We start from the raw sequence: 57,671 nt of genomic DNA, 5'->3' as shown, positions 1-57,671 counted from the left end.
GCCGCGGGTCACGAGCTCGGGGGACAGGTAGGCGATCGTGCCGAGCAGTGCCGCGCCGGTCGCCGTGTTCGCGGTCGTGGCCCTGGCCAGGCCGAAGTCGCCGAGCTTGATGCGGCCATCGTCGGCGAGCAGGACGTTCTCGGGCTTCAGGTCGCGGTGCACGATCCCGGCGCGGTGGGCCGAGGCGAGCCCGGCCAGCACGGCGCGCAGGATGTCCGTCGCCTGCTCGGGCGTCAGGGCGTGGTGCTCCTGCAGCAGGTCCCGCAGCGTGATGCCGGGGATGTACTCCATGACGATGTAGGCGATCTCGCCCTCGGCGCCCTGGTCGTAGACGCCCACCAGGTTCGGGTGCGACAGCCGGGCGGCCGAACGGGCCTCCTGGATGAAGCGCTCACGGAAGGCCTGGTCGTCGGCCAGGTGCCCGTGCATGATCTTGATCGCGACGCGTCGCTCGAGGCGCACGTCGGTCGCGAGGTAGACGGTCGCCATGCCCCCGCGCGCGATGCGGGAGCGGACGCGGTACCGCTGATCGATCATGCGACCGATCATCGGGTCCGTGGCGGCGTTGGTGGTCATCGGCGGCATTCTACGAATCGAGACCGCACTCGGACGCACCGGCGCACCGGCCGTGACCCAATCTCGATCTTCCGGATGAGGCTCAGAGGGTCGCCAGCCAGCCCTCGGCGGCGCTCGCCCAGGTGGCGTAGGCCTTCGGGTAGGCGGAGAGCTGCACGGCCTGGGCCGCGTCGGTGATGCTCATCGAGGACCAGCCGGGCACGTCGAGCAGCCCGCGGGTCTTGCCGGCGTTCGGGTTGTTCCGCCCGCCGAAGAACAGCGCGGTGGCGTGCGCCGGGTCCTGCAGCTTCGCCGCGCTGCCCCAACCCTGGCTCGGTCGCTGCTGGAACAGGCCGACCGAGTCGCGGTCGCCGTGCGGCAGGTTCCGGAGGCTCGACTCCTGCATCGCGGCGGCGAGGGCCACGACGATGCCGCGGTCCGGGACGCCGAGCGATCGACCGACGGCGACGATGGTCGCGGCGTTCTGGCGCTGCTCGGCGCTCAGGCCGACGGCACCGCTCACCGCGGCACTCGCGGCGACCGCGGGGGCGGCGGTGGCGTTCGACGACGGGATGACGAGTGTCTTGCCGGCGTAGATCGTGCTCGTGTACGACAGGCCGTTCGCCGACAGGAGCGACTTGACCGAGACGTGGTGCGCGGCGGCGATCGAGGCCACGGTGTCGCCGGCGCTGATCTGCACGCTCGACTTGGTCGACGGGGCCGAGGCGGTGGAGACCGACGGCGTCGACGACGTGCCGTGCGGCACCCGCAGCGTCTGGCCGGGGTAGATGACGCTGCGCTGCGACAGCTTGTTCGCGCTGAGGAGCGCCGTGGTCGACACGCCGACGCGGGATGCGATGCCGGAGGCGGTGTCGCCGTGCTTCACGTGGTAGCTCGAGGTGTCCGAGCCGGAGCCGCCGGTCGACCCGGAGGTCCGGACCGCGGCGGTGGTGACGGCGGGGGTCGACGCCAGGTGGAGCGTCTGTCCGGGGTGGATGATCGTGTTCCAGCCGAGGCCGTTGCGCACGAGGATCTCCTGCGCCGACAGGCCGAAGCGGGCGGCGATGCCCGAGACCGTGTCGCCGTGGTGGACGGTGTAGTTCGTGGGCACCGCCGTGGTGGGGGCCTTCGTGGTCGCGGCGACGGTCCGCACGACGGTCTGCGACGGCCGGGCGACGGCGGTGCCGAACACCGGGCGGTCGGTCACGGCGCGGTCCTGGTCGACGTGGCGCTTGTGGTTCGCGTCGGCGTCGTCGTGCCGGGGCTCGGCGTGCGCGACCGGGCCGGTGAGGCCTGCGGTCACGGCGATGGTGCCCGCGAGGACGATGGGCATGGTGGCGAACCGGGCGGATCGTGCGCGCCGGGCGACTTCGTCTGCAGCGTGGTCCACGGGTTTCTCCTGATCTCGACTGAGCCGTGCGCACGCATGCGCGCACTCACAGGTGCCACAACGCTGGCATGGCCTGATTCCCAAGTCAACCAGAGAGTCAGATGGGGTGGATGTGACGAATGTGACGAACGAGGCGGATTCACTCCGGCGGTCACTCTGGCACCATGGGCGTGTGAGTGCCGCACCCGTCGACGACCTGTCCCTCTCCGAACGCTGGCTGACCGTCCCCGAGCTGGTGGACATGTTCAGCACCAGCCCCGGACGGATCCACCGACTCTTCGAGCAGAAGACCCTGCTCGCAGCCCGCGTCGGCGGTGTGCTGCGCGTGCCCGTCGAGTTCCTGGAGGACGGCGAGCCCATGCCCGAACTCCGCGGCACGCTGATCGTGCTCGGTGACAACGGGTTCACCGACGACGAGGCGGTGCGCTGGATGCTCACCGTCGACGACGCGATGGGCACCACGCCGATCGCGGCGCTGCGCGCCGGTCGCAAGGCCGAGGTGCGTCGCATCGCCCAGTCGCTGCTCTAGACGCGTTCCGGACAGACGGGAGGCCCGGTGCCAGCTGGCACCGGGCCTCCCGTCTGTCCTGGGGGTGTGTCTAGGACGACCGGCGGCTGACCGTGTCGGCCAGCGACGCGAGCTGCTCGCGTGCCGACGGTGTCAGCGGCGAGGCGTCCAGTGCCGCCTTGGCGCGCTGGACGTGCCGCTCGATCGACCGCTCCACGGCGGCCACGGCACCGGACTCGGTGAGGGTCGCGCGGAGCATCTGCACCTGCTCCTCGTCGAGGTCGGGGTCGCCGAGGAGCTCGTCCAGGAGCTGCCGCGGGCCGCTCGCCAGCGTCTTGCGCGCCGAGGCGATGAGGACGGTGCGCTTGCCCTCGCGCAGGTCGTCGCCGGCCGGCTTGCCGGTGACCTCGGGGTCACCGAAGACCCCGAGCATGTCGTCGCGGAGCTGGTACGCCACGCCGAGGGGGAGTCCGAAGGCGCGGAGGCCCTCGAGCTGGGAGTCGCTCGCGCCGGCGACCAGGGCGCCGATGACCAGCGGGGCCTCGATCGAGTACTTCGCCGACTTGAAGACGATGACGCGCTGGGCGCGGAGCAGGTGCTCGGACTCGTCGATGACGGGCCAGGCGGTCTCCTCGTGCACGTCGAGGTACTGCCCCGCCGTGACGTCGAGGCGCATCGCGTGGAACTCCTGGCGGACGATGCGGGCCCGCACCGGGTCGAGGAGCGCGAGGCCCTCGTCGAAGACCGAGTCGCTCAGCGAGAGCAGCAGGTCGCCGAGGAGCAGCGCGGAGTTCGTGCCGTACTGCCCGCGGTCGCCGACGAAGCCGGACTCCTCGTGCAGGGACTCGAAGCGGCGGTGCGCGGCCGGACGCCCACGACGGGTGTCCGAGCGGTCCATGATGTCGTCGTGCACCAGGGCTGCGGCGTGGAAGACCTCGAGCGCTGCGGCGACCGTGACGACGGCCTCGGCGGTGGTCTGTCGGGACCCCTCGGCCAGCGGGTCGAACGAGCCCGAACGGCCCGCCACCGACTGCCATCCCCAGTAGCAGAACAGCGCCCGGAAGCGCTTGCCGCCGGACAACAGGTCTCGGGCGTACCGGTCGAACGGCGCGAGGTCGGGGCTGATCGCGAGGAGCCGTTCACGCTGCTCGTCGAGTGCCCGGTCGATACGCGCCGATACGAGGTCCACTAATCGCGTACTCTCAGCCACGATCCCTACCCTAGTGGAGTGGTCGAGGCATAGAATCGGTCCACTCAACCCGCGTTTTTCAACCCCGCGTCGATCCCAGGAACAGAGGGAACCAAGATGCCGCTCTCGGAACAGGAGCAGCGCCTTCTCGAAGAGATGGAGCGCAGCCTCTACCAGAACGATTCCGATTTCGTGGCGCGTGTCACACGTCGACAGGGTCGTCCGACGTACACAGCCATCACGCTCGGGGTCCTCGGCGCACTCGCCGGGGTCGCCATCGTCATCGTCGGCCTCGTGATCAAGGCACCGCTGCTCGGCATCCTCGGCTTCGTCGTGATGCTCGCCGGTGTCCTGTTCGCGCTGCGCCCGGGCATGCGTGCCCCGAAGGCGAAGCCCGCTCGGCCGGGCAAGCCCGCGTCCGGTGGGTCGGCGCGTCCGTCCGCCGGTGGTGGCGGGTCCTTCATGGACCGGATGAACGAGCGCTGGGACAAGCGCAACGACCAGAGTCAGTAGCTGACGGGGGTCAGCAGGACTCCCTCCACACTCCTCCACGGGGTCGGCCTTCGGGTCGGCCCCGTTTCGTGTTTCCGGGGGCTGGTTTTTGCGGGGTCCGGCCGGGGTCCGTGCCGGCGCGAGTGGTCACGACATGCCGCGTGGCGGATGCCGAGGGTGCAGGAACTGTCGGCTGGGGCCCACGCGAGCGACAGTTCGTGACCACTCGGCGTCGCGGCGGCGGTACGTCGGGACCACGCGCTGACCGGCGGCCGGGCGTGGTGGAGCCGACCGTGCGCCCGCGTGAGCGCCGCGGTGGAGGTGGGACGGGCCTCCAGGCCGGAGCGGTCGGGGAGGCCGGGGTGGACCGCCGCCGGTGCGTGCGCGAGTGGTCACGACATGCCGCGTGCTGGCCGCCGAGGGCGCAGGAACTGTCGGCTGGGGGCAGTGCGAGCGACAGTTCGTGACCACTCGGCGTCGCGGCGGCGGTACGTCGTGACCACGCGCTGACCGGCGGCCGGGTGTGGTGGAGCTGACCGTGCGCCCGCGTGGGCTCTGCGGCGGAGGTGGGACGGGCCTCCAGGCCGGAGCGGCCGGGGAGGCCGGGGTGGACCGCCGCCGGTGCGTGCGCGAGTGGTCACGACATGCCGTGGGCTGGATGCAGAGGGTGCAGGAACAGTCGGCTGAGGGCCGCGCGAGCGACGGTTCGCGCCCACTCGGCGTCGTGGGCCCGCGGCGCGCCCCGGGGTGCTCCACCGGCTGCGAAAGTCCTCCACTTTCCTCCACGGCTGCTCCGGCCCTCGCGAACCGCATGGATCCGGGCATCCACGGTCATCCCCGCGTGGTGCATTCCAGCCTCGATGCCCCCAGTAGGGGTGTCTCGGGCGGAAAAGGGAGCGGATTCCTGGTCGAGGGGAGGGGAGTGGAGTAAAGTGGGGCTTGCAACGGTCCGGTGGAGCGGAGGGGAGGCCCGACGTGCTGCTCGGTACTCATGCCCCGAAGCTCGACGAGAAGGGTCGCGTGATCCTCCCCGCCAAGTTCCGGGACGAACTGTCCGGCGGGCTCGTGATGACCCGCGGCCAGGAACGCTGCGTCGTGGTCTTCAGCGCCCGGACGTTCGAGGAACTCCACGAGCGCATCCGGACCGCCCCGATGACGTCGAAGCGCACCAGGGACTACATGCGTCTGTTCCTCTCGGGGGCCAGCGCCGAACAGCCCGACAAGCAGAACCGCGTGACGATCCCGCAGAACCTCCGCGAGTACGCGGGGCTCGAGCGGGACCTCACGGTCATCGGCAGCGGTGACCGTGCCGAGATCTGGTCCACCCCCGCGTGGGAGGCCTACTACGCCGAAGCCGAAGAGGCATTCGCCGACAACGACGAGGAGGTGATCCCGGGGATCTTCTGATCCGCGGATCGGGACTCCCAGCCGTGAAGCCCTGACGCCACTTCCCCGGTGTCAGGTCGCATGGATGGGGATCCGGACCCACGGCCCAGGAGACGAGGGGCTGCACATGGCCGACAACGACAACGAGACGCCACGCTTCCCGCACACGCCGGTGATGCTCCAGCGCATCGTCGACCTCTTCACGCCGACGCTCGAGGGCCCGGGCAAGGTCGTCGTCGACGCCACGCTCGGCATGGGCGGCCACTCCGAGGGCCTGCTCGAGCGGTTCCCGGAGCTGACGCTCATCGGACTCGACCGCGACACCGACGCACTCGGCATCGCGGGGGAGCGCCTGGCCCGCTTCGGCGACCGCGTCCGCCTCGTGCACACCGTGTACGACGGCATCGTCGACGCGATCGAGGGCGAGGGCTTCACGAAGGTCGACGGTGTGCTGTTCGACCTCGGCGTGAGCTCGCTGCAGCTCGACCGGGCCGAGCGCGGGTTCGCGTACAGCCAGGACGCACCGCTCGACATGCGCATGGACCGGACCGAGGGGCAGACCGCCGCCGACGTCCTGGCCACCTACGACGAGAGCGAACTCCGCCGCATCTTCCAGCGCTACGGCGAGGAGAAGCTCGCCGGCCGTTACGCCCGAGCGATCGTCGAGCGGCGGGCGACGAAGCCGTTCGAGATGTCCGGCGACCTGGTCCAGGTGCTGCACGACGCGACCCCGGTCGCCATCCAGCGCCAGGGGCACCCGGCCAAGCGTGTCTTCCAGGCGCTCCGCATCGAGGTCAACGCCGAACTGAGCGTGCTCGAGCGGGCGATCCCGGCGGCGCTCGACGCCATCGCGGTCGGCGGCCGGATCGTCGTCGAGTCGTACCAGTCCCTCGAGGACCGCATCGTCAAGCGGGCCCTGGTGGAGCGCACGAAGTCGAGCGCCCCCGCCGGCCTGCCGGTGGAGCTGCCCGAGCACGCCCCGACCTTCTCCCTGATCGTCAAGGGCGCCGAGCTGGCCGACGAGGCCGAACGCGCCGCCAACCCCCGAGCAACCCCCGTGCGCCTGCGCGCGGCCGAGCGGATCCGGAACTGACATGAGCACGAACCTCGCACTCGTCGACCCTGCGGTCGTCCCGTCGCGGGCCCCGCGCCCCGACCGTCAGCACCGCCCCGAGCTGGTCGAGGTCACCCCGACCGCGGCCCAGCGCCGGGCACGCCCCCGCATCGGGTACGCCGTGGTGGCCGTCGCCGCGCTCGGAATCCTGCTGCTGGCCCAGCTCGGCATCAGCATGGTGCTCAGCCAGGGCGCCTACACGCTCAACTCGCTGTCGGCCGAGCAGACGAACCTGTCCCGCACGCAGCAGTCGCTGTCCGAGCAGCTCCGGGTCCTCGACTCACCGCAGAACCTGGCCCGCAACGCGCAGTCGCTCGGCATGATCGCCAACTCGACACCCGTGTACCTCGACCCGAAGACCGGTCGGGTGTACGGCACGCCGACGCCGGCGAAGCCCGACGAGGCCACGGCGTCCACCGAGAACCAGGTGCCGAACTCGCTGCTGAACGACGTCCCGCTGGCCACGAAGCCGGGGGACACCTCCACCAGCAAGGAGACGGGCACGACGAGCACGACGGACACGTCGGGCACGTCGAGCACGAAGGACTCGGCGGGCGCCACGGGTACCGCGGGATCCACCGACAGCACCGCCACGTCTGAGAAGACGAGCGGCGCCAGCGCGTCGGACCAGGGGACGGCGAAGTCGTCCGTAGAGTCCGACGCGAACCCGCTCCAGGCGCCCTCCACCCGGTGACCGGCGGGTCCGCCGCACCCTCAGCACCGCCCGGGAAGGACCGCACCGCGTGACGAAGACGATCCGCAACCGACGCCTGCGCTACAGCATCGTGATGCTCGCCGTGATCGCCCTCGTCGGGGTGTTCGTGGTGCGGCTCGTCGACATCCAGGTCGTCCAGGCGTCCGAGCTGAACAAGGCGTCGGCGCAGAAGCGCAGCATCCCCGTGACGATCTACGGCACCCGCGGGTCGATCGTGGACCGCAACGGCACCGAACTCGCCGACAGCGTGACCCGGTACAACATCACGACCTCGCCGCGCCTGGTCAAGCAGTTCAAGGGCAAGCTCGGCGGCACACGCATCAAGGACGTCAGCGTCGGCACCGCCCTCAGCGCGCTGGCGAAGGCCTCCGGGGGCGACGTCGCGACCATGCGGAAGAACATCGCCGCGAACCCGAAGTCCGACTTCGCCTACCTGGTCAAGGGCCTCGACGTGCAGCACTACGAGGCCGTGCGGGCACTCGGCATCCCCTGGCTGTACCCGGAGCCACAGGCGGCGCGGGTGTACCCGACGGGCGCGACCACGGGCAACCTCACCGGCTTCATGGGCACCGACGGCGCCCAGGCCGGCCTGGAGTACTCCTACAACCAGTGCCTGGCGGGCACCAACGGGTCCGAGACGTACGAGCGCGGCGAGGACGGTGTGCAGCTCCCGGGCAGCACCGTGACCACGAAGAAGGCCAAGGACGGCGGCACGCTCGAGACCACGATCGACAGCGACCTGCAGTACATGGCGCAGCAGACCATCGCGTCCGCCGCCAAGACCCTGCAGGCGGAGTCCGCGACGGCGACGGTCACGAGCGTCAAGACGGGTGAGCTGCTCGCGGTCGCCGACTACCCGACGGTGGACCCGAACGACGTCGACGCCACGACCGACAAGGGTGCCTTCGGTTCCCGTGCCCTGACGGCGTCGTACGAGCCGGGCTCCACGATCAAGGCCGCCATCGCCGCCGCGCTGCTCGACCAGGGCAAGTCGAACCCCACCGACCAGGCGGTCGTGCCGTACTCGCGCACGTTCCCCTGGGGCGGCACGATCCACGACTCGGAGTTCCACCCCACCGAGAACCTCACGCTGACCGGCATCCTGCAGAACTCGTCGAACGTCGGCATCACCGAGCTCGGTGCACGGCTGACCGCCCAGCAGCGCTTCGACTACATGAAGAAGTTCGGGCTGTTCGAGCCGGAGACGGCCATCGACTACCCGGGCCAGCCCTCGATGGACTACGGCACGAGCCCGAACTGGGACCAGCAGACGAACATCAACTCGATGTTCGGTCAGGGCATCTCGACGACGGCCGTGCAGGTCGCGAGCGTGTTCCAGACGATCGCGAACGACGGTGTCCGGATCCCGCTGCACTTCGTCAAGGGCTGCACCACGGCCGACGGCAAGACGATCGACGCGCCCGACGTGCAGAAGCAGCGGGTCGTCTCCGCAGCCGCCGCCACGCAGGTCACCGGCATGCTGCAGAGCGTCGTCACGGGTGGCACGCTGGTGGGCATGAAGCCGATCTCCGGCTACAACATCGCCGCGAAGACGGGGACCGCCGAGGTGGCCGAGGGGTCGCAGGGCTACGGCGGTCAGCGCATCACGTCGGTGGCCGGAATGGCACCCGCCGAAGACCCCCAGTATGTTGTCACGGTGACGTTCACGAAGCCGCAGACCAACAAGTGGTCCAGCGGAGCGGCTCCGGCGTTCCGCACACTCATGTCCCAGGTGCTCGAGAAGTACCGAGTAGCCCCCTCCGCGTCCGAGGCGAAGCTCTACCCGTCCACGTGGTGAGGAAGAAGGAACACTTGTCCGCACGGATCCCCCCGGTCCTCCGACCCGAACACCCGACCCCGAGGGCCGTCTCCGAACTCGCCAACGCGTTCGGTCTGCGAGTCGTCGGCTCGGTCGACAGCATCGAGACCACCGGTGTCACCCTGAGCGCCACCGAGGTGCAGCCGGGTGACCTGTTCGTCGGCGTGCACGGTGCGAACCGGCACGGCGCACAGTTCGCGACGGAGGCCGCCGAGCGCGGCGCCGTCGCCGTCCTGACCGACCAGGACGGCGTCGCACTGGTCGAGCCGTCCGGGCTGCCGGTGCTCGTCGTCGACGACCCCCGCGCCGCCCTCGGCGACGTCGCGGCGTGGGTGTACCGCACGCACCCCGACGAGGCCACCGACCTGCCGCAGCTGTTCGCCGTCACCGGCACGAACGGCAAGACGAGCACGTCCTACATCCTCGAGGGCATCCTCAAGCAGCTCGGCCTGGTCACCGGCCTGAGCTCGACCGCCGAGCGCCACATCGGTTCGCTCAGCGTGACGAGCCGCCTGACCACGCCCGAGGCCAGCGAGATGCACGCGCTCCTCGCACGCATGCGCGAGAGCGAGGTCCGCGCGGTCGCCGTCGAGGTCAGTGCCCAGGCCCTCAGCCGGCACCGCGTCGACGGCATCGTCTTCGACGTCGCGGCCTTCACGAACCTGTCGCACGACCACCTCGACGACTACGCCGACATGGAGGAGTACTACCAGGCGAAGCTCCCGCTGTTCCAGCCCGAGCACGCCCGTCGCGGCGTCGTCTCGCTGGACACCGACTGGGGCCACCGCGTGGTGCAGGACTCCCGCATCCCGGTCACCACGATCACCGTGCACCCCGACGTCGAGGCCGAGTGGCACGTCGACATCGTCGAGGCGCACGCCGCCTACACCGAGTTCCGTCTGACCGGCCCCGAGGGCCGCGAACTGACCACCCGTGTGCCGCTGATCGGATGGCACATGGCGGCGAACGCGGCACTCGCGATCGTCATGCTCGTCGAGGGCGGGTTCGAGCTGGGTGCCATCGCGCACGCGCTGGAGAGCAACCACCGCCGCTACCCCGACGAGGACGACGCGAGCGAGCGTGACGGCGACACACACCGCGTCTCCGCCATCGAGTGCTACCTGCCCGGCCGCACCGAGCGCGTCTCCGGCGAGCACGGCCCGAGCGTCTACGTCGACTTCGGCCACAGCGCCGACGCGTTCGAGAACACCCTCGCCGCGGTCCGGCAGTTCACCTCCGGCAAGGTCCTGATGCTGTTCGGCGCCGACGGCGACCGCGACACCACGAAGCGCGGCGACATGGCCCGCGTGGCCGCGGCCGGCAGCGACATCCTCGTCGTCACCGACCACCACCCCCGCTTCGAGGACGCCGCGTCGATCCGGAAGACCCTGGTCGACGCCGCACGTGCGGCGTACCCCGACCACGAGATCCACGAGGTCAGCCCGCCCGAGGCCGCCATCCGCACGGCCGTGAGCCTGGTCGGCGAGGGGGACTCGATCCTCTGGGCCGGCCCGGGTCACCAGGACTACCGCGACATCCAGGGCGTCCGCACGCCGTACTCCGCCCGCGACGAGGCCCGCGTGGCCCTGCGCGAGGCCGGCTGGGAGCCGAACTCCGGTCCGGCGGAGGACGTCCGATGATCGCCATGACCCTCGCCGAGATCGCCACCGCGGTCGGCGGCGAGCTGATCGGCGGCGCGCAGGCGACCGACGTCGCCGAGCCCGGCGACCTGGTCGTCGAGGGCTCGGTCGAGACCGACTCCCGCCTGGTCCGCCCCGGCAGCGTCTTCTTCGCCCTCCCCGGTGAGGTCACCGACGGCCGACGCTTCGTGCCCGCAGCGGTCGACGCCGGTGCCGCCCTGGTGATCACGCCCGAGCGCGTGGACACGACCGCGCCGCAGATCGTCGTCGCCGACGGGTACGAGGCCCTCGCCGCGCTTGCGCACGAGGTCGTCACGCGCGTCCGGATGAGCACCGCGGACCGCGTCGACGCCGACGGTCGCCCGGCACCCCTGCGGGTCGTCGGCATCACCGGCTCGAACGGCAAGACGAGCACGAAGAACATGCTCCGCACGATCCTCGAGCAGCACGGCGCGACCGTCGCGCCCGAGGGCTCGTTCAACAACCACGTCGGCGCACCGATCTCGATGCTCCGAGTGACGTACGACACCCGGTACCTCGTGGTCGAGATGGGCGCGAGCGGCGTCGGCCACATCGCCAAGCTCGTCTCGATCGCCGAGCCCGACCTCGGCGTCGTCCTCAAGGTGGGCCTCGCGCACGCCGGCGAGTTCGGCGGCATCGAGGCGACGCAGCGCGCGAAGTCCGAGATGGTCACCGACCTGCCCGAGACCGCCACGGCCCTGCTCAACGTCGACGACGACCGCGTCGCGTCGATGCGCGACCTGACGGCCGCGCGGGTGGTGGGCTTCGGCACGTCGGCCGAGGCCGACTACCGCATCACCGGCATCGAGACGGACCGCAGCGGCACCCGCTTCACACTCACCGCGCCTCCCGTCCGCCACGAAGGCGACCGTCCGACGGACGCGACCCTGTCTGGGGGCCCGGATCACGTCGACGTGCGCCTCGCGATCCTGGGTGAGCACCACGCCATGAACGCGTCCGCCGCGCTCACCGTGGCCCACCTGTGGGGCGTCCCGCTCGCCGACGGCGCCGCGGCGCTCGCGTCGATGACGCGCGCCGAGCGCTGGCGCATGGAGCTGCTCCAGGGCGGCCCCGAGGGCGTCACCGTCATCAACGACGCGTACAACGCGTCGCCCGACTCCACCGCGGCGGCGCTGCGGACCCTGGCGCAGATCGTGCGCCCGGGGGAGCGGACCGTCGCCGTGCTCGGTGAGATGGCCGAGCTCGGTGAGTACTCCGTCGAGGAGCACGACCGCATCGGTCGGCTCGTCGTCCGCCTCGGCATCGGACAGCTCGTGGTCGTCGGCCGCGGCGCGATGCCCATCCACCAGGCCGCCACCCTCGAGGGATCGTGGGACGGCGAGTCCGTGTACATCGAGGACGTCGACGACGCCGTCCGTGCCATGCAGGAGATGCTCCGCCCCGGCGACGTCGTCCTCGTCAAGTCCTCGAAGTCTGCCGAACTGCGATTCCTCGGCGACCGCCTCGGAGGTGTCACCGAATGATCGCGCTCCTCATCGCCGGCGCCACGTCGCTGGTGTTCACGTTGCTGCTCACCCCGTCCTTCATCAAGCTCTTCCACCGTCTCGGGTGGGGGCAGTTCATCCGTGACGACGGTCCGCAGTCCCACCACACCAAGCGCGGGACCGCCACCATGGGCGGCATCGTCCTGATCATCGGTGCGGTGATCGGGTACTTCGTCGGCCACCTGATCGGAGGCGACTCGATCACGCTGTCCGGCCTGCTCGTGCTGTTCCTGATGGTCGGGCTCGGGTTCGTCGGCTTCATCGACGACTTCCTCAAGGTGCGTCGTCAGCGGAGCCTCGGGCTCGGCGGCTGGGCCAAGATCCTCGGCCAGGTCATCGTCGGCGTCATCTTCGCGACGATCGCCCTGGTCGTGCCCACGTCGAACGGCAAGCCGCCGGCGTCCACGATGATCTCGGCGATCCGCGACGTGCCGTGGCTCGACTTCATGGCGCTCGGCACCGTCATCGGCACCGTGCTGTTCCTCGCCTGGATCGTCCTGCTGACGGTGTCCACGTCGAACGGCGTGAACGTGGCCGACGGGCTCGACGGCCTGGCCACCGGGTCGAGCATCCTGGCGATCGGCTCGTACGTCATCATCGGCTTCTGGCAGTCGAACCAGATCTGCGGCGGGGCACGGCTCGACTCGAACACCGCACACGCCTGCTACACCGTCTCGAACCCGCTCGACCTCGCCGTGGTCGCGGCCGCGGTCTGCGGTGGGCTCATCGGGTTCCTCTGGTACAACACCTCGCCGGCGCAGATCTTCCTCGGTGACACCGGGTCGCTCGGCCTCGGCGGTGCCCTGGCCGGCCTCGCGATCCTCAGCCGCACCGAGCTGCTGCTCATCCTCATCGGTGGCCTGTTCTTCATCGTCACCGGCTCCGTCATCCTGCAGCGGGCCTACTTCAAGATCACCCACGGCAAGCGCATCTTCCTGATGAGTCCGCTGCACCACCACTTCGAATTGAAGGGGTGGGCCGAGGTGACCGTCGTCGTCCGCTTCTGGATCATCGCCGGGCTCTTCGTCGCGGCGGGGGTCGGACTCTTCTACCTCGAATGGATCGCACGCGTTGGTTGACCCGGTGTCCTCGCCGTCCCGCCTCCAGTCCCTCGACAGCTGGTACTCCGAGGGGTGGAAGGGGCTCAACGTCGCCGTCCTCGGCCTCGGGGCCACCGGGTTCTCGGTCGCCGACACGCTCGTGGAGCTCGGCAGCGAGGTGACGGTCTACTCGTCCGACGCCCCCGCCGACAGCGTCGAGCTGCTCGACGTGATCGGTGCCCGGTTCCTGCAGGCGCCGCTCGACACCGTGCCGGACGCCCTCGTGCAGCAGGCACCCGACGTGGTCATCGTGTCGCCGGGGCTGCCCCCGCACAACGCCACCGTGCAGTGGTCGGTGACGAACAGCACCGTCTGGGGCGACATCGAGCTCGCCTGGCGTGTGCGCGACAAGGTCGTCCGCGGCCCGGTCGCGGCCCCCTGGATCACGATCACGGGCACGAACGGCAAGACGACGACGACACAGCTCACGACCGCGATGTACGAGGCCGGCGGCCTGCGTGCCGTCGCGTGCGGGAACATCGGCGTGCCGGTGCTCGACGTCGTGCGCGACCCGGTCGGCTACGACGTGCTCGTCGTCGAGCTCTCGAGCCACCAGCTGCACTACGCGGCGACGTCCGGTGACGGCGCCGTGGTGCCGCTCGCGAGCGCCTGCCTCAACATCGCCGACGACCACCTGGAGTGGCACGGCTCCGCCGAGGCGTACCGCGCGGCGAAGGCCAAGGTCTACGAGCGCACCGTGATGGCGTGCGTCTACAACACCTCGGACGAGGCCACCCGGCAGATGGTGCAGGAGGCCGACGTGGTGGAGGGCTGCCGTGCGGTCGGCTTCACCCCCGGCGTCCCCGCTCCCGGTGACGTCGGCATCGTCGAGGACGTCCTGTGCGACCGGGCCTTCAACGAGGACCGCCGCAACAGCGCGCTCGAGCTGTCGACCATCGCCGACCTCGAGGCCGCCGGGCTCGCCAGCCCGCACATGACCATGAACGTCCTGGCCGCCGCTGCCCTGGCCCGTGCCGGCACCGTCCAGCCGAGCGCCATCCAGTCGGCCGTCCGGGCGTTCCGCGCCGACCACCACCGCACCGAGCTCGTCGCCCAGGCGGACGGCATCACCTGGGTCGACGACTCCAAGGCCACGAACCCGCACGCCGCCACCGCGTCGCTCGCGTCGTTCGACACCGTGGTGTGGATCGTCGGCGGTCTGTTCAAGGGCGTCGACGTCGACGGGCTGGTCGAGCGCTTCGGCCCCGGCGTCCGCGCCGTCGTGGTCATCGGCACCGACCGGACCCCGGTCCTCGAGGCATTCGCGCGACACGCGTCCACGGTCCCGGTGCTCCAGGTCGAGACGACGGACACTGATCAGGTCATGCGCGAGGCGGTCCGGCATGCCGCATCGGTCGCGAGGCCGGGCGACACCGTCCTCCTCGCCCCGGCGGCTGCGTCGTTCGACCAGTTCGGCTCCTACGCCGACCGGGGGCAGCGTTTCGCAGCCGCGGTCAACGAGCACCTGGGAGGAGAAGTCGATGGCGACGACACCGACGGATCTTCCGAACAGCCGTAACGGCCGGACCGCGACGACCCCACGACGGACGAACGGCGCGATCGTCGCCGTCAAGAACGTCTTCGTCGCGGAGTCCAGCACCTTCTACACGATCCTCGGCGTCACGCTGTTCCTCGTCGTCTTCGGCGTCGTGATGGTGCTGTCCTCGTCGAGCGTCGAGGAGTACGCGGCGACCCACGACTTCTTCGGGGCGGCGTCCCGCCAGGGCCTGTACGCCGTGCTCGGCGTGCCGCTCATGCTCATCGCCAGCCGGGTCCCGACCCGGATCTGGCGGAAGTGGGCGATGCGGCTGCTCGGTGCGGCGCTCGTCCTGCAGCTGCTCGTGTTCACCCCGCTCGGCATCGACATCCAGGGCAACCGGAACTGGATCGAACTCGGGTCGTTCACCGCGCAGCCGTCCGAGGTCGTGAAGCTCGGCCTGGTGCTCGGCATCGGCGCCATCATCTACGTCAAGCGGGACAAGCTCGACGACTGGAAAGAGGTGTTCATCCCGATCGGGATCGCCTCGATGCTCTCGCTCGGGCTCGTCGTCCTCGGCGGTGACCAGGGCACCGCGATGGTCATGCTCATCCTGGTGTTCGGCGCGCTGTACATCGGCGGCGTCCGCGCCCGGCACCTGCTCGTCGGCCTCGGCGCGTTCGCCGTGATGCTGCCCTTCGTGACGATGGCCTCGGCCTCGCGCTCGACCCGCATCAGCGCCTGGCTGTCGGGATGCACCGACACCAGCCAGTACCAGGACATCTGCTGGCAGCCCGTGCACGGCATGTGGGCGCTCGCGTCCGGCGGCGTGTTCGGCGTCGGCCTCGGCAACTCGAAGGCGAAGTGGTCGTGGCTGCCCGAGGCGGACAACGACTACATCTTCGCGATCATCGGCGAGGAGCTCGGCCTGATCGGCGCCGTCGTGGTGCTCAGCCTGTTCGTGGTGCTCGCCGTCGGCATGATCAAGATCATCCGGCAGTCCCGCGACCCCTTCGTGAAGACCGTCACCGGTGGCATCCTCGCGTGGATCATCGGCCAGGCGCTCATCAACATCGCCGTCGTGCTCGGCCTGCTGCCCGTCCTCGGTGTGCCCCTGCCACTCATCTCGGCCGGTGGTTCGGCCCTCATCATGACCCTGGTGGCGATCGGCGTCGTGCTCTCCTTCGCCCGTGACCTGCCCGGCAAGAACGACCCCGGCCTGACGAACGCCCCACTCGGCCGGACCTCCACGAACGGACCACTGCGGTGAGCAAGTACCTCTTCGCCGGCGGCGGCACCGCCGGCCACGTCAACCCCCTGCTCGCGGTCGCCGACCGGCTGACGGAGCGGGAGCCGGGCGCCGAGGTGCTCGTGCTGGGCACCGCCGAGGGCCTGGAGTCCCGTCTCGTCCCGATGCGCGGCTACGAGCTGCTGACGATCCCGCGCCTGCCGTTCCCGCGGAAGCTGAACGGAGCCGCCCTGCGCTTCCCGCAGCGGTTCGCGGCGGCGGTCAAGCGGACCGAGCAGATCATCCGCGACCACGAGATCGAGGTGGTCCTCGGTGTCGGTGGCTACGCGGCCGCTCCGGCGTACATCGCCGCCCGCCGCACCGGCACCCCGATCGTCGTGCACGAGCAGAACGCGAAGCCCGGGCTGGCGAACCGCCTCGCCGCCTTCCTGACCGAGCACGTCGGCCTCACCTTCTCGAACACGCGCCTACGTCACGGCCGCGTCGTCGGCATGCCGCTCCGTCGCGAGATCGAGTCGCTCGACCGCCGTGCCGTCCGGGCCGAGGGGCTCGCCGAGTTCGGGCTCGACCCGGACCGGCCCGTGCTGCTCGTGACCGGTGGCTCCTCGGGCGCACGGAGCATCAACCGGACGATCAACAAGTCCGCCGCCGCCATCGTGGGTGCCGGCTGGCAGGTCCTGCACGTCGTGGGCGCCGCGTCGGACATCGGCCCGAGCGACCTCGACGGCTACCACGTGCTGCCCTACTGCGACCGGATGGACCTGGCGTACGCGGCGAGCGACTTCGTCGTGTCGCGCTCCGGTGCCGGGATGGTGTGCGAGCTGACCGCCGTCGGGCTGCCGAGCGTGCTCGTGCCGTACCCGGTGGGCAACGGTGAGCAGCGCCACAACGCGAAGGACGTCGTCGACGCCGGGGGAGCCGTCCTGGTGGCGGACGGGGAATTCGACCAGGACTGGGTGACGTTCCAGCTGCTGAGCATCCTGCAGGACCGCTCCCGCATCGCGGACATGACGGTGCGGGCGGGCAGCGTCGGCCACCGCGACGGCGCCGACCGGATGACCGACCTGGTCCTCGACGCCGCGAAGCAGGCCCCCAGCACCACGGAGGAACGATGACCATCAAGCCGGACCTGACCCAGCCGATCCCGGACGACCTGGGCACGGTGCACTTCGTCGGCATCGGCGGCGCGGGCATGAGCGGGATCGCCCGGATGTTCCTCGCCGCCGGGCACCGCGTCACTGGCAGCGACTCCCGCGAGACGGAGACGACCGGCACGATGCGCGACCTCGGCGCGACCGTGCACATCGGTCACGACGCCGCGAACGTCGGCCAGGCCGACACCATCGTCGTCACGAGCGCGCTCTGGCCCGACAACCCCGAGCTCCTCGAGGCGCAGCGCCGCGGTCTGCCGGTGCTGCACCGCTCGCAGGCCCTCGCCGCCCTGATCGCCGAGCACCGTCTGGTCGCGGTCGCGGGTGCGCACGGCAAGACCACCTCGACCGGCATGATCGTCACCGCGATGGTCGAGCTCGGCCTCGACCCGAGCTTCGTCAACGGCGGCGTCATCCAGTCCCTCGGCACGAGTTCGGCCCCGGGGTCCAGCGACCTCTTCGTGGTCGAGGCCGACGAGTCCGACGGCTCGTTCCTGCTCTACGACGTCGCCGTGGCACTGATCACCAACGTCGACGCCGACCACCTGGACCACTACGGCAGCGAGGAGGCCTTCACCGAGGCCTTCGTCGAGTTCGCCGCGAAGGCGAGCGAGCGCGTCGTCATCTCGAGCGACGACGCCGGTGCGAAGACGGTCACCGCCGGCATCCGCCAGCGCGCCGACGCCCCCGAGATCGTCACGTTCGGCGAGGCCGTCGACGCGGACGTCCGCATCGAGGGCATCACCGAGTCGGCCGGTGTCGAGGTCGACTTCCGCGCCGGTGGCGAGGCGTACCACCTGACCCTCCGCGTGCCCGGCCGCCACAACGCGATCAACGCCGTCGGCGCCTTCGCAGTCCTGACCGGCCTCGGCGTCGCCCCGGCCGACGCGGTCCGCGGGCTCGAGGCGTTCGGTGGCACCCAGCGCCGCTTCGAGCTGCACGGTGTCGAGCGCGGCGTCTCGGTCTACGACGACTACGCGCACCACCCGACCGAGGTCGCCGCGGCGCTCAAGGCCGCCCGCAACGTCGTCGGCGACGGTCGCATCATCGCGATCCACCAGCCGCACCTGTACTCGCGCACCCGCCTGATGGCCGGCGACTTCGCCAAGGTGTACGAGGAGCTCGCCGACCACACGGTCGTGCTCGACGTCTACGGCGCCCGCGAGGACCCGGAGCCCGGCGTGACCGGCGCCCTGGTGCAGGAGCGCTTCGCCGACCAGTCCCGCGTCGAGTTCCTGCCCGACTGGGACGAAGCGGCGGCCCGCGCGGCCGCGGTCGCCCGTGACGGCGACATCATCATGACGCTCAGCTGCGGCGACGTGTACCGGATCATCCCGCAGGTGCTCGGCGCCCTGGGCACCGACGGAGCGTCGTCCCGGTGAAGCGCCCCGAGGGGTTCGACGAGGGGGACGCCCGCAGGGACGCCCCGGCCGAGGCTGCGGAAGCGCCCCGGCAGCGTCGTGGTCCCTCGAAGCCGCGGCTGCCGTTCCGCGGACGCGTCGCCGACGACCGGGAGGCCCGTCCCGCGTCCGCCCCGGACGCCCCGGTCGACGAGACGGTCGCCGACACCGCCGAGCCCACCCCCGCGGACCGGCCCGCCGCCGACACGTCGGGTCCGCACCGGGACCGCGTCGGCGCGTTCGCCGGCGCGGCCGGACGCCGGTTCGGCGCCGGGCTCTCCACCGTCGCCGACCGCCTGCGCGAGTACACCCCGAACGAGGACCACCGGGACCCGGAGGCCGACCGTCGCGACGCGGAACGCCGAGCGGCCTCGAGCGGTGGAGCCGACCGCGACGCGACCGTGACCGACGTGCTCGACGCGGGCAGTGCCTCCCGGACCGACCAGCACGCCGAGGCGCCCATCGGGGCGCGGGTGCGCGCTGCCGAGACCGCCCGCGAGGCGCGCATCGCGAAGCGGCGCCGCCGGCTGCTCGAGCGTGCCGAGGTCCGCCGGTTCACCCGGCGCAGCCGGCACCGTCGCGCCGCGTGGATCACGGCGGCGAGCGTCGTCCTGGTGCTCGGGGTCTCGATCCTCGTCGCGGTGTTCTCCCCGTTGATGGCGCTCCGCACGATCGAGGTCAAGGGCACGAACCGGGTCGACGAGTCCGCGCTGCGCCAGGCGCTGTCCGACCAGATCGGCACGCCCCTGGCCCGGCTCGACTTCGACGCGATCAAGCGGGACGTCGCCGGGTTCCCGCTCATCGAGAGCTACGTGACCGAAGAGGCCCCGCCGCACACGCTCGTCGTCACGGTGACCGAGCGCACGCCGGTGGTCGCGGTGCGCTCCGGCAGCACCTTCGACCTCGTCGACCCCGCGGGCATCGTCGTCCAGTCGTCGCCGAAGCGCCCGGCGACCATGCCGCTCGCCGACATCGCCCGTGCGCGTCTGGGGTCCTCGAGCTTCCGCACCATGACCGAGGTCGTGCTGGCGCTGCCCTCGACGGTCCGGTCCCAGGTGACGCGCGTCGCCGGGTCGACGGCCGACGACGTCACCCTGACGCTCAAGGACGGCTCGACCGTCGTGTGGGGGAGCCCGGACGACTCGGACGCGAAGGCGGAACTGCTCGCCGCACTGGTCAAGGACCACGCGGCGCGGAACCCCGGCGTCGTCGTCGAGTACGACGTCTCGGCACCGGACAACGGCGTGATCCGCGCCAAGGACTGAATTGCCGGACCTGATCGGCGACACGCGGCGTGGCGGGGCGACACTGCGCCGAACGCACCCGTAGCGTCGGAGCCAGCACCACATCTACCAGCATTGCCCCTGAACTTCAAGTAGAGGTTGAGGGTTCTACCGGAGGCCTGACTGACGTGACCACGAACCACAACTACCTCGCCGTCATCAAGGTCGTCGGTGTCGGCGGCGGCGGCGTCAACGCCGTCAACCGCATGATCGAGCTCGGTCTCCGTGGGGTCGAGTTCATCGCGATCAACACCGACGCCCAGGCACTGCTGCTCAGCGACGCCGACGTCAAGCTCGACGTCGGCCGCGAGATCACCCGCGGCCTCGGTGCCGGCGCGGACCCCGAGGTCGGCCGTCGTGCCGCCGAGGACCACGCCGAGGAGATCGAAGAGGCCCTGGCGGGCGCCGACATGGTGTTCGTCACCGCGGGCGAGGGCGGCGGAACCGGCACCGGTGGCGCACCGGTCGTCGCGCGCATCGCGAAGTCCATCGGCGCACTGACCATCGGTGTCGTCACGAAGCCCTTCAGCTTCGAGGGCAAGCGCCGCCAGTCCCAGGCCGAGAACGGCGTCGCGGGCCTCAAGGACGAGGTGGACACGCTCATCGTCGTCCCGAACGACCGCCTGCTCGAGATCAGCGACCGCGGCATCTCCATGGTCGAGGCGTTCGCCACGGCCGACCAGGTCCTCCTCGCCGGTGTGCAGGGCATCACCGACCTCATCACGACCCCGGGCCTGATCAACCTCGACTTCGCCGACGTCAAGAGCGTCATGCAGGGTGCGGGTTCGGCGCTCATGGGCATCGGCTCCTCGCGCGGCGCCGACCGTGCGATCAAGGCGGCCGAACTCGCCGTCGCGTCGCCGCTGCTCGAGGCCTCCATCGACGGTGCGCACGGCGTGCTGCTGTCGATCCAGGGTGGCTCGAACCTCGGCATCTTCGAGATCAACGACGCCGCGCGACTGGTGCAGGAAGCCGTGCACCCCGAGGCGAACATCATCTTCGGTGCGGTCATCGACGACACCCTGGGCGACGAGGTCCGCGTGACCGTCATCGCCGCGGGCTTCGACGGTGGCGAGCCGGCCCAGCAGCAGAAGGAACGTCGCTCGAGCTACGTTGACCCGGAGTCGAGCGCAGCGGCGCCCGTCGCCGCCTCGACCGGCGCGATCGAGGACTCGACCACGTCGAGCCCGTCCTGGGCCTCGCAGGAGCACCAGCCGCCGGTGCAGCGCGCCGCCGACCCGGCGTTCGACGACGACGACGAGCTCGACGTCCCCGACTTCCTGAAGTAACCCACCCTTGGTAGCCGACACGCGCCTCCAGGCCTCGTCTCACGACGACGGACTGGAGGCGCGCGTTGCGTCCGTCCGGAGCGGCATCGAGGACGCGGCGCGCGCCGCAGGGCGCTCGCCCGACGAACTCACGCTCGTCGTCGTCACGAAGTACCACCCGGCGGCGCTCGTGCGCGAGCTCGCCGCACTCGGCGTGACGGACGTGGGGGAGAACCGCCACCAGGAGGCGCAGGCGAAGGCCGCCGAACTGGCCGACCTCGGCCTGACCTGGCACTTCGTCGGGCAGCTGCAGTCGAAGAAGGCCCGGCAGGCCCGGCGGTACGCCCAGGTGGTGCAGTCGCTCGACCGTGGCTCCGTCGTCGACGCGTTCGCCCCGACCGAGGCCGAGCCGGAGCCCCCGGTCATCGACGGCTTCGTGCAGGTCAACCTCACCGACGACCCTGGCCGTGGCGGAGTGCAGCCGGACGACGTCGAGGCGATGGTGACCCGTGTGTTGGCCACCGGGACCATCCGACTGCGGGGTGTCATGGCGGTCGCGCCCCTGGACGAGGAGCCCCGAGCCGCCTTCGCCCGACTCCGCTCGATCTCCGAACGGGTCGTGTCGCTCGAGCCCGGTGCCACCGACATCTCGGCCGGCATGAGCGGGGACTACGCCGAGGCGATCCTCGAGGGCGCGACACACCTGCGGATCGGCACCGCAATCACGGGAAACCGGCCGCCCGCACCCTAGCCTCGTTGCAGGGCACCACGAGCACGAACCCCGGAGGAACCATGGCCAACCCGCTGAAGAAGACGATGGTCTACCTCGGCCTCGCCGATGAGGAACTCGACTACGAGGACGAGCAGCAGGCCGAGCCCGCGCGCCAGCAGGCAGCCCCTGCTCGCCAGGCCGCAGCGGCTGCTCCGGCGCCCGCCGAACCGCAGGAAGCCCCTGCCGCGGCAGCAGCCCCGGCGGCCGCTCCCGCAGCGGCGCCGGCTCCCACCAAGACGCACACCCACCAGCGCGGCGCCCAGGTCACTCCGCTCCGCCGCTCGCACACGACCGCACAGAAGGCGACCCCGGTCCAGGAAATGAACGAGATCCTCACCGTCCACCCGCGCGAGTACAAGGACGCCCAGTCCATCGCCGAGAGCTTCCGCGACGGCATCCCCGTCATCATCAACCTCTCGCAGATGACCGAGGGTGACGCCCGACGCATGATCGACTTCGCCTCCGGGCTGTCGCTCGGCCTGTTCGGCAAGATCGAGCGCGTCACGAACAAGGTCTTCCTCCTGTCGCCGGCCCACGTCGCAGTGAGCGGTGAGCCCGCTGAGGTAGAGTCCGACATCGAGGCGAACTTCTTCGCCCAGTCCTGAGCCGTACCCGGCACACCCGCCCCTGAGCGTCGTCTGACGACGCTCGCCCGAGACGAGCGAGCCCCATCGTGTCCGTGATCCTAGGGATCATCTCCCTCGCGTTGCTCCTGTACTTCTTCGTGATGTGGGGGCGCTTCGCGCTCGACCTCGTGCAGAGCTTCAACCGTTCCTGGCGGCCGCGCGGGGGCATGCTCGTGGTGTCCGAGTTCGTCTACACGGTCACGGATCCGCCCATCCGAGCGGTGCGACGGGTCCTCCCGCCGCTCCGCCTCGGGCCGGTGGCGCTCGACTTCGGCTGGACGATCGTGATGCTCGTCGTCATCATCGCCCGGTTCGTGGTCGCCGCTCTGGCACGCGGTATCTGAGCGGACTCCCGTCCGCGACACGCGCCACGCCCGGCGCAGGTCACGGTTCCGCCCCATCGTCGGTGTACGGTGGTCGGGATCGATGCCCGCTCCGGCGGCGCATCCGCACCGCACGGTACGACTGGTAGATTCGGTCGCACCGCACGCGGTTCCACACGTTCAGCAGTTCTATTGAGGTGACGGCAATGGCTTTGACGCCGGAAGACGTAGTCAACAAGCGGTTCCAGCCGACGAAGTTCCGCGAGGGCTACGACCAGGACGAGGTCGACGACTTCCTCGACGAGGTCGTGGTCGAGCTCCGTCGCCTGACCGCGGAGAACGACGAGCTCCGCCAGCGCCTGCAGGCGGCCGAGTCGGCCCCGCAGCCGGCGCAGGCCGAGCAGCCCGCTCCCGCAGCCGAGCCGGAGCCCACCCCGGCCCCGGTCGAGGCAGCACCGGAGCCCGCTCCGGTCGCCGCGGCGGCTCCGGCCACGACGGTCCCCGCCGACGAGGACACCGAGGGCACCACGAACCTCCTGACCCTGGCGCGTCGTCTCCACGAGGAGCACGTCCGCGAGGGCATCGAGAAGCGCGACGCGCTCATCGCCGAGGGCACCGCCCAGGCGGCTCGCCTGGTCTCCGAGGCCGAGGCGAAGCAGCGCCAGATCATCGCCGACACCGAGAACACGAACCGTCAGCGTGTCGCGGTGCTCGAGCAGGAGCAGCGCCAGCTCGAGGGCAAGATCGACGAGCTCCGTACCTTCGAGCGCGACTACCGTGCGCAGCTCAAGAGCTACATCCAGGGTCAGCTCTCCGAGCTCGACACCTCGGGCGAGCAGTCCGGTCTCACCCCGGCGCCGGCTTCGGCGCAGGGCTTCGGCAACTGACGTTGTCGCGACCAGCATCACGAGCGAAGGTCAGTGTCCGCGCGATCGTGGCACTGGCCTTCGCCGCTGTCGTGGTGGTGGCGTTCGACCAGGTCGCCAAGACGCTGGTCGTCGCGAACCTGCCCTACGGCACCCCCGTCCCGGTCCTGGGCGGGGCGTTGCAGTTCCTGTACGTCCGGAACCCGGGAGCCGCGTTCTCGTTCGCGGTGAACATGACCTGGGTGTTCTCGGTCATCTCGGCCGCGGTCGTCGTCGCGATCATCGTGTACTCGCGTCGCATCCGGTCGATGTGGTGGGCCATCGTGCTCGGCATGCTGCTCGGCGGCGCGCTGGGCAACCTGCTCGACCGGCTCTTCCGTGAGCCCGGCTTCGGCCGGGGCCACGTCGTCGACTTCATCTCGACGCCGTGGATGATGCCGGCGATCTACAACGTCGCCGACTCCTTCATCTGCATCAGCATGGTGGTCTTCGTGCTGCTGGTGATCCTCGGCGTGAACCTCGACGGCACCCGCACGCTCTCGGCCAAGCGACAGGCTCAGCTCGACGCGGCGCAGCCGGTCGACGCGGCGGAGCCGCTCGACGGTGGGGCCGCGTTCTCGTCGGCCGATGCCGCTCTCGACGAGCCGACCCGCGCCTCCAGGCCGGAGGACCGCGACCGTCGCGACACGCTGGGCCACGACGCCACGTGAGCGAATCGCGTTCTCTTCCCGTGCCCGACGGGCTCGCCGGTGAGCGCGTCGACGCCGCCATCGCGAAGCTCCTCGGCTTCAGCCGGTCGTTCGCGGCCGACGTCGTCGCAGCCGGTGGCGTCCGCGTCGACGGCGTCCCCGTCGACAAGTCGGACCGGCTGCACGCCGACTCGTGGCTCGAGGTCGAGTGGACCCCGAAGGAGCCGCCGCGCATCGTGCCGGCGACCGTGCCGGGCATGACGATCGTGCACGACGACGAGGACATCGTCGTCGTGGACAAGCCCGTCGGCGTCGCCGCGCACCCCTCGCCGGGGTGGGACGGGCCGACCGTGCCCGGGGGCCTCGCCGCCGCCGGGTTCACCATCGCGACCTCCGGCGCCGCCGAACGCGCCGGGATCGTGCACCGCCTCGACGTCGGGACCTCGGGCCTGATGGTCGTCGCGAAGACCGAGCTGGCGTACACGCACCTGAAGCGGGCCTTCAAGGAGCGCACGGTCGAGAAGGTCTACCACGCGCTCGCGCAGGGCCACCCCGACCCGACCTCGGGCACGATCGACGCCCCCATCGGGCGGCACCCGTCGAGCGACTGGAAGTTCGCGGTCACGTCGGAGGGCAAGCCGAGCGTCACCCACTACGAGACGCTCGAGGCCTTCCGGGCCGCCACCCTGCTCGAGGTGCACCTGGAGACCGGGCGCACCCACCAGATCCGGGTGCACATGGCTGCCACACGCCACCCGCTCGTCGGGGACACGATGTACGGCGCCGACCCGGTGCTGGCGGCCGAGCTCGGGCTGACGCGCCAGTGGCTCGATGCCGTCCGGCTGGGCTTCGACCACCCCCGCACGGGCGAGTGGGTGTCGTTCGAGGCGCAGTACCCGGACGACCTGCAGGCAGCGCTCGAGCAGATCCGGAGTGCGTCGCTCTGACGCGCCCGGGTGCTTGCGCCGAGTGGTCGTGAGCTGTCGGCCGCGGCGCCGCCAGACGACGCTTTCTGCGCCCGCGGCGGTCGGCGTGCGGCGTGTCCTGCCCATTCGGCGGGGCGCCGCGCGTCCCGTCCGCCGCGCCCGGGGGCTTGCGCCGAGGGGTCACGAACTGTCGGCTGCGGCGCCGCCAGGCGACGCTTTGTGTGCCCTCGGCGGAGCGCGTACGGCGCGTCCTGCCCTCTCGGCGGGGCGCCCCGCGCGCGTCGCGGCCCGGTGCCGGTCTGGAGGCGCGCTGCGGGCCCGCCCCGAGCCTCCCGTCCGCCGTGCCCGGGCCGTTGCGCCGAGGGGTCACGAACTGTCGGCTGCGGCGCCGCCAGGCGACGCTTTGTGTGCCCGCGGGGGAGCGCGTGCGGCGTGTCCTGCTCTCTCGGCGGGGCGCCCCGCGCGTGTCCAGACCGACGCGCCCGGGCGCCTGCGCCGAGGGGTCACGAACTGTCGGCTGCGGCGCCGCCAGGCGACGCTTTCTGCGCCCTCGGCGGGGCGCCCCGCGGGTGTCGCGACCCGGTGCCGGTCTGGAAGCGCGCTGCGGGCCCGCCCCGGGCCTCCCGTCCGGCACGCCCGGGCGCTTGCGCCGAGGGGGCGCGAACTGTCGGCTGGGGCGCCGCCAGGCGACGCTTTCTGCACCCGCGGCGGCCTGCCTGCGGCGTGTCCTGCCCCCTCGGCGTGGCGCCCCGCGCGCGTCGCGACCCGATGCCGGCCTGGAGGCACGGTGCGGCCCCGCCCCGCGCCTCCCGTCCGCCCCGACGCGCGCGGGAATGTGGGCGGCCGCGGTTAGGCTGTTCCCACCCCGCAGCACACCGTACGAACCGGAGGTTCCGTGTCGGATTCCGACTCCTTCGTCCACCTGCACGTGCACAGCGAGTACTCGATGCTCGACGGTGCCGCCAGGCTCTCCGACCTCGTGGCGGAGACCGCCGCGCAGGGGATGCCCGCCGTGGCGGTGACCGACCACGGCAACATGTTCGGCGCCTTCGAGTTCTGGAAGGCCGCCAAGGCCGGTGGCGTCAAACCGATCATCGGGACCGAGGCGTACATCACGCCCCGCACGCACCGCTCGGACAAGACCCGTGTGCGCTGGGGTGACGGCGGGGGCGACGACGTGTCCGGCGCCGGCTCGTACACGCACATGACGATGTTCGCCGAGAACACCACGGGCATGCACAACCTGTTCCGGTTGTCGTCCAAGGCGTCGCTCGAGGGCTACTACTTCAAGCCCCGTATGGACATCGAGCTCCTGCAGGAGTACCACGAGGGGATCATCGCCACGACGGGTTGCCCCTCGGGGGAGATCCAGACGCGCCTGCGCCTCGGCCAGTACGACGAAGCGGTGCAGGCCGCCGCCGACTACCGCGACATCTTCGGCAAGGAGAACTACTTCGCCGAGGTCATGGACCACGGCCTCGAGATCGAACGCCGGATCATGAGCGACCTGATCCGCCTGGCGAAGGACCTCGACATCCCGCTGGTCGGCACGAACGACCTGCACTACACGCACGCCCACGACGCCAAGTCGCACGCGGCACTGCTCTGCGTGCAGTCCGGCTCGACCCTCAACGACCCGAACCGCTTCAAGTTCGACGCCGACGAGTTCTACCTGAAGACCCCGGCGCAGATGCGGCACGTCTTCCGCGACAACCTCGAGGCCTGCGACAACACGCTGCTCATCGCGGAACGCTGCAACGTGGAGTTCGACACCTCGGCCAACTACATGCCGAAATTCCCGGTGCCCGAGGGCGAGACCGAGCACTCCTGGTTCGAGAAAGAGGTCGCGAAGGGCCTGGACTACCGGTACCCGGACGGCATCTCGAAAGAGGTGCAGGACCGCGCCGACTACGAGGTCGGCATCATCAACCAGATGGGGTTCCCGGGCTACTTCCTGGTGGTCGCGGACTTCATCAACTGGTCCAAGAACAACGGCATCCGCGTCGGTCCGGGTCGTGGCTCCGGCGCCGGCTCGATGGTGGCGTACGCGATGCGCATCACCGACCTCGACCCGATCCGGCACGGCCTGATCTTCGAGCGGTTCCTCAACCCGGACCGCGTCTCGATGCCCGACTTCGACGTCGACTTCGACGACCGGCGCCGCGGTGAGGCGATCAAGTACGTCACCGAGAAGTACGGGTCGGAGCGCGTGGCGCAGATCGTCACGTACGGCACGATCAAGGCGAAGCAGGCGCTCAAGGACTCCTCGCGCGTCCTCGGGTTCCCGTTCGGCATGGGCGAGAAGCTCACCAAGGCAATGCCGCCGCCCGTGATGGGCAAGGACATCCCGCTCACCGGGATCTTCGACAAGGACCACCCGCGCTACAAGGAAGCCGTCGACGTCCGCACCGTGGTCGAGACCGACCCGGAGGCGAAGACCGTCTTCGACACCGCACTCGGGCTCGAGGGGCTGAAGCGCCAGTGGGGCGTGCACGCGGCCGGCGTCATCATGTCGAGCGATCCGCTCATCGACATCATCCCGATCATGAAGCGGGAGCAGGACGGCCAGATCGTCACGCAGTTCGACTACCCGGCAGCAGAGTCGCTCGGCCTGATCAAGATGGACTTCCTGGGGCTCCGCAACCTCACGATCATCAGTGACGCCCTCGACAACATCAAGACGAACCGGGGGACCGAGCTCGACCTCGAGAACATGGGGCTCGAGGACCCCGAGGCGTACGCGCTCCTGCAGCGCGGCGACACCCTCGGTGTGTTCCAGCTCGACGGTGGGCCGATGCGTGGCCTGCTGCGGCTGATGAAGCCCGACAACTTCGAGGACATCTCCGCGCTCATCGCCCTGTACCGCCCGGGGCCCATGGGTGCGAACTCGCACACGAACTACGCGCTCCGCAAGAACGGCGAGCAGCCGATCACGCCGATCCACCCGGAGCTCGAGGAGCCCCTCAAGGACATCATCGGCACGACCTACGGCCTGATCATCTACCAGGAGCAGGTCATGGCCATCGCGCAGAAGGTCGCCGGGTTCTCCCTCGGCCAGGCGGACATCCTCCGCCGCGCGATGGGCAAGAAGAAGAAGTCCGAGCTCGACAAGCAGTACGCGGGCTTCCAGCAGGGCATGAAGGACAACGGGTACTCCGACGCGGCGATCAAGACGCTGTGGGACATCCTGCTGCCCTTCTCCGACTACGCGTTCAACAAGGCGCACTCGGCGGCCTACGGTGTGGTGTCCTTCTGGACCGCGTACCTCAAGGCGCACTACCCGGCCGAGTACATGGCGGCGCTGCTGACGAGCGTCGGCGACGCCCGGGACAAGCTCGCGCTCTACCTGAACGAGTGCCGCCGGATGGGCATCAAGGTGATGCCGCCGGACGTCAACGAGTCGATCGGCTTCTTCGCCGCAGTCGGCGACGACATCCGCTTCGGCATGGGTGCCATCCGCAACGTCGGGTTCAACGTCGTCGACGACATCGTCAAGGCGCGGACCGAGAAGGGCGCCTTCGAGTCGTTCCACGACTTCCTGCGCAAGATCCCGATCTCGTCGGCGAACAAGCGCACGGTCGAGTCGCTCATCAAAGCCGGTGCCTTCGACGAGTTCGGCGACACCCGCCGAGCCCTGGTGGAGATCCACGAGGGCGCGGTCGAGGGCGCGGTGAAGGTCAAGCGCGACGAGGCCCACGGCAACGTCGGGTTCGACTTCGACTCGCTCTTCGCCGAGGCCGCCGAGGACGCCCCGAGTGCCGCGGTGTCCCAGGTGCCGGACCGTCCGGAGTGGTCCAAGCGCGACAAGCTGGCGTTCGAGCGGGACATGCTCGGGCTCTACGTGTCCGACCACCCGCTCGCCGGGCTCGAGATCGAGCTCGCGAAGCACCAGTCGATCACCATCGCCGACCTGCTCACCGCCGACGACTCGATCGAGGGCGAGACGGTCACCGTCGCCGGCCTGCTGACGAGCGTGCAGCACCGGGTGGCGAAGACGAGCGGCAACCCGTACGGCATCGTCGACATCGAGGACTTCGGCGGCCAGATCGGCGTGATGTTCCTGGGCAAGACGTACCAGGAGTTCGGCCCGTCCCTGGTGCCCGACTCGATCGTCGTCCTGCGCGGCCGCGTCAACGTCCGCGACGACGGCAAGGCCCTGCACGCGGTGAGCATGTTCCAGCCGAACGTCGGCGACGCGATGGGCTCCGGCCCGCTCACCCTGTCCCTTCCGGAACGACAGGCCACGACGACCACGGTGACGGAACTCGCCGCCGTGCTCGGCCGCCACCAGGGTGACACCGAGGTCCGGCTGAAGCTGCTCAAGGACGACGTCGCGCGCACCTTCGAGCTGCCGTTCCCGGTGAACCTGACCCCCGACCTGTTCGGCGAGCTGAAGAGCCTGCTCGGACCCCGCTGCCTGGTGTAGGAGCAGCGGCCATGGCCGGTCACCGGATCTTCGGGACGCCCGTCGCGGACGTTTACGGGCACTACCTGGCGAAGGTGGAGCGGAAGGGCCACACGAAGGCAGAGCTCGACACCGTCATCGAGTGGTTGACCGGTTTCGACGACCGGGCGCTCGCGCAGCACCTGGCCGACCGGACCACGTTCGAGGACTTCTTCGCCGGCGCGCACCTCAACCCGAACGCCCCGCTCATCACCGGGGTGATCTGCGGGGTGCGGATCGAGGAGCTCGACGACCCGCTCATGCGGCAGATCCGGTACCTCGACAAACTCGTCGACGAGGTCGCCAAGGGCCGGCCGATGGCGAAGATCCTCCGGACCGCGTGACCGACGGCCAGCCGGCACCACCGGATCCCGGAGTGCTCGCCGCGTTCGGTGCGGGAGCAGCCACACCGGTGCCACTCGTGGGCGGCCGCGGCCGCTCCTGGCGGGCGGGCGACATCGTCCTCCGGCCCCACGACGGTGCGCTCGTGACGGACTGGCGCGCTGCGGTGCTGGCGGAGCTGGGCCACACGTCGGCGTTCCGGACGCCGAGACCGGTGCCCACTCGCGCCGGTGCCTGGCGGTGCGGGGAGTGGGAGGCGTGGGAGTTCGTCGCCGGGGTCGCTGACGAGACCCGTGTCGACCACGTCATCCGAGCGGGTCGGGCCTTCCACCGCGCGGTCGCCGACGTCGGGTGCCCCGCGTTCCTCCGGACGGCCGACCCCGAGACCGACGACCCGTGGCGTCGCGCGGACCGCATGGCCTGGGGCGAGGCACCACTGCCGACCGACCCGACCCTCGACCGCGTGGCCGCGGCGTTCCGTCCCGTCCACGCGCCGGCGCAGTTGATCCACGGGGACCTGCTCGGCAACGTCCTGTTCGCGGAGGGACTCGCGCCCGCGATCATCGACTGGCCACCGTACTGGCGTCCGGCCGGCACGGGAGCCGCGATCGCCGCGGTCGACGCGGTCTGCTGGCACGGCGTGCCCGTCGACCGCCTCGACGATCTTGGCGAGGGCGAACACGAGTGGCGGCAGTTGCTCCTGCGCGCCCTCGTGTTCCGGATCGCCACGCTGCACCTGCTCGGTGCGTTCGACGTGGCCGGCATCGCGCGACACCGCGCGGTCGTCGACGCACTCGCGTGACGGACGGGAGGCCCGTGGCGGCGCCGCCACGGGCCTCCCGTCCGCTCGTCGGTCGTCGCTCAGGCGCCGCGGCCGGCGATCGCGCGGAGGCGGGCGACGATGCGCGGGTTGCGCGCACCGAACGTGAGCGCGGCGAGGCGTCGGACCGACACCGTCGCGCGGTGCACCAGGAGGCCGGTCGCTTCGGCGATGTCCGAAACCGCATGCCAGCGAGCACGCAGGGACGCCGGGTCGATCTCGTTCGCGGCGGCTGTGCGGACGAGCCGGACGAGGTCGTCCCCGTCGCGCCAGCTCGTGCTCTGGTTCTCGAAGCGGCGCAGGATGCGGTCGATCGCCGACGCACGGTGGTTCGCGACCGCGTGTGACCACCGGACGTCCTGCGACACGGGGTCGACGAGGATCCAGCGGGGAGCGTTGGCGTTGAGCGCGGAGAGCTGCGCGAACGTGGTCAGGGCGCCGAGCGCGACCGCGACGTCGAAGATCTGCCGTGGCCGGCCCCCGACGGCGATCGCAGCGCCCGGGAACGCCTCACGGGCGTCCCGGATCTGCGACTTCGCGACGATGACCGTGACGACGACGTCATCCGGCGCTGCAGCGAGGGTGCTGCGGGTCCGGGCGATGACCTCGTCGGTCAGGTCGGCCGGGAGGTGCAGCGCCACGCGGACGACGTCGTCGTCGGGCAGGAACGCATCGGCGAACACGTCGACGGCGTCACGGTACCGGGCGAGGAAGAGCGCGATCGCGCCGCCGTAGAAGGGGTAGCGCTCGAGCAGGATCCGCTCGTGCTCGAGCCGGAGCGAGGGACCGCGATCCCCGCTGAAGCTCGTCGAGCCCGTGTGCAGGACCAACGCGCGGTTCGCCAACACCGAGGTGAAGCCGTGCTCGTTGATCCGCAGGCAGAAGTCGTTCTCCTCGCCGTAGCCGGGGGAGAAGACGTCGTCGAACAACCCGAAGCGGTCGACCATCTCGCGCCGGATGAGGAAGCAGAAGCCCATCGCCACCGGGGAGACCGTGTGCCGCGGGAGCAGGTACTTCGTCCGGCCGTGCAGCTCGCGGGTGCGGCGCGGTGCGAGGCTCGCGCGCGGGTTCCGCCGCGCGTAGGGGAAGGACGCGATGGTGGCGTTGTCGCTCCTCGCGCACACGACGCCGATCGAGTCGTCCGAGGCCAGGACCGCGGTCATCTCGTCCAGGAACCCCGGCATCGGGACGGTGTCGCTGTTGAGGAGCAGGACGTCGTTGCCCGTGCGGTCGAGCTCGAGGACCGCCCGGTTGCAGTTGCCGACGAAGCCGAGGTTGCGGCTGTTGCGGGTGTACTCGAACCCCTTGTGGTCACCGACGAGCTCGAGCACCCGGGCCTCGATCGCGTCGACGCGGGGGCCCATGTCGTTCGCCAGGAGCACGCGGTCGACGGCGAAGTCCACCGTCTCGAGCAGTGCCTCGATGCAGCGCTCGAGACCGGGGAGATCGTCGTAGATCGGGACCACGATCGTGACCGGACGACGGTCGCGCGTCATCGCCGAGCCAGCTTCCGGACGACGACGCCCGGCCGGGCGAGGAGTCGACCGACGGCCCCGGAGCGGGATCGCGCGCGGCTCGCGAGGAGTCCGACGGCGGCTCTGGCGCTCGTCGCACCGAGCGAGGCGTACGCGCCGGGCAGCTCGAACCAGTAGCGCGCCGCCTGGGGGAGCCGGTAGCCCTCGGTGCCGACCAGCGCGACCAAGCGTGCGATGGCCGCCGCGTTGTCGTGGCCCGAACCCGTGACGGTGACGAGGCGTTCCGGTGCAGCCGCACCGTGCCTCCTGGCCGTGTCCGGGTCGGCCGCGTACGCAGCGAGGGCGTCGGCGAGGGCGTTCGTGTCCTCGGCATCGACCAGCGCGCCGGTCACACCGGGCTCCACGAGTTCCGCGCTGCCGCCCTGGCGCGTGGCGACGACGGCCTTGCCGAGCGCCATGTACTCGGCGGTGGTGCGACCGAAGGCCTCGATGGTGGACGGTGTGACGCAGACGTCGGCCGCCTTGATGAAGGGCGCGGGCGTGTGCTGCTCGCCAGCGAACACGACGTGCTCGGCGACACCGAGCGCGCGGGCGCGGTCGGTGAGCCGCTGGTCCTCACCCGGGTGCTTCCAGCTCCCGACGAAACAGACGCTCGCGGTCACGCCTCGTCGGCGCAGCGCGCCGAGCGCGTCGACGACGCGGTGCTGACCCTTGGACTCCTCGACGCGGCCGAGGACCGTGATCCGGAGGCCGGGTTCTGCCTGCGGGAAGGGGGTGACGGCAGGCGTGTCGTCCTTCGTCGCCAGGAGTCGGCTCGTGTCGACCGTCGGGTACGCGACGGAGAGCTTGTCGGCGGGGATGTACTGCGCCAGGTGCTCGCGCATCGCCTCGGAGTTGGTGACGACGGCCCCGGACAGCAGGCCGATGTCGCCGAGGACGCCCGCACGGCCCGTCTGGAACTGCAGACCGTGGTCGAGGTCGCCGTACTCGCGGACGAACCACGCCTGCGGGATCCCGAGGACCGCGGCGGCGAACGACGCCCACGGGGCGACGAGTGTGTTGGTGACGACGAGGTCCGGGCGCTCGCGCTCGTACTTCCGGATGATCGCGTTCACGGCGGCGTAGTCGACGGTCGCGAAGGCGGCGCGTTCCGCAGCCGGCGCGGGCTGCGGACTCGGCAGGGCCCAGCCGCGGAACCGCAACGCGTCGTACGACCAGCCACGCTCGTCGAGGGCATCGATGAACTTGCCGCGCGGGGCCTTGGTGATGAAGGTCGGCGTCATGGCCGGGTCCTGCGCCTGCCAGTCCTCCACGAAGCGGATGAGTGACCGTTCCGCCCCGCCGAGGTTCACCGGCGCGGTGGAGTGGTTGGCGAAGCTGACGATCACCCACCAACCCTACTCAGGTTTCACCAGGTGTTCGTCTCCGCGGCACCCGCAGCGGACATGCGTCACCGAGTCGAACGTGGCAAGTGCAACCTTTGTGCGAGAATGTCTCGTCCCCGAATCCCTGTGAGGAGCGCTGCGTTGCGCCCCGGAGGAGCCTGCACCCGAAGCATGACGTACCTGAACGAGCTCATGTCGTCGCGGGAACTCCTGGCGAACCTCACCGCCCGCGAGGTCAAGGGCAAGTACCGCCGCACGGTCTTCGGGCAACTGTGGTCCCTGATCAACCCGCTCGCGACGATGCTGATCTACACGATCGTGTACTCGTTCATCTTCCGGGCGCGACTCGAGGTCGGCGACCCCAGCGGGCTCAACATCTACCCGCTCTGGCTCATGTGCGGGCTGCTGCCGTGGATCTTCGCGCGCAACGTCATCAACTCCGGCATGACGTCGATCGTCGCCAACGGCTCGCTGATCAAGAAGGTGTACTTCCCGCGGATGACCCTGCCGCTCGCGGCCGTCGGGTCCTTCGGGTTCACGTGGCTGGTGGAGATGGGGGTGCTGCTCATCGCGCTCGCGATCGCCGGGTCGAACTTCTGGCTCTACCTGCCGCTGATCGCCCTGACGATGGTGTTCCTCGCCATGTTCTCCGCCGGCCTCGGGCTGATCCTTTCGATCATCAACGTGCACTTCCGCGACATGCAGCACCTGGTCGGCATCGCACTGCAGATGTGGATGTACCTGTCGCCGATCATCTACCCGCTCTCGCTCGTCGAGGACGCCGCCAACAAGGCCGGACACCCGTGGATCATCCACGTCTACAAGCTCAACCCGATCGAGCGGTTCTCCGAGGTCTTCCGGAACCTCATGTACGACAACCGCCTCCCGAACTGGACCGACCTGGTCGCGTGTGCCATCGCGGGGTGCGCCTCGCTCGCGATCGGCTACGTCGTGTTCTCCCGCAACGAGAAGAAGCTGGCTGAACTCCTGTGAACGACTCCGCCGTCTCCGTCGAACACGTCTCCAAGCGCTTCCGCATGTACCACGAGCGCAACGACTCGCTGAAGAGCATGGTCATGCGCGGGAAGAAGTCCGTGCACGAGGACTTCTGGGCACTGAAGGACGTGTCGTTCGAGGTCCCGCACGGATCGACGTTCGGCCTCATCGGCAAGAACGGGTCCGGCAAGTCGACGCTGTTGAAGTGCCTCGCCAAGATCCTCTGGCCGGAAGAGGGCTCGATCACCGCGCGTGGCAAGCAGGCGTCACTGCTCGAGGTCGGCTCCGGGTTCCACCCCGAGCTCTCCGGTCGCGAGAACGTGTTCCTGAACGGCTCGATCCTCGGGATGAGCCGCAAGGAAGTGGCGCGGAAGTTCGACGACATCGTGTCGTTCTCCGGTGTGGGCAACTTCATCGACCAGCCGGTGAAGAACTACTCGTCCGGCATGTACGTGCGGCTCGGGTTCTCCGTCGCCGTCGCGGTCACGCCGGACATCCTGGTCGTGGACGAGGTGCTGGCCGTCGGCGACGCGACGTTCCGCAAGCGCTGCCAGACGAAGTTCAAGGAGATGAAGGACGAAGGCCGCACGGTCATCCTCGTCTCGCACTCCATGGGGACCGTCAAGGACATGTGCGACCAGGTCGCCTGGCTCAACGAGGGCGAGCTGAAGATGATCGGCCCGACCAAGAAGGTCGTGTCGGCGTACGAGGCGACCGTCTGAGCGTGCTCCTGCGCTGCACCTAGGCTGGAGCCGTGCAAACGGATGTTGAGGAGCTGTCGGCCTACTCGGACGACCGCGGGAACCGTATCGAGTACGCCGGCCCGAAACGGGGGAACGTCAAGATCACGTTCCGCGGGTCGAACAACGTCGTGCGGGTCCACCAACGTGCGCGTCTCGGGCGGATCGTGGTGAGCATGGACTGTGACAACGGTCTGCTCGACATCGCGGAGAACCACGGTGCGCCGGCGTTCGTCGCGAACATCAGGATCGGGCAGGACTCGTCCGTGCTCGTCGGCGCCAACGCATCCACCACCGCCAACTGCGTGATCTCGGCGACGGAGGGGACGACCGTGCGGATCGGCGACGACGTCATGATCGCTTCGCACGTCCAGATCCGGGCGGACGACGCGCACCCGATCTTCGACGTCCGCACCGGAGCGCGGGTCAACGTGTCGAGGTCGATCGACATCGGTGACCACGTCTGGCTCGCACTCGGCGTCACGGTCCTCGGCGGTACCACCGTCGGGCGCGGCTCCGTGATCGGGACCGGGTCGATCGTGACGGGCCGGGTCCCCAACAACTGCATCGCCGTCGGGACACCGGCACGGGTCGTGCGGCGCGACGTCGCCTGGGAGCGGCCGCACCTCTCGCTGAAGGAGCCCTTCTACAAGCCGGACGCGTCGACGGTCGAGCGTTCGCCGTTCTGGGAGCTCACCGAAGCCGAGGACTGATCCTCGGCGGGCAGCGCGGCCTCGGCCTCGGGCTCGGCTGGTCGTGGTCCGCCCGTCAACCACTCCATCATCTGGATGACGCGTTCCGAATTGCGCCCGTCCCGCGTGACGAAGGTCCGTCGCGCCCGTTCCCGGAACGTGTCCGACGGGCGGAACCCGGCCTCTGCGATCCGTTCGACAGCGCCTTCCACTTCCCGGACGGACCCCGTGACCTCGCCGAACCCGGCTTCGTCGTAGTCGAAGTACCCGCGACGACCACTGTGCGAGCCGCCGAAGAACTCGCGGAGGTCGAAGTGGAAGTACACCACCGGGACGTCGATGAAGGCGGCGTCGAAGGCCAGCGACGAGAAGTCGGTCACGAACGCAGCGCTCCGGGCGAGGACGTCCTGCACGCCGTCGACGGCGAAGTCGAGGATCTCCACGTCGTCGGGCAGGTGGAAGTCGGTCAGGTACGGACGGAGGAGCGGGTGCGGCATGAGCGCGAGGCGCTTCCCGGTCCGCTTCGCGAGTGCGCGGAGCTCCGGCGACGACATGAGCGCCGTGTACTCCTTGGCGAAACGGCTCTCCATGAACCGGTCGTCACGCTCCCACGCTCCGGATCCGGCGACCTGCGCCCCGACGAGGTAGTGACGCCAGGTTGGCATCACGAGGATGAGGTCGCGCTCGGTTTCCTGCTTCGCCCGGCTCTTCTCGAGGAGCGCGTCGAAGCGGGGCAGCCCGGTCAGGACGACCTCGTGCTGGGAGAAGATCCACTGCCCGTGGCCCGCGATCGCGTCCCGCTCCTGCGGGGTCGAGACCACGAACAGGTCGGGTCGCTTCGAGTTGAGCCACCGCGACAGGTCGTAGTTGATCACGCCGTGCTGCAGGAAGGTGAAGTGGAACCGCGGCTGCCCGAACTTCGACGCGGGCAGGGGCTTGGTGACGAAGTCCGCGATGTGCGACGACGCGACGTGTTCGGCGTGGAGCATCAGTTGCACCCACTCGAGCGACCGGAACGCGATCATCCGGAACCCTTCGCGCTGCAGGCGGTCCCAGTCCTTGGAATCGCGGTTGAGCACGAAGTAGGCGTTGATGTCCGGACGGTGCCGTCGAACGTACCGGTAGGCGTGTTCCGCGTTGTCGTTCGCGTCCGTGTCCCGATCGATGAACACCCACGCGCCCTGGAACCGTTCGCGTGCGCGGCGCGTGCGGGCCAGCGTCGGTGCCAGGGCGTTCCGGAGTGCGGTCTTCTGCAGGGAGTTCCGGGTTGTGATCGCACGCTCGCGCACCGCTCGCCAGACGTGCTGCTTGTTGGTCAGCTCCACCTCGTTGGGATCCACCACGCGTCGGCGCTGGGCCAGGATCTGCGGTTCGAGCTGGCGGCGGGTCAGGGTTGCGTAGTGGTTCGGCACTTCACCCCGGGCGAAGACGACCTGCTGTCCGTCCACGTGCATCTCGGTGACGTGGCCGCGGGGGATCCAGATCACGCGCCGGCGAACCAGCGGCCGACCGTAGAAGACGAAGTCCTGGACGGTCTCGAACTCGGGGACGACCTCGTGTCCGTCGACAGCGATCTGTTCCGCCGGGATCTCGCCGGTGAACCAGTACTGGAGCTGCACGAGTTGGTGGGCCTCATCGACCTGAGCGAGGTTGACGGTGTTCGGGCGGTCCGGTTCGTCCCGGTACCCGACGAGCATCGCCCGCCGCACCGCGAACTCCACGGGCAGTAGGTCGAAGGAGCGGACCGCTTCCGGACCGACTCGCTGCAGGACCGCAGCCGCCAGCTCGTGGAACTCGTCGAACGCATCGGCGGGGGCGAGGGCCGAGGGCGACCGGATCGCACGCTCGCGCCGGAAGTACCCGACGAGGTCGTAGAGGACGGTGTTCGCCACCCAACGATCGATGCGTCCGGTCGCCGACGCCTCGTCGAGGAGCCCGAGGTGACCGTGACGGAGCACGTCGGTGTACTTCCGTCGGTCCTCGTGGCTGGTCTGCATGGTGGAGCTGCCGTCGCCGCGCTGACGGTAGCGGTACTTGGCCGAGGCCATCAGACCGATCCGGTGCAGTCCGTTGCGGAGCAGGTAGCGCGCGACGAAGTGGGCGTCCTCGAACGTGGGTCGGACACGACCGTCGAACCGGAGACCCGCCGCCTCGACGAGGTCACGACGCATGAACGCCGCGTTCACGCCGGTCTGCACGATGGGGTCCAACCGCATGTCGACGATGCGCGATCCCTTCTCGAAGCGCTTGCGGGACGGGTGCCCGTCCGTCACGCCGCCGTCGTCGTCCAGGAGGAGCTGATGGGCCGCGAGGAGCGCGACATCGTCCGACGCGTGCAACTCGATGAACTTCGCGACCTCTTCGAAGTAGCGTTCCTCCAGCTCGTCGTCGGCGTCGACGAAGGTGACCCACTGCCCGGTGGCCCGGGCCAATCCGGTGTTCCGTGCGTCGGCGATCCAGGCGTTGTCCTGATGGATCACGGTCACGTCGGCTCCGGCGGACCTTGCCCAGTCGTCGAGGAGCGACCCCGTCGAGTCGGTCGACCCGTCATCGACGAACACGAACTGCACACGGTCGTGGTCGAACGTCTGCCGTTCGAACGACCGCAGGAGCGTCGGGAGGTACCGTTCCACGTCGAGTGCCGCCACGACGACGGAGATGAGTGGTGTGGTCCGGATCGCTGAGTCCATCGGTCGATCGGCTCCCTGTCGTCGTGATGCACGTGCTGCGATAGTTTAGGGCTGAAGTCGAGGTTGGCTCGTCGCGCACTGCGCAACCCGAACGTGATGAACTCCAGGAGAAGTGCTGTGGGCGGACCCCTTCCCCTGCTGTCGGTCGTCGTGCCGGTCGGCAGCGTCGGCCCGTGGTTCGACGTCGCGCTGGAGGCGCTCCGGTCGCAGAGCCACCGTCGGCTCGAGATCATCCTCGTGCTCGACGGGCTCAGCTCCGGGGTGACGGAGTCCGTCCGGTCGCTCGCCACCGAAGACCCGCGCATCGTCGTGCTCGAGATCGGGGAACGTGGCGGAGCCGGCAACGCCAGGAACACCGGGCTGGGCGTCGCGACCGGCGACTTCGTCGCGTTCGCGGACGCCGACGACCTCGTGCCGCCCGCTGCCTACGAACGGCTCCTTGCCGTGTTCGCCGAGTCCGGTCCGGAGATCGTCAGCGGGAGGGCTGAGCAGTTCACCGGGGACGGGCGCGAGTCGACCTACTGGACGACGGACGACGCACTCTGGACGACCGGGGGGACCGGCCTCCGACTCTCGGACACGCCGCAGCTGGCCTTCGACCACACACCCTGGAACAAGGTCTTCAACCGCACGTGGTTGCTCGAGTCCGGCGTCGAGTTCCCGACCGGCACCACCTGCGAGGACGTTTCCTGGTGGGCGCGGCTCGCGGTGGGAGCGAGGGTCGACGTGCTGCCCGAGGTGGTGTACAGCCACCGGCGACACGACGAGTCGGTGACGTCGGGCATCGGCCGGGGCGACGACCTGGACGACTGGGTCGAACAGACCCGTGCAGCAGTCGAGACGTACGCGGCACACGGGGCGGATGGGGCGACGGCGGCTTTCGGACGGCGGCTGATCCGCCGAGAGGCGTGGACGCGGGTCCGCGGGATCGGCGTGCTCGACCCAGCCGGCGCCCGCCTGCTCGCCGATTTCGTGCGGTGGATCGGCACCTGGGTCGACGAGACCGAGTTCGACGACCTCAGCGCCTACCCCGGCGCCGCCTACGCCCTGCTCCGGGCGAAGGAGCCGGGACTCGCGGCCGAGCTCGTCGAGACGTTCGACCGCCCGGCAGAGGACGTCGTCCTGCGGTGGGGCAGTCTCGCCGCCGAGTGCGAGCGGGCCCTCGGTCCCGACACGGAGCGCGGCGCTGACCTGTGGCGCGAACGCCTGTTCCGGCCGGTCGTCGATGCCGCACAGCGTGGCGATCCGCTCCCTGTCCGTCCAGAGCTCGTCGCGGCGTTCTGGGACGAGTTCGTCGGCCGTGGGCTGGACGAGCACGAACAGGTCGTGCTGTCCGCGTTGCGGGACGGAGCAGTGGACGACGTCGTGTTCCTCCGACGCAATCGTCGCGTCCGTGCGACCGCCGACCGACACCGTGGTGGTCTCCGGATCAGCATGACGGGTCTCGAGCACCCGGCACCGGGGAGTGTCGTGCTCGAGCGCGACGGAACCCGGACGGCAGTGCACCGGGGCGTGCTGTCATCGGACACGGTCGTGTCGTCGGCGAGGCCTCGGCCGGGTGACAGGTGGAGCGTCGAGTTCACGCTGCGCGACGGGCGGATCCACCGTGTCGAGGTGGCCGTCGCACCGTCGGCACTGAGCCGCGTCGCCGCCGTGCTCAGGACGAGGAGTCGGCCGTGAGCGCACAGCTCTCCGTCGTCATGCCGGTGCACGACGTCGCGCCGTGGATCGAGGAGCAGCTCGACTGTGTCCTGCGGCAGGATGTCGACCTCGAGGTGATCGTCATCGACGACCGGTCCACCGACGAGACGGTCGCGATCGTGGAGCGGATCGCGTCCGGCGACCCCCGTGTGCGACTGCACCGATCCCGAGCAGCGGGGGGAGGCGCCGCCCGCAACCAGGGGATCGACCTCGCGCAGGGCGAGTACCTGGTGTTCGCCGACGGTGATGACCTGGTACCTGACTGGGCGTACCGGGCGCTCATCGACGCAGCCGAGCGCAGCGACGCCGTGATCGCGCTCGGCCGGCACCTCAAGTTCAGCTCCGGGTCGACCTGGGAGCCCATGTCGAGTTGGTACGACGTCCTGACCGAGTCGGTGACGGACCTCCAGGCCATGCCGAGGCTCTTGGCGAACCGCGCATGCTGGAACCGGGTCTTCCGCACCGACTTCCTGCGCGCGTCGGGCGTCCGGTTCCCGAACGCCCCGCGCTCCAACGACATCGTGCCGATGGTCCGCGCGTTCCTCGCTGCGGACCGTGTCGCGGTGGTGCCGGAGGTCGTCTACCTGTACCGCGAGCGTCCGGGAGCCTCGTCCATGACCGCGAGGGCGTCGGGCATCGACGGCGTGCTGAGCTACTTCGATCAGGAGATCGAGGTGGCATCACTCCTCGCCGATGCCGCACCGGAGGTCCGCCGCGCGCACGCCGAGGTCGTCCTCGACGCCGACGGGTACGTCCACCTCGAACGGTTCCTCCGCGGCCAGCCGGATGCGCACGACCTGCACCGGGTCATCAGGGCGGTGCACGATCTGCTCGCGGTCGTGCCGACCGAAGATCGTCAGGCGCTCCGTGCCGAGCGACGAGCGCTCTGGTTCGCGGTGGCCAACGGAGCGGGGGAGATCGCCGTGCGCCTCGCGTCTGCGCTGCACGACGCGCGCGACGACCGCGACGTGCCGCCGGTGCTGCTCCGCGCCTGGGTGGACGTGATCAACTCGGTCGGTGTGCTCGGAGGGGCAGCCGTCTTCGCACTCGATCGCGGATCCCTCGTGAACGACGGGCCGTTGGTCCTGCTGGCGAACCGCGCGGAGCACACCGACGTGTCGGTGCTCGGATCCGCCGTCACGGACCTGGGCCCGCTGACGGCAGGGGTCCAAGGGAGCTCCGAACTCCTGCGAGCGATGGCGGACGCCGTCCACGGGCAGGACCCGCTCGCAGTGCAGCTGGTCTCGACGGTGCGGCACCTCGCACCGCTCGTCGTCGACGAGGCGCACCCGGACGCCGGCGGCCTGACCCTGAGCGGATCAGTGGCCGGGCCGGTGCCTGACGGTGTGTCCCTCGACATGGTCCTGACCGCAACCCCGACCGAAAACGCCACTGTGACCGGAGCCGGGTCAGCGGGTACTCAGGCCGTCCTCCGGGTCGATCACCGCGCGTCCCGCTGGTCGCTGCGCCTGGAGAACGGCGACGTAGTCACCGGCAGACACCGTGCCGTGGTCCGGATCTCGTTCCGTGGTCTCCGGCTCGACTTCCCGGTCGTGACCGCGAGGATGCCGCTCCCGCCCGTTCCGAGCGGCGTGCAACTGCAGCCCCTGGCCGACCGTGCGGACGGCTGGCGGTTCCTCGTCGACCGTCGGGTGCCGAGCGGGCACTTCGCCCGACGGCTCCTGCGCGCAACGCGCTCCGTGCTCAGGAACTGAGGCCGGCGAGTTCGTCGGCCGGGTGCCCGGCGGTCAGGGCATCGCCGATGACCATGCGGTCGAGGTCGGCCATGAAGTCCTGGAAGAACGGTCGTCCGAAGTGCCAGGGCGAGATGCCGTAGGGGTGCGCGCCGTCGGAGTGGTACGAACGGTCGCGGTTGTCGATGGTGCGGAGGTCGTGGCGGGCAGCGATCGAACGGTAGAGCGAGTCGTACCGGTCGTTCTCCCGCAGCAGCCGCTTGTACAGGTCATCCCGTTTCTGGTCTCCGCGGTACTTCACGAACTCCAGGTCGCCAGTGCTCGTCCGGTAGTACGAGCTGTACCGGAAGCAGTTCAACACCAGAGTCGTCTCCGGGAGCGCCTGTCGCTGCCATGCCACGAGCTCGTCGACGGCCTGCTCGAGGAGCGGCACGTACTCGGCGCTCGCGTTCGCCATGTGCAGGGTCGTGAAGCTCTCACCCGCAGCGAAGAAGTCCGTCTTCCGGAAGCTGTTCGGGTTGTTCGTGATGGTCGCGTCGCCGATCCGCGCGAGCCCGTACCGGACGTCGGAGTAGAGGTCGAACAGCAGGTAGTCGGGCGCGAACGACTCGAGTTCTGCGCGGTCCGACTTGGCGATGTCGCGCGCCATCGTGCGCGCCCCGTGCTCGTTGACCTTGTCACCCGGCTGGATCTGTTGCGCGATCTTCGGAGCGACGGGTGCCGACAGGAAGCTCACGAGACCGGTCTGCCACGCGAGCGGACCGAGGTCGTAGACATCCTTGTAGTGCGGGTTGTTCCGTGTGATGAACGCTTCTCGCGTGACGCACGAGCCGATGATGGCCACCTTGATCCGTGACACCGAGTTCTCCGTTCGATCGAGCATGAGCCAGCAACAAGGGTTGATTATGCCTCAGGGCGCGTGGCGGTCCGCGTCGGCAGGCCAGCCGTCGTGTGCCGCAGGAGCGCCTCGTATCGGCGGGAGACCGCGAACGGCGCGAGCCGGGCCGTGAACCCGAGTGCGGCGCCGCGTTCCGGCAACGGCTCCGACAGCACCCGGGCGAGCGCGCCGGCATCACCGGGTTCGAACCACCGGACCCAGGCTTCACCGCCGAAGTCGCTCCGGAGGTGCGCTTCGTCGGGCAGCACGACCGGCACGCCGAAGGTCGCGGCGAGGTGGAGGCTGCCGGAGTTCAGGACGCGCCGGTACGGCAGCACCGCGATGTCCGCGGCGTCGAACCAGCGCTTGACCTCGGCGTCGGCCACGTAGTCGTGGTGACGGACGGTGCGGAGCCCTTCGGGCACGAGCCGATCGATGGTCGCTTCGTCCTCGGCCGACGTCCTCCCGGCGAGCAGGAGGACGAACCGGCCGGCGGCGGACGCCTGCTGCAGGGCCTCGATCAGGACGTCGACTCCCTTGTACGGACGGATCTGTCCGAAGAAGAGCACGGCGACGTCGTCGTCATCGAGTCCGAAACGTGCTCGTGCCTCCGCCCGGGACCCGTTGCCGTCGTAGATGCCGCGGTAGCTCGGGTGGGGGAGGTGTTCGACCGTTCGCCCGGAGAGGTCGTAGAACGGCGCCACCACGTCGCTCGTGCGGGAGTTCATGACGTGCACCGTGTCCGCGGTCGCGGCCAAGTAGCGGTTCAGCGCGATCTCGTGCTCCTCGTGCCGGACGTCGTGTGCGAGCGCGTTGTGGATCGTCCAGACGACCCGGGCGCCGTGTGCCCGCGCTCCGTCGACCGCGGCTCGGAACCGAGCGAGTCGGGCAACGGCCTCGGCGGCGTCGTCCGCACGCTGCACGATCGGAGCTGTCCAGTGCACGTGCACGACGTCTCCGGTGCCGAGGGAGCTCAGGTCGTGCTCGAAACGCTCGAGCCTCGCGGACTCGAGGACGTCCCACCCCGAGGCGCGTGGAGCCAGGAGCATGAGGTTCAGGTACGGGTTGTCGCGGTAGACGGGGAAGACCGCGAGCCGCGGTGGACGGCCGTCGCGAGGACGCGAGCGCGCTGTTGGAGCCACATGGCGATCCTACGAGGGGTCGCCGGTGCTCCGGTCGATAGCATCGAGGGATGTTCAGAGCTCGATCCAAGATCACCACCGATACACCGCTGACCTTCGCCGTGTCGGGTGACTCGGTCACGGCCCGCCCCGAGTCCTGGCGTGACCAGCTCGGCGATCGCCGTCTTCGGCTGGTCGGAGGCTTCGCCGAGGACGGTGCGACGTCCGAGCGTGCGTTCGGTCAGGTCCGTCGTTCACTGGCCGACGTGCTCGTGGTCATGATCGGCATGAACGACGTCCGGGAGGGCGTGCCCTTCGAGGAGATGACCGCGAACATCGAGAAGATCGTGCGGTTCGCGGAGTGTCAGACACCCCTGATCTGCTTGGTCCCGCCGAACAACCGCACCAACGGCACGGTGAACCAGCGTACGAACGGTGTCGTGGCGAACCGGCACTTGTTCGACCTCGGTGCGCGACGAGGGTGGGTGGTCGCGGATCCGTTCGCCTTCGCCCGGGCCTCCAACAACTCGTGGGGTGGCGGCATGTCCGAGGACGGCGAGCACCCGCTCCCGCACGTCTCCGCAGAGGCGGCGGTCCGCATGCGCCTGTTCATCCGGCAGGCAGCGGCGACGATGGGTCTCAACCAGTGAGATGAGGTCGGTCGGCGCTCAGTCCAGCGTCGCGACGATGTACTCGGCCTCGTGGAGGACCGAGCAGAACGCCAGCCCCTCGTGGTCGAGCGCATCGCGCTTCCGGATGACCGCGCCGCACACAGCGCACTTGGTCGTGAAGGTCGACCGCATTGCATCCGAGAGGAGCGACATGCGAGCAGCCTGCTCCGGCAAGGTGAACAGCAGGCCTCGTTTGTCTCGGAACCTGGTGAACGTGCCCGAAGAATCCGCCTCAGAATCGAAACGCGCTCAGCTCCGCGGGCTCGTGGTGTTCGCTCGCCACCTGCGCCGAGGGAGCGCTCACAGCGACCGGACGACCTGCCCCGCCTCCGCCACAGCCCCGACCACGACGGCGAAGTCCCCGTCCGCGACGGACTGCCCCTCAGCCAGCCACACGACGTTCCGCGCCCCCGGCTGCGGCACGAACGACGAACCACCCGGCCCCGAAGACGGTGCCCCCACGACCAGCACGGTCACCTCGTCCAACCCGCTGGATCCCCGGTACCAGGACGTCGGCATGTCGACCTGCACCACGTGTCCCGCGGCTTCGAGTGCGATGACCAGTGCGGACACGTCCGCGACGCGCGTGCCGTCGTGCTTGACGGCGACACGTAAGCCTGCAGCCCCCTCCTCCCGGACGATGACCGGTCGCGAGGACCGCACCATCACGCCGTGGCCCTTGGGGAGCCCGGGGGCCACTCCGAGGTAGCGCAGTCCGGCTGCGTCGTACCGGTCGACGGCGTCGGCGTCGGGGTACTGCCCGTGCCAGCGCTCGTCGAAGATGCGGCGGTTGTCGACCCGGGCGTCGTCCCGGCCCGGCGTGCGGCTCTCGTGGTGGACGACGACCGACGACGGGACGACGACGAAGGCGGAGCCCGCCGGTGACGCCGTCAGTGCGCGGAGACACAGGTCCACGTCCTCCAGCCCGTTGGCGTACACGGGGTCGAACCCGTGCCAGCGGATCAGGTCGACGGCACGGAACGCCGCGGCGGCTGCGGTGATCGCCGAGAACCGCACTGCGCCGGCGGAGCCCGACCCGAACACGCGGTCGGCGTCGTGCCGCGGGTGCTCGCCGAGGAAGTGCCAGGGCAGCACCTTGTCCCCGCCGAACACCGTGCCGGCGGCCTGCACGACGCCGTCCGGGTACACGAGCAGGGGCTGCGCGCCGAGGACCGACGGGTCGTCCAGCGCGCCGACGAGCGGCCGCAGCCAGCCGGTGGTGACCTCGGTGTCGTTGTTGAGCATGACGACGGTGCCGCCCGAGGACCGGGCGAGTCCGAGGTCGCTGCCCAGGGCGAAGTTCCGGTTCCGGTCCTCGCGCTGCAGGACCACCCGGGGTTCGTCACGGAACCAGGCACCGAGGATCGCGGAGACCGATCGCGGAGAGCCGTTGTCGACCAGGACGACCTCGACGCGGTCGCCGTCGTGGTCGGCCGCGCCGAGGACGGCATCGACGGCGCGCCGGGTCATCGTCCAGTCGCGGAACACCGGGACGACGACCGAGACGAGTCCGGTGTCGCGCGTCGGTGCGGCGGACGCCAGGGCGTCCCAGTCGATGCGGTGGCGGGCGAGCGCGACCTCCTGCCACGACGCGGGCTGGGCGGAGGAGACCCGTCGCTGGTCCCGCACGTTGTCGTAGTCGACGCCGATGACGGGCACGTACGCAGGCACCCCGAACCGCTGCCCGATGCGGAGCAGCCACTCCCAGTCGATCCAGCGTCGGAGCGTCTCGTCGAACGGGCCGACCCCTGCTGCGACGTCACGGCGGACCACGAGCGCGTTGAGGTCGATGAAGTTGCCCGCGAGCAGGTCGTCGAGCGTGCCGTCCTCGCCGCGGTACGTCTCGACGGGCGCGGTCCGGTCGTCCGCGTTGTTCGCGCCGACCATCCGCAGACCCGTGTGCACGGCGGGCCCGTCGGTCTCGAGCAGAGCCGCGAGGGCCGCGGTCAGGTGTTCCGGACGCCAGGTGTTGTCGGCGTCGAGGAACGCGACGAAGTCGCCACGCACGGCCGCGAGTCCGGTGTTCCGTGCGGCGCCGGCACCGCCGTTCTCCCGCTCGAGGAGCCGGATGCGCCCGTCTTCGGCAGCGAGCCCGCGCACGACGTCGACGGTGTGGTCGCCGGACCCGTCGTCGACCACGAGGAGTTCCCAGTTCGTGTGCTGCTGCGCTCGCACCGAAGCGATTGCCGCACCGACCACGTCGGCGCGCCGGTACACCGGCATCACGATCGACACGAGCGGTTGCTCCGCGTCGCGCCGCGCGACACCGCGCGGGTACCGGCCGAGGGCCTCGGCGACCTCGGGCCCGTCCCACGTGGACCGGTAGCGTCGCCGGGTGCGGTGCTGCGCACCGGCGAAGGCGCGCGCATCGGCGACGGCTGCGTCGCGTGCGGCGCCCCAGGTGGGAGCGTCGCCACGGCGGCCTGGAGGCACGGGGAGCGTGGTCGCATCGGTCGCGTTCCGCAGGAAGTGCCGGAGCGCATCGAGCGTGGTCGCCGGGCGGTCGGCTCCCGGCACCGAGGCGGCGTACACGCCTGCGTCGAAGAGCGGCCCGGTCTGGAAGAGCTCGGGGCCCTCCTGGTGCAGGGCGTCGTACCAGGACATCGCGGGGACGGGCTGGTGCTCGCGCATCCACTCGTGCTCGACGAGCGGGTGCAGCGAGAGCCCCCGCTGCCCGTCGTTGTGCACGTAGAACGCGACGGCGTCGGCGTCGGTGTCGAACGTCCGCCCGGTCTGTGCCTCGATGTACGCGCGGTCCAGTACCTCGAACTCGCCGATCCGCCGGGCCCAGCGGTCGAGCCGGTCGGTCACGGTCAGCGGTCTGTCCGGGCCCCGGAAGGGTCGGGCGAGGCGCCGTGCGACGCGGCCGATGCCCTTGGCCTCGGCCATCAGCGGCGCCCCGGCAGTCGTGCGGCGACCTTCGCGATCGCCTGGCCGGTGCGGAAGGACCTGCTCGCGCGCAGGTCGGCGAGCTCGTGGCGCAGGCGCACGACCTCGTCCGCCGCGCTCGCCGCGGCGACGTCGGCAGCCGTGAGGTCGAGGGGGAGCAGTGCCGCCCACCGACGTTCGAGCGCGTCGGCCGTGCCCGCGAGCGGGGCCGTCAGCGCGTCCGCGATGCGTGCACGGGCGTCGGTGACCGCGCCCGGTGTGACGACCACGGCGAAGTGGTCCACGACGGCCGCGAGGGTGTCGGCACCCGTCCGGTGCGCTCGCGACGACCACGGCACTGCGTTCTGCGCGGCCCGTACGACCACCAGGTGGAGCGCCCGGCGGTTGGCCGTGACGACGTCCGCGGGCGCCGGGTCCACGAGCACGGCGACGGTGACGAGGTCGTCTGGGCTGGGGTCTCCGGTGGTGACGGTCCACGCGGCCGGTGCCGACGTACCGGCGGGGAGCCGGGCCTCCAGGTCGAAGCCGTCCCCGAAGGCCGCTTCGACCTGGCGGACGAGCGTGTCGGCGTCCTCGACGTGCCGCAGGTCCACGGCGAGCCGCGGGCGCTGCCCCGAGGGGACGAGGACGTCGGCGAACCGCTCGGTCGCCGTCATGCCGTGCCGCTGGTACGCGGCCACTGCGTCCGGCAGGAACGGGTAGCGACCCTCGAGCACGCGCTGGTGTGCGGCGCGCAGGGCGCTGCGGTTGCCGGAGAAGCTCTTGCCGCCGGCGTGCAGGACCAGCGCGCGGTTGGCGATCTTGGCGAGCCAGCCGTGGGCGGCGATCCGGAGGCAGTAGTCGTTCTCCTCGCCGTAACCGGGCGCGAAGGCCTCGTCGAACAGACCGTGCTCGGCGATCAGCTCGCGGCGGGTGAGGAAGCAGAACCCCATCGCGACGGGCAGGACCTGGGACACCGGGAGCAGCGGTGCGAGCTCGCCCCAGACCCGTCGGGTGCGGTCCTCGGTGCGGGCCGCGCCCCGGTTGGTCAGGCGGTAGGGGATGCTCGCGATCGTCGCGTTGTCACTGCGCGCGGTGACGACGCCGGTGCGGTCCTCGTCGAGGACCGCGAGCATCGCGTCGAGGAACCCCGCCGTCGGCACGGCGTCGCTGTTGAGGAGCAGGACGGCCTCGGTGTCGGGCTCGTCGGCACCGCGGTCGAGTTCGTCCACAGCATGGTTGCACGTGCCGACGAACCCGAGGTTGTGGTCGTTCCGCTCGTACCGGAACCCGGGGCGGTCGCCGATCCGGTCGAGCAGCGCCCGCTCGATGGTGTCCGCATCGGGCCCGCAGTCGTTGACGAACAGGGCGCGGTGCCGCTCGGCGTCGAGGTGCTCGAGGAGCCCGTCGACGCACCGCAGCAGGGAGTCGAGGTCGCCGTACACGGGCACGACGACGAGGGTGGAGCGGGTCATCGGGTGGACTCCTCTGCTTCGAGTGCACGTGCGAGGGCGTCGACGGCGGTCTCCAGCGGGCCACCGAGCACTCCCGCGGCCAGGGGCACGTGCCCGGTCGGGCCATCCGCAGCTGCCTGCCGTACGGCGTCGGCGACGGCCAGGCCGAGGGAACGGGCGTCGGCGGGGACCGCCTCGAGGTTCGGGTGCAGGTGCGCCCGGGTGCCGCGGAACTCGTTCGTCACGACGCGTGCGCCGGACACCGCGCCGTCGAACGGTGGGTGGCTCGGGTGCGGGCTGTGCTGGAGCGACAGCACCACGTTCGTCGATGCGATGAACCGGAAGTAGTCGTCCCAGGGCATGGTGCCGTGCGAGACGAGCTTCACGTCGCCCCGGCCCCCGTCGAGCTCGACGTCGCCGTGCTGTTCACCGGCCGAGTGGAACTCGACCCGGATGCCGTCGTCGGCCAGCTCCTGCACCGCGACCCGCAGCGCGGCGACGCCGAGGCGGAACAGGTTCCGGTGCTTGCTCGGACGGCCGTAGAAGAGGACCCGGACCACGTCCTCGTGCTTGCGGGCAGCGGCCACCCGTGCGAGCAGCTCGAGGTCGAGGTGCGGTGCGAAGGTGTGCTCGGAGGGGACGTCGAGGCCCTCGACGTCGGCCAGGTACCGGCGCAGCGGCTCGGAGTTCACGAGCATGCGGAAGCCGGCGCGGTAGGTCGAGGCAGCGACCGCGTACTCGGTCGACCACGGGCTGAAGCCGGGTTCGTAGTCCTGCACCAGATACACGACGCGGTGTCGGGGGACGACCCCGGCGGTGACGGCGACGTCGATCGGGTGCGCGGTCTTCCAGTGCGTGGCGACCCAGACGTCGTCGCGGCCGAACTCGGTGTCCAGGACGTCCTCGCGCCGGACCACGCGGACGCCGGGACGTCCGTCGACGCGCGACTCCGGGAACCGGTCGGCGACGAGCGCCTCGGCTGCGGCGGCACTGTTGCCGGGTGTCGTCCACCGGACCATGACGACGCGGACCCGCCGGCCGAGCCGGTCGCCGAGCGCGAGGGCGACGGCCAGGGCGGTCTGCACCCCGGCGAAGGCGGCACCCTCGCGGAGTTCGTCGACCACGAGCACCACCTCGGGATCGCGGTCCACGGTGCGGATGCCGGCGAGCGACAGGCTCGTCTCCACCAGGCCGTCGAACGGGCGCGCGGCCAGCGGCGCACGATCGCGTTCTCGCCGAGCCACACCGACGTCGACCCGGGACACCGTCCGGCCGAGTCGCTCACGGACGTCGTTGCGGTAGTGGCCGTCGCGGGCGTACCGCTCGTTCACCCGGACGAGGTCGCTCACGAGGCGCCGTGCCTTCTCGAAGTTCATCAGCCCTCACGTTACTGGGCGTCGGCGTTCGGCTCGGTAGGATCGGACCCCTCATGATGCAGCGAATCGACCTCCGCGGCGGCCTCCCCGCCCGTGCCGAACTCCTCCGACTCATGCCCCGCGCCGCGGGTGACGTGTCGCACGCGGTCGACGCCGCGCGCGAGTTGATCGAGGACGTCCGACACCGTGGGGCCGCTGCCCTGCACGACCAGGCCGAGCGCTTCGACGGCGGGGCTCCCGCGAACGTCCGGGTGCCCGCTGCCGAGATCACCGCCGCCGTGGCCGGGCTCACGCCCGAGGTCCGGGCAGCCCTCGACGAGGCCATCCGCCGGGTCCGGGCCGCGAGTGCCGCGCAGATCCCCGCCCCGTCCGTGACGACCCTGGCCGACGGCGCCGAGGTCCACCAGCGCTGGCAGCCGATGCGCCGCGTGGGGCTCTACGTGCCCGGTGGCAAGGCCGTCTACCCGTCCAGCGTCGTGATGAACGTCGTCGCGGCCCAGGTCGCGGGCGTGCCCTCGATCGCCCTCGTGTCGCCGCCGCAGCGCGACCACGGCGGCGCGGTGCACCCGACGATCCTCGCCGCGGCGGGGCTGCTCGGCATCGACGAGGTCTACGCGATGGGCGGCGCCGGAGCCGTCGGCGCGCTGGCGTACGGCGTCGCCGAGATCGACCTCGAGCCGGTCGACCTGGTCACCGGTCCGGGCAACAACTACGTCGCCGCCGCCAAGCGCCTGGTGCGCGGGGTGGTGGGCATCGACTCCGAGGCCGGGGCGACCGAGATCCTCGTGATCGCGGACGACACCGCCGACGCCGGGTTCGTGGCCGCCGACCTCATCAGCCAGGCCGAGCACGACGAGCAGGCCGGCAGCGTGCTGGTGACGACGTCCGCGGCGTTCGCCGACGCGGTGGAAGCCGCCATCCCGGAACGCACCGCTGTGCTCGGGACGGCAGCGCGCCTCCAGACCGCCCTGGACGGACCGCAGTCCGCGATCGTCCTGGTGGACTCGCTGACCGACGCCGCGACCGTGAGCAACGCCTACGGGCCGGAGCACCTCGAGATCCAGACGGTCGACGACGACGCCGTGCTGGCCGACATCGACGCCGCCGGTGCGGTGTTCGTCGGGCCGAGCACGCCGGTGAGCCTGGGGGACTACCTGGCCGGGTCGAACCACGTGCTGCCGACCGGCGGCCAGGCCCGGTTCGGGTCCGGGCTGTCCGCGTCGACGTTCCTGCGACCCCAGCAGATCGTCCGGTACACGCCCGAGGCCCTGGCCGAGGTCGCGCCGCACATCGTCGCCCTGTCCACCGAGGAGCAGCTCCCCGCGCACGGGGCCGCCGTGACGGAGCGCACGAACCGATAGCCTGGGGAACGACATGTTCTGCCCCTTCTGCCGCCACCCGGACTCCCGCGTCGTCGACTCACGGACGAGCGACGACGGAACCTCCATCCGCCGCCGTCGACAGTGCCCCAACTGCGGTCGACGGTTCTCGACCACCGAGACCGCATCGCTCAACGTCGTGAAGCGCAACGGTGTCACCGAGCCGTTCAGCCGCGACAAGATCGTCTCCGGCGTCCGCAAGGCGTGCCAGGGGCGTCCGGTCACCGACGGTGACCTGGCCGTGCTCGCGCAGCGCGTCGAGGAGACCGTGCGGTCCTCCGGATCCAGCCAGATCGATGCGAACGACATCGGCCTCGCGATCCTCGCGCCCCTGCGGGAGCTCGACGAGGTCGCCTACCTGCGGTTCGCGAGCGTCTACCAGGCGTTCGACTCGCTCGAGGACTTCGAGGACGCCATCGGCCAGCTCCGCCGCGACCACCATGCGGCGTCCGACACGGCCGCCGGGTCGTCCACATCGTCCGGCACGCGCGCGTGAGCGGCATCGCCGAACGCATCGTGCGCGGCGGCTACCGCGTCGTGTTCCGCTCCGTGTTCGCGAACATGGACCCGGAACGTGCCCACCACCTGGCCTTCGCCGTCATCGCCGGGCTGCCCCGCGTGCCGTTCCTGAGCGGCGTCGTCGAGCGGTACTGCCGTCCCGCGGCGGCCGACGGCATCACCACGATGGGCATCCACTTCCCGTCGCGCTTCGGTCTCGCGGCCGGGTTCGACAAGGACGCCCGCGGCATCGCCGGTCTGGGCCTGCTCGGCTTCGGCCACGTCGAGGTCGGCACCATCACCGCCAAGCCGCAGCCCGGCAACGAGCGCCCGCGCCTGTTCCGGCTGATCGGCGACCGTGCCCTGATCAACCGCATGGGCTTCAACAACCACGGCGCCGCAGCGGCCGCCCGGCGCCTCGAGCGCGCCCGCCGCAACCCCGGTCGCCCCGTCATCGGCGTGAACATCGGCAAGAGCCGGGTCGTCTCCGTCGAGGACGCCATCGACGACTACCTCGAGTCCACCCGTCGGCTCGCGACGTTCGCGGACTACCTGGCGGTCAACGTCAGCTCGCCGAACACGCCCGGTCTGCGCGGACTGCAGGAACTCGACCAGCTCCGACCGCTGCTGTCCGCGGTGCGTGACGCCGCCGGCCGGACGCCGGTGCTCGTCAAGATCGCGCCGGACCTGACCGACGAGCAGATCGACGCGATCGCGGGCCTCGCGGTCGAGCTCGGGCTGTCCGGGGTGATCGCGAACAACACGACGATCTCCCGCGACGGGCTGACCGCCGATCCGTCCGACGTCGAGGCGATGGGCGCCGGGGGACTCTCCGGTGCGCCGGTCGCCGCCCGCTCGCTCGAGGTGCTGCGTCGCGTCCGCGCCGCGGTGCCCGCCGACTTCTGCGTCATCGCCGTCGGTGGCGTGACCACCGAGCAGGACGTGCAGGACCGCATCGACGCGGGAGCCACGCTCGTGCAGGGCTACACGGCGTTCCTCTACGAGGGACCCACCTGGGCCGCGCGCATCAACCGGCTGCGCCGTCGGCGGCTGCGTCGCGCCGCGCGGTAGACGCGACCACCTGACGGACTGGAGGCCCGTGGCGACACCGCCACGGGCCTCCAGTCCTTCCTGGGAGCGCGCCTGCGCCATCGGGTGAGCAGAACACGCCGTGGCTCGCCAGTCGACCCGTCGTGTTCTGCTCACTCGATCGCCGATGCGGAGCGTGGGAGCGGGGAACAGGGGAGCGGGAACGACGAAGCGCCGCCCGGCAGGCCGGGCGGCGCTTCGTCGTGTGCGTGTGGCTAGAGCGTGGGGTACTGCCCACGCCGGACCTGGGGCTTCGGCAGCCGCAGGAAGCGCAGCTGCCACGCCCGCGTGAGGATGTAGAGGAACGTGCCGCGCTGGAACTCGCCGAACTTGTTGGTGAGCTTGCGGCGGAGCGACAGCCACAGCACCACGCAGTCGATGATGAACAGCGCCACGAACGCCCACACGAGCAGGAGCGAGTAGGACGCGATGACCGTCTGCGCGGCCGCGAACCCGACGATGAGGAACAGCACGAGCACGGGCATCATGACCTCGCCGACGTTCCAGCGGGCGTCGATCCAGTCGCGGACGAAGCGTCGCTGCTCACCGCGGTCCTTCGCCGGCAGGTAACGCTCCTCGCCGTTGGCCATGCCGACCCGGGCACGCTCGCGCTCTGAGTTGAGGCGGGCACGGGCAGCCTTCTTGTCGACCGGCGTGTTGCCGACGAGGGGGCGGCGGTTCGCTGCCTCTCGCTCGCGGCGGGACGGCGTGGGGCGGCCCTTGCCCTGCTCGAGGAGCTCGGCCTCGGTCGGGTTGACGGTCGTGTTGGTCTTGGGGGCTGCCTTCGCCACGGTGCGTTCCTAACGGCGGTGTGCGTGCGGGATCTCCTCTAGATTACCGGGCATGACCGACAGCGAACAGCACAGCCCCGCGACCGACCCCGCGCTCCTCGACGCCCTGCGCGAACACGTGCAGGGCGCACTGCCCACGACGATCGCCGACCTGTCCGCGCTGGTGCGCCTGCCGTCGGTGTCCTGGTCGGCCTTCGACGCGTCGAACGTGCGCGCGAGTGCCGAGGCCGTCGCGGACCTCGCCCGGTCGACCGGGGTCTTCGGCGCGGACGACGTCCGGATCGTGCGGTCCGCGGTGTCCGGGTCGACGGCCGACGTCGCCGAGGCCGACGCGGAGACCGAGCTCGGCCAGCCCGCGGTGCTCGCGGTGCGCCCGGCGCGGAACGGCAAGCCGACGGTGATGCTCTACGCCCACCACGACGTGCAGCCGCAGGGCGACGAGGCCCTGTGGGAGACGCCGCCGTTCGAGCCGACCCTCCGCGGTGACCGCCTGTACGGCCGCGGTGCCTCGGACGACAAGGCCGGCGTGATGACGCACATCGCGTCGCTCCGCGCGGTGCACGCCCAGTTCGGTGACGACCTCGACCTCGGGATCGTGCTCTTCGTCGAGGGCGAGGAGGAGTTCGGCTCCCGCTCGTTCCGCACGTTCCTGCGCGAGCAGAAGGAGCACCTCGCCGCCGACGTCATCGTCGTGGCGGACAGCGACAACTGGTCCACCGAGGTCCCGTCGATCACGGTCTCGCTGCGCGGCAACGTCACCTTCAAGCTCACCCTGACCACGCTCGAGCACGCCAGCCACAGCGGCATGTTCGGGGGAGCGGCCCCGGACGCGATGATCCCGATGGTGCGGCTGCTCGCCTCGCTGCACGACGCCGACGGCTCGGTCGCCGTCGCGGGGCTGTCCTCGTACGAGGCCGACGTGCCGGAGCGCACCGAGGACGAACTCGCCGTGGACGCCGCTCTCGTCCCAGGTGTCCGCCCGATCGGCACCGGCGCCGTGCTGTCCCGCATGTGGTTCCAGCCGTCGATCACGGTGACCGGCATGGACGTGCCGAGCGTCGCGAACGCCTCGAACACCCTGCTGCCCTCGGTCTCGGCACGGGTCTCGGTCCGCGTCGCCCCCGGTCAGGACGCCCGGCAGGCGTCCGCGGCCGTCGAGCGGCACCTGCGCGAGCACGTCCCGTTCGGTGCACGGATGGAGATCACCGAGCCGGACAGCGGCGACGGGTTCCTCGTCGACACCGCCGGCTGGGCCGTCCAGGAGGCCCGCACGGCCATGCGCGAGGGCTGGGGTGCCGAGGCGGTCGAGCAGGGCATCGGTGGGTCGATCCCGTTCGTGTCCGACCTCGCCGCGGAGTTCCCGGACGCGCAGATCCTGGTCACCGGCGTCGAGGACCCGGACACGCGCGCCCACAGCCCGAACGAGTCGCAGCACCTCGGGGTCCTGCACCGTGCCATCGCGTCGGAGACGATCCTGCTCGCCAGGCTCGCGACGCGCAGCTGAGGGTGCTTACAATCGACGCCAGGCGCGGTGACCAGCACCGCCCGGAGGGAGACGCGCGATGAGCGACACCATCACCGAAGCACCGGCGACCGAAACGCAGTCGCACGGCGTCCTCCTGAGCGACGCCGCTGCCGGCAAGGTGGCGAGCCTGCTCGAGCAGGAGGGCCGCGACGACCTGCGCCTGCGCCTCGCCGTCCAGCCCGGCGGCTGCTCGGGCCTGATCTACCAGCTGTACTTCGACGAGCGCCTGCTCGACGGTGACGTCACCGCCGAGTTCGACGGGGTCGAGGTCGTCGTCGACAAGATGAGCGTCCCGTACGTCGACGGCGCGACGATCGACTTCGAGGACACGATCCAGAAGCAGGGCTTCACGATCGACAACCCGAACGCGCAGGGCAGCTGCGCCTGTGGTGACAGCTTCCACTGATCGCCAGTGATCCGACACGCGAGCGGGGAGCGACCGGAAGGGTCGCTCCCCGCTCGCGTTCGTGTGACCGGACATGGCGCACCGGGGCGCGGTGTGACCGGGCGAAATCGTGCCCGCAGACGTGCGGATCGAGGCCAGAACCGTGTCGTGTGTGCGCGAGCGGTACCGAGCTGCGAGTAAGCTAGGAGTGTTCCAATCAAGCTGGGAGCCAGCCATGCGCCGCCTTCGTGCGGCTCGCCGTCGGACTCGACGGGCTGACCTCCGAAGCTCACGTCTTTTGCGAGAGGTAACAGTGCGTTCGAATCGCCGTATACGTTGGGCGGCCGTCCCGGTGGCCGTCGGTCTGGTCATCGCACTGGCTGGCTGCACGCAGCAGCAGATGAACGGATGGCTCCCCGGCACGGAGGAGACGAAGAACGTCACCAACCACACGAGCCGCATCGTCGGCCTGTGGACCACCAGCTGGGTCGTTCTCCTCGCCGTCGGTCTCATCGTGTGGGGCCTGATCATCTGGGCCGCGATCGTCTACCGCCGCCGGAAGGGCCAGACCGGCCTGCCCGTGCAGATGCGGTACAACATGCCGCTCGAGATCTTCTACACGATCGTGCCGCTGATCCTCGTGCTGGGCTTCTTCGCCTTCACCGCGAAGGACCAGGCCGCGATCGAGAAGCCCTTCGCCGACCCGGACGCCACCGTGCACGTGTACGGCAAGCGCTGGGCGTGGGACTTCAACTACATCAACAAGGACAACCCCGAAGAGAGCGTCTACTACCAGGGCATCCAGGCCCAGGAAGAAGAGAACGCCAACGGGGCGATCGACGAGTCGCAGCTGCCGACCCTCTACCTGCCGAAGGGCAAGAAGGTCGCGATCGAGCTCTCCTCGCGCGACGTCGACCACTCCTTCTGGGTCATCGACTTCCTGTACAAGAAGGACATGCTCCCGGGCAAGACCAACTGGGAGTACTTCATCCCGGAGAAGCTCGGCACGTACCAGGGCAAGTGCGCGGAGCTCTGCGGTGAGTACCACTCGCTGATGCTCTTCCAGGTGAAGGTCGTCACGCCGGCGCAGTACCAGGACTACCTCGACACCCTGAAGGACCAGGGCAAGGTCGGTCTGCTCGGTGACGAGTACAACACCAACACCAACGAACCGAACAACAAGGCGCCGGTCGA

General features: G+C 70.5%; 49 protein-coding genes (2 of these 49 cut by a window edge). 36 read left to right on the top strand and 13 right to left on the bottom strand.

All coding sequences use genetic code 11. The annotated features are described in order from the left end of the window. Both pknB and DEJ04_RS11725 read right to left on the bottom strand, forming a co-directional pair. On the bottom strand, positions 1-576 hold the 5' portion of the coding sequence (pknB, locus tag DEJ04_RS11730) for a Stk1 family PASTA domain-containing Ser/Thr kinase (protein WP_111047179.1). 1,500 nt of this gene lie to the left of the window's left edge; only the first 576 of its 2,076 coding nucleotides appear in the window; it begins with the start codon at positions 574-576; its stop codon lies off the left edge, out of view. A gap of 82 nt (positions 577-658) precedes the next feature. Then, positions 659-1,945, bottom strand: coding sequence for a LysM peptidoglycan-binding domain-containing protein (locus tag DEJ04_RS11725; protein WP_258371364.1), 1,287 nt, complete (start codon positions 1,943-1,945; stop codon positions 659-661). A 172-nt stretch (positions 1,946-2,117) separates the two neighbouring features. On the opposite strand from DEJ04_RS11725, the gene DEJ04_RS11720 reads away from it, so the two are divergent. Continuing rightward, a complete protein-coding gene (locus tag DEJ04_RS11720) occupies positions 2,118-2,474 on the top strand; it encodes an Rv2175c family DNA-binding protein (protein ID WP_171907813.1) in 357 nt (118 codons plus the stop codon). A 70-nt stretch (positions 2,475-2,544) separates the two neighbouring features. Here DEJ04_RS11720 and DEJ04_RS11715 read toward each other — a convergent pair whose 3' ends face one another. Further along, positions 2,545-3,663: a polyprenyl synthetase family protein gene (locus tag DEJ04_RS11715; protein ID WP_071405410.1), complete on the bottom strand. Its 1,119-nt coding sequence runs from the start codon at positions 3,661-3,663 to the stop codon at positions 2,545-2,547. A 96-nt stretch (positions 3,664-3,759) separates the two neighbouring features. On the opposite strand from DEJ04_RS11715, the gene DEJ04_RS11710 reads away from it, so the two are divergent. From DEJ04_RS11710 to DEJ04_RS11600, 23 genes are all read left to right on the top strand, one after another. Beyond that, the gene (locus DEJ04_RS11710) at positions 3,760-4,155 is read left to right on the top strand and encodes a DUF3040 domain-containing protein (RefSeq protein ID WP_110864614.1); all 396 of its coding nucleotides are present in this window, start codon (positions 3,760-3,762) and stop codon (positions 4,153-4,155) included. Between the two features lie 954 nt (positions 4,156-5,109). Then, positions 5,110-5,541, top strand: coding sequence for a division/cell wall cluster transcriptional repressor MraZ (gene mraZ / locus DEJ04_RS11705; protein WP_017886616.1), 432 nt, complete (start codon positions 5,110-5,112; stop codon positions 5,539-5,541). A gap of 106 nt (positions 5,542-5,647) precedes the next feature. Next, entirely contained in the window at positions 5,648-6,613 is a 966-nt protein-coding gene (gene rsmH, locus DEJ04_RS11700) for a 16S rRNA (cytosine(1402)-N(4))-methyltransferase RsmH (RefSeq protein ID WP_111047166.1), read from the top strand. 1 nt (position 6,614) lies between these two features. Further along, positions 6,615-7,328, top strand: coding sequence for a hypothetical protein (locus tag DEJ04_RS11695; RefSeq protein ID WP_111047165.1), 714 nt, complete (start codon positions 6,615-6,617; stop codon positions 7,326-7,328). Between the two features lie 49 nt (positions 7,329-7,377). Continuing rightward, positions 7,378-9,147 carry a penicillin-binding protein 2 gene (locus DEJ04_RS11690; protein ID WP_111023101.1) on the top strand — a complete coding sequence of 590 codons (1,770 nt, stop codon included), beginning with the start codon at positions 7,378-7,380 and terminating at the stop codon, positions 9,145-9,147. 14 nt (positions 9,148-9,161) lie between these two features. Further along, a complete protein-coding gene (locus DEJ04_RS11685) occupies positions 9,162-10,808 on the top strand; it encodes a Mur ligase family protein (protein WP_111047164.1) in 1,647 nt (548 codons plus the stop codon). After that, on the top strand, positions 10,805-12,313 hold the full coding sequence (gene murF / locus DEJ04_RS11680; protein ID WP_111047163.1) for a UDP-N-acetylmuramoyl-tripeptide--D-alanyl-D-alanine ligase: 1,509 nt from the start codon (positions 10,805-10,807) through the stop codon (positions 12,311-12,313). Before DEJ04_RS11685 ends, murF begins: the two co-directional genes overlap by 4 nt. Then, entirely contained in the window at positions 12,310-13,413 is a 1,104-nt protein-coding gene (gene mraY / locus DEJ04_RS11675; protein WP_071405416.1) for a phospho-N-acetylmuramoyl-pentapeptide-transferase, read from the top strand. Before murF ends, mraY begins: the two co-directional genes overlap by 4 nt. A gap of 4 nt (positions 13,414-13,417) precedes the next feature. Continuing rightward, positions 13,418-14,953 (top strand): UDP-N-acetylmuramoyl-L-alanine--D-glutamate ligase, encoded by a 1,536-nt coding sequence (murD, locus tag DEJ04_RS11670; protein WP_111047162.1) that lies wholly within the window; start codon positions 13,418-13,420, stop codon positions 14,951-14,953. Next, positions 14,916-16,181 carry a putative lipid II flippase FtsW gene (ftsW, locus tag DEJ04_RS11665; protein ID WP_071405418.1) on the top strand — a complete coding sequence of 422 codons (1,266 nt, stop codon included), beginning with the start codon at positions 14,916-14,918 and terminating at the stop codon, positions 16,179-16,181. Before murD ends, ftsW begins: the two co-directional genes overlap by 38 nt. Then, the gene (gene murG / locus DEJ04_RS11660) at positions 16,178-17,275 is read left to right on the top strand and encodes an undecaprenyldiphospho-muramoylpentapeptide beta-N-acetylglucosaminyltransferase (protein WP_071405419.1); all 1,098 of its coding nucleotides are present in this window, start codon (positions 16,178-16,180) and stop codon (positions 17,273-17,275) included. The genes ftsW and murG overlap by 4 nt, the downstream gene beginning before the upstream one ends. After that, positions 17,272-18,693, top strand: coding sequence for a UDP-N-acetylmuramate--L-alanine ligase (murC, locus tag DEJ04_RS11655; RefSeq protein WP_111047161.1), 1,422 nt, complete (start codon positions 17,272-17,274; stop codon positions 18,691-18,693). Before murG ends, murC begins: the two co-directional genes overlap by 4 nt. Beyond that, complete coding sequence (locus tag DEJ04_RS11650) at positions 18,690-19,976, top strand: FtsQ-type POTRA domain-containing protein (RefSeq protein WP_111047160.1); 1,287 nt, start codon at positions 18,690-18,692, stop codon at positions 19,974-19,976. Before murC ends, DEJ04_RS11650 begins: the two co-directional genes overlap by 4 nt. A 146-nt stretch (positions 19,977-20,122) precedes the next feature. Beyond that, positions 20,123-21,283, top strand: a complete 1,161-nt coding sequence (gene ftsZ, locus DEJ04_RS11645; protein ID WP_027465251.1) for a cell division protein FtsZ — start codon at positions 20,123-20,125, stop codon at positions 21,281-21,283. Between the two features lie 7 nt (positions 21,284-21,290). Then, complete coding sequence (locus DEJ04_RS11640) at positions 21,291-22,013, top strand: YggS family pyridoxal phosphate-dependent enzyme (RefSeq protein WP_111047159.1); 723 nt, start codon at positions 21,291-21,293, stop codon at positions 22,011-22,013. 41 nt (positions 22,014-22,054) lie between these two features. Further along, a complete protein-coding gene (locus DEJ04_RS11635; RefSeq protein ID WP_071405422.1) occupies positions 22,055-22,639 on the top strand; it encodes a cell division protein SepF in 585 nt (194 codons plus the stop codon). 68 nt (positions 22,640-22,707) lie between these two features. Further along, entirely contained in the window at positions 22,708-23,004 is a 297-nt protein-coding gene (locus DEJ04_RS11630) for a YggT family protein (protein WP_084741074.1), read from the top strand. Between the two features lie 185 nt (positions 23,005-23,189). Then, the gene (locus DEJ04_RS11625; RefSeq protein WP_071405424.1) at positions 23,190-23,870 is read left to right on the top strand and encodes a DivIVA domain-containing protein; all 681 of its coding nucleotides are present in this window, start codon (positions 23,190-23,192) and stop codon (positions 23,868-23,870) included. Positions 23,871-23,917: 47 nt separating this feature from the next. Then, positions 23,918-24,559 (top strand): signal peptidase II, encoded by a 642-nt coding sequence (gene lspA / locus DEJ04_RS11620; RefSeq protein ID WP_258371363.1) that lies wholly within the window; start codon positions 23,918-23,920, stop codon positions 24,557-24,559. Continuing rightward, positions 24,556-25,485, top strand: coding sequence for an RluA family pseudouridine synthase (locus DEJ04_RS11615; protein ID WP_111047158.1), 930 nt, complete (start codon positions 24,556-24,558; stop codon positions 25,483-25,485). The genes lspA and DEJ04_RS11615 overlap by 4 nt, the downstream gene beginning before the upstream one ends. Positions 25,486-26,410: 925 nt before the next feature. Next, positions 26,411-29,890: a DNA polymerase III subunit alpha gene (gene dnaE / locus DEJ04_RS11610; protein WP_071245757.1), complete on the top strand. Its 3,480-nt coding sequence runs from the start codon at positions 26,411-26,413 to the stop codon at positions 29,888-29,890. Positions 29,891-29,901: 11 nt separating this feature from the next. Continuing rightward, positions 29,902-30,252, top strand: coding sequence for a DUF2200 domain-containing protein (locus tag DEJ04_RS11605; protein WP_111047157.1), 351 nt, complete (start codon positions 29,902-29,904; stop codon positions 30,250-30,252). Continuing rightward, the gene (locus tag DEJ04_RS11600; RefSeq protein WP_111047156.1) at positions 30,249-31,052 is read left to right on the top strand and encodes a hypothetical protein; all 804 of its coding nucleotides are present in this window, start codon (positions 30,249-30,251) and stop codon (positions 31,050-31,052) included. The genes DEJ04_RS11605 and DEJ04_RS11600 overlap by 4 nt, the downstream gene beginning before the upstream one ends. 59 nt (positions 31,053-31,111) lie before the next feature. Here the strand turns inward: DEJ04_RS11600 and DEJ04_RS11595 are convergent, their stop codons facing one another. Next, positions 31,112-32,566: a glycosyltransferase family 2 protein gene (locus tag DEJ04_RS11595; RefSeq protein ID WP_111047155.1), complete on the bottom strand. Its 1,455-nt coding sequence runs from the start codon at positions 32,564-32,566 to the stop codon at positions 31,112-31,114. After that, positions 32,563-33,933 (bottom strand): glycosyltransferase family 4 protein, encoded by a 1,371-nt coding sequence (locus DEJ04_RS11590; protein WP_111047154.1) that lies wholly within the window; start codon positions 33,931-33,933, stop codon positions 32,563-32,565. Before DEJ04_RS11590 ends, DEJ04_RS11595 begins: the two co-directional genes overlap by 4 nt. Before the next feature lie 168 nt (positions 33,934-34,101). On the opposite strand from DEJ04_RS11590, the gene DEJ04_RS11585 reads away from it, so the two are divergent. The 3 genes from DEJ04_RS11585 to DEJ04_RS11575 are packed head-to-tail and all read left to right on the top strand — an operon-like array spanning position 34,102 to position 36,379. After that, complete coding sequence (locus DEJ04_RS11585; RefSeq protein WP_111030339.1) at positions 34,102-34,923, top strand: ABC transporter permease; 822 nt, start codon at positions 34,102-34,104, stop codon at positions 34,921-34,923. Next, the gene (locus DEJ04_RS11580) at positions 34,920-35,648 is read left to right on the top strand and encodes an ABC transporter ATP-binding protein (RefSeq protein ID WP_258367169.1); all 729 of its coding nucleotides are present in this window, start codon (positions 34,920-34,922) and stop codon (positions 35,646-35,648) included. Before DEJ04_RS11585 ends, DEJ04_RS11580 begins: the two co-directional genes overlap by 4 nt. Before the next feature lie 32 nt (positions 35,649-35,680). Next, the gene (locus DEJ04_RS11575) at positions 35,681-36,379 is read left to right on the top strand and encodes an acyltransferase (protein ID WP_258370861.1); all 699 of its coding nucleotides are present in this window, start codon (positions 35,681-35,683) and stop codon (positions 36,377-36,379) included. Here the strand turns inward: DEJ04_RS11575 and DEJ04_RS11570 are convergent. Then, positions 36,313-39,048 (bottom strand): CDP-glycerol glycerophosphotransferase family protein, encoded by a 2,736-nt coding sequence (locus DEJ04_RS11570; RefSeq protein WP_111047153.1) that lies wholly within the window; start codon positions 39,046-39,048, stop codon positions 36,313-36,315. The genes DEJ04_RS11575 and DEJ04_RS11570 overlap by 67 nt on opposite strands. Before the next feature lie 117 nt (positions 39,049-39,165). Here DEJ04_RS11570 and DEJ04_RS11565 point away from each other — a divergent pair, with 117 nt between their 5' ends. Then, positions 39,166-40,728: a glycosyltransferase gene (locus DEJ04_RS11565; protein ID WP_181437804.1), complete on the top strand. Its 1,563-nt coding sequence runs from the start codon at positions 39,166-39,168 to the stop codon at positions 40,726-40,728. Beyond that, entirely contained in the window at positions 40,725-42,464 is a 1,740-nt protein-coding gene (locus tag DEJ04_RS11560) for a glycosyltransferase family A protein (RefSeq protein WP_111047151.1), read from the top strand. The genes DEJ04_RS11565 and DEJ04_RS11560 overlap by 4 nt, the downstream gene beginning before the upstream one ends. On the opposite strand, the gene DEJ04_RS11555 is transcribed toward DEJ04_RS11560, so the two are convergent. Both DEJ04_RS11555 and DEJ04_RS11550 read right to left on the bottom strand, forming a co-directional pair. Further along, complete coding sequence (locus DEJ04_RS11555; RefSeq protein WP_181437803.1) at positions 42,454-43,302, bottom strand: DUF6270 domain-containing protein; 849 nt, start codon at positions 43,300-43,302, stop codon at positions 42,454-42,456. The two genes, DEJ04_RS11560 and DEJ04_RS11555, sit on opposite strands and share 11 nt — an antisense overlap. A gap of 44 nt (positions 43,303-43,346) precedes the next feature. Next, positions 43,347-44,462: a glycosyltransferase gene (locus DEJ04_RS11550; RefSeq protein ID WP_111047149.1), complete on the bottom strand. Its 1,116-nt coding sequence runs from the start codon at positions 44,460-44,462 to the stop codon at positions 43,347-43,349. Positions 44,463-44,512: 50 nt separating this feature from the next. Between DEJ04_RS11550 and DEJ04_RS11545 the strand changes: the two genes are divergently transcribed. Beyond that, positions 44,513-45,091: an SGNH/GDSL hydrolase family protein gene (locus DEJ04_RS11545; protein WP_111030345.1), complete on the top strand. Its 579-nt coding sequence runs from the start codon at positions 44,513-44,515 to the stop codon at positions 45,089-45,091. A gap of 18 nt (positions 45,092-45,109) precedes the next feature. On the opposite strand, the gene DEJ04_RS18435 is transcribed toward DEJ04_RS11545, so the two are convergent. The 4 genes from DEJ04_RS18435 to DEJ04_RS11530 all read right to left on the bottom strand — a co-directional run bounded on the left by DEJ04_RS18435 (position 45,110) and on the right by DEJ04_RS11530 (position 50,810). Continuing rightward, the gene (locus DEJ04_RS18435) at positions 45,110-45,265 is read right to left on the bottom strand and encodes a hypothetical protein (protein WP_175529707.1); all 156 of its coding nucleotides are present in this window, start codon (positions 45,263-45,265) and stop codon (positions 45,110-45,112) included. 147 nt (positions 45,266-45,412) lie between these two features. Further along, positions 45,413-48,001, bottom strand: coding sequence for a glycosyltransferase (locus DEJ04_RS11540; RefSeq protein WP_111047148.1), 2,589 nt, complete (start codon positions 47,999-48,001; stop codon positions 45,413-45,415). Next, the gene (locus DEJ04_RS11535) at positions 48,001-49,455 is read right to left on the bottom strand and encodes a glycosyltransferase family 2 protein (RefSeq protein ID WP_111047147.1); all 1,455 of its coding nucleotides are present in this window, start codon (positions 49,453-49,455) and stop codon (positions 48,001-48,003) included. Before DEJ04_RS11535 ends, DEJ04_RS11540 begins: the two co-directional genes overlap by 1 nt. Then, complete coding sequence (locus tag DEJ04_RS11530; RefSeq protein WP_111047146.1) at positions 49,452-50,810, bottom strand: hypothetical protein; 1,359 nt, start codon at positions 50,808-50,810, stop codon at positions 49,452-49,454. The genes DEJ04_RS11535 and DEJ04_RS11530 overlap by 4 nt, the downstream gene beginning before the upstream one ends. Before the next feature lie 53 nt (positions 50,811-50,863). Between DEJ04_RS11530 and hisD the strand changes: the two genes are divergently transcribed. Genes hisD through DEJ04_RS11515 form a run of 3 tightly spaced genes read left to right on the top strand, consistent with a single transcriptional unit; the run spans position 50,864 to position 53,758 of the window. Next, positions 50,864-52,171, top strand: a complete 1,308-nt coding sequence (gene hisD / locus DEJ04_RS11525) for a histidinol dehydrogenase (protein ID WP_111023126.1) — start codon at positions 50,864-50,866, stop codon at positions 52,169-52,171. A gap of 13 nt (positions 52,172-52,184) precedes the next feature. Next, positions 52,185-52,685, top strand: a complete 501-nt coding sequence (nrdR, locus tag DEJ04_RS11520) for a transcriptional regulator NrdR (protein WP_111047145.1) — start codon at positions 52,185-52,187, stop codon at positions 52,683-52,685. Further along, complete coding sequence (locus DEJ04_RS11515; RefSeq protein WP_084741082.1) at positions 52,682-53,758, top strand: quinone-dependent dihydroorotate dehydrogenase; 1,077 nt, start codon at positions 52,682-52,684, stop codon at positions 53,756-53,758. The genes nrdR and DEJ04_RS11515 overlap by 4 nt, the downstream gene beginning before the upstream one ends. Positions 53,759-53,991: 233 nt before the next feature. Here the strand turns inward: DEJ04_RS11515 and DEJ04_RS11510 are convergent, their stop codons facing one another. Next, positions 53,992-54,567: a DUF3043 domain-containing protein gene (locus tag DEJ04_RS11510; protein ID WP_111023129.1), complete on the bottom strand. Its 576-nt coding sequence runs from the start codon at positions 54,565-54,567 to the stop codon at positions 53,992-53,994. Between the two features lie 52 nt (positions 54,568-54,619). Between DEJ04_RS11510 and DEJ04_RS11505 the strand changes: the two genes are divergently transcribed. The 3 genes from DEJ04_RS11505 to coxB all read left to right on the top strand — a co-directional run. Further along, positions 54,620-56,071 (top strand): dipeptidase, encoded by a 1,452-nt coding sequence (locus DEJ04_RS11505; protein ID WP_111047144.1) that lies wholly within the window; start codon positions 54,620-54,622, stop codon positions 56,069-56,071. A gap of 58 nt (positions 56,072-56,129) precedes the next feature. Further along, positions 56,130-56,498, top strand: coding sequence for an iron-sulfur cluster assembly accessory protein (locus DEJ04_RS11500; protein ID WP_181437802.1), 369 nt, complete (start codon positions 56,130-56,132; stop codon positions 56,496-56,498). Between the two features lie 292 nt (positions 56,499-56,790). Continuing rightward, a protein-coding gene (coxB, locus tag DEJ04_RS11495) for a cytochrome c oxidase subunit II (RefSeq protein WP_027465265.1) crosses the window boundary here: on the top strand, positions 56,791-57,671 show its 5' portion. The gene runs 22 nt beyond the window's last position; the window shows 881 of its 903 coding nt (coding positions 1-881); it begins with the start codon at positions 56,791-56,793; its stop codon lies beyond the right edge, outside the window.

Origin of the sequence: Curtobacterium sp. MCLR17_044, from assembly GCF_003234435.1 — a bacterium.
GTDB classification, from domain to species: Bacteria; Actinomycetota; Actinomycetes; order Actinomycetales; family Microbacteriaceae; genus Curtobacterium; species Curtobacterium flaccumfaciens.
This window is presented reverse-complemented; position numbering and strand designations above follow the sequence as displayed.

What these genes read in the sequence shown, in the direction of transcription:
- DEJ04_RS11500 (WP_181437802.1), top strand. Translation starts at nt 56,130, where the DNA reads ATGAGCGACACCATCACCGAAGCACCGGCGACCGAAACGCAGTCGCAC.
- murF (WP_111047163.1), top strand. Translation starts at nt 10,805, where the DNA reads ATGATCGCCATGACCCTCGCCGAGATCGCCACCGCGGTCGGCGGCGAG.
- dnaE (WP_071245757.1), top strand. Translation starts at nt 26,411, where the DNA reads ATGCTCGACGGTGCCGCCAGGCTCTCCGACCTCGTGGCGGAGACCGCC.
- mraY (WP_071405416.1), top strand. Translation starts at nt 12,310, where the DNA reads ATGATCGCGCTCCTCATCGCCGGCGCCACGTCGCTGGTGTTCACGTTG.
- hisD (WP_111023126.1), top strand. Translation starts at nt 50,864, where the DNA reads ATGATGCAGCGAATCGACCTCCGCGGCGGCCTCCCCGCCCGTGCCGAA.
- DEJ04_RS11530 (WP_111047146.1), bottom strand. Translation starts at nt 50,810, where the DNA reads ATGAACTTCGAGAAGGCACGGCGCCTCGTGAGCGACCTCGTCCGGGTG.
- nrdR (WP_111047145.1), top strand. Translation starts at nt 52,185, where the DNA reads ATGTTCTGCCCCTTCTGCCGCCACCCGGACTCCCGCGTCGTCGACTCA.
- DEJ04_RS11585 (WP_111030339.1), top strand. Translation starts at nt 34,102, where the DNA reads ATGACGTACCTGAACGAGCTCATGTCGTCGCGGGAACTCCTGGCGAAC.
- DEJ04_RS11545 (WP_111030345.1), top strand. Translation starts at nt 44,513, where the DNA reads ATGTTCAGAGCTCGATCCAAGATCACCACCGATACACCGCTGACCTTC.
- DEJ04_RS11605 (WP_111047157.1), top strand. Translation starts at nt 29,902, where the DNA reads ATGGCCGGTCACCGGATCTTCGGGACGCCCGTCGCGGACGTTTACGGG.
- DEJ04_RS11535 (WP_111047147.1), bottom strand. Translation starts at nt 49,455, where the DNA reads ATGACCCGCTCCACCCTCGTCGTCGTGCCCGTGTACGGCGACCTCGAC.
- DEJ04_RS11695 (WP_111047165.1), top strand. Translation starts at nt 6,615, where the DNA reads ATGAGCACGAACCTCGCACTCGTCGACCCTGCGGTCGTCCCGTCGCGG.
- DEJ04_RS18435 (WP_175529707.1), bottom strand. Translation starts at nt 45,265, where the DNA reads ATGTCGCTCCTCTCGGATGCAATGCGGTCGACCTTCACGACCAAGTGC.
- murC (WP_111047161.1), top strand. Translation starts at nt 17,272, where the DNA reads ATGACCATCAAGCCGGACCTGACCCAGCCGATCCCGGACGACCTGGGC.
- DEJ04_RS11635 (WP_071405422.1), top strand. Translation starts at nt 22,055, where the DNA reads ATGGCCAACCCGCTGAAGAAGACGATGGTCTACCTCGGCCTCGCCGAT.
- rsmH (WP_111047166.1), top strand. Translation starts at nt 5,648, where the DNA reads ATGGCCGACAACGACAACGAGACGCCACGCTTCCCGCACACGCCGGTG.
- DEJ04_RS11570 (WP_111047153.1), bottom strand. Translation starts at nt 39,048, where the DNA reads ATGGACTCAGCGATCCGGACCACACCACTCATCTCCGTCGTCGTGGCG.
- DEJ04_RS11540 (WP_111047148.1), bottom strand. Translation starts at nt 48,001, where the DNA reads ATGGCCGAGGCCAAGGGCATCGGCCGCGTCGCACGGCGCCTCGCCCGA.
- DEJ04_RS11625 (WP_071405424.1), top strand. Translation starts at nt 23,190, where the DNA reads ATGGCTTTGACGCCGGAAGACGTAGTCAACAAGCGGTTCCAGCCGACG.
- DEJ04_RS11595 (WP_111047155.1), bottom strand. Translation starts at nt 32,566, where the DNA reads ATGACGCGCGACCGTCGTCCGGTCACGATCGTGGTCCCGATCTACGAC.
- DEJ04_RS11710 (WP_110864614.1), top strand. Translation starts at nt 3,760, where the DNA reads ATGCCGCTCTCGGAACAGGAGCAGCGCCTTCTCGAAGAGATGGAGCGC.
- DEJ04_RS11505 (WP_111047144.1), top strand. Translation starts at nt 54,620, where the DNA reads ATGACCGACAGCGAACAGCACAGCCCCGCGACCGACCCCGCGCTCCTC.
- ftsW (WP_071405418.1), top strand. Translation starts at nt 14,916, where the DNA reads ATGGCGACGACACCGACGGATCTTCCGAACAGCCGTAACGGCCGGACC.